Annotated in this window: 45 protein-coding genes, 2 tRNA genes and 2 pseudogenes (1 of these 49 running past the window's edge); 12 read left to right on the forward strand and 37 right to left on the reverse strand. The window is 57.2% G+C overall.

Going from position 1 to position 44,375, the window contains the following annotated elements:
• Together ACI2KB_RS24905 and ACI2KB_RS24910 are read left to right on the forward strand one after the other, a co-directional pair.
• Window positions 1–322, forward strand: partial view of an RNA methyltransferase gene (locus ACI2KB_RS24905; RefSeq protein ID WP_404639011.1) — the 3' portion only. The gene continues 167 nt to the left of window position 1, outside the view; only the last 322 of its 489 coding nucleotides appear in the window; the start codon falls outside the window, past its left edge; its stop codon occupies window positions 320–322.
• An 84-nt stretch (window positions 323–406) separates the two neighbouring features.
• Window positions 407–778: a DUF2892 domain-containing protein gene (locus ACI2KB_RS24910; protein ID WP_404639013.1), complete on the forward strand. Its 372-nt coding sequence runs from the start codon at window positions 407–409 to the stop codon at window positions 776–778.
• 115 nt (window positions 779–893) lie between these two features.
• Here the strand turns inward: ACI2KB_RS24910 and ACI2KB_RS24915 are convergent, their stop codons facing one another.
• Entirely contained in the window at window positions 894–2,144 is a 1,251-nt protein-coding gene (locus ACI2KB_RS24915) for a hypothetical protein (protein ID WP_404639147.1), read from the reverse strand.
• A 49-nt stretch (window positions 2,145–2,193) separates the two neighbouring features.
• Window positions 2,194–2,643 carry a YcgN family cysteine cluster protein gene (locus tag ACI2KB_RS24920; protein ID WP_404639015.1) on the reverse strand — a complete coding sequence of 150 codons (450 nt, stop codon included), beginning with the start codon at window positions 2,641–2,643 and terminating at the stop codon, window positions 2,194–2,196.
• A 265-nt stretch (window positions 2,644–2,908) separates the two neighbouring features.
• On the opposite strand from ACI2KB_RS24920, the gene ACI2KB_RS24925 reads away from it, so the two are divergent.
• Entirely contained in the window at window positions 2,909–3,502 is a 594-nt protein-coding gene (locus ACI2KB_RS24925; RefSeq protein WP_404639017.1) for a nitroreductase family protein, read from the forward strand.
• A 105-nt stretch (window positions 3,503–3,607) separates the two neighbouring features.
• Here ACI2KB_RS24925 and ACI2KB_RS24930 read toward each other — a convergent pair whose 3' ends face one another.
• The 7 genes from ACI2KB_RS24930 to ACI2KB_RS24960 all read right to left on the reverse strand — a co-directional run bounded on the left by ACI2KB_RS24930 (window position 3,608) and on the right by ACI2KB_RS24960 (window position 12,481).
• Entirely contained in the window at window positions 3,608–4,540 is a 933-nt protein-coding gene (locus ACI2KB_RS24930; RefSeq protein ID WP_404639019.1) for a D-2-hydroxyacid dehydrogenase, read from the reverse strand.
• A gap of 130 nt (window positions 4,541–4,670) precedes the next feature.
• Window positions 4,671–4,964 carry a YcgL domain-containing protein gene (locus tag ACI2KB_RS24935; RefSeq protein WP_404639021.1) on the reverse strand — a complete coding sequence of 98 codons (294 nt, stop codon included), beginning with the start codon at window positions 4,962–4,964 and terminating at the stop codon, window positions 4,671–4,673.
• A complete protein-coding gene (gene rnd / locus ACI2KB_RS24940) occupies window positions 4,961–6,094 on the reverse strand; it encodes a ribonuclease D (protein ID WP_404639023.1) in 1,134 nt (377 codons plus the stop codon). The genes ACI2KB_RS24935 and rnd overlap by 4 nt, the downstream gene beginning before the upstream one ends.
• A gap of 133 nt (window positions 6,095–6,227) precedes the next feature.
• Complete coding sequence (locus ACI2KB_RS24945; RefSeq protein WP_404639025.1) at window positions 6,228–6,893, reverse strand: class I SAM-dependent methyltransferase; 666 nt, start codon at window positions 6,891–6,893, stop codon at window positions 6,228–6,230.
• Window positions 6,886–8,535 (reverse strand): phosphoethanolamine transferase, encoded by a 1,650-nt coding sequence (locus tag ACI2KB_RS24950; protein WP_404639027.1) that lies wholly within the window; start codon window positions 8,533–8,535, stop codon window positions 6,886–6,888. The genes ACI2KB_RS24945 and ACI2KB_RS24950 overlap by 8 nt, the downstream gene beginning before the upstream one ends.
• A gap of 359 nt (window positions 8,536–8,894) precedes the next feature.
• On the reverse strand, window positions 8,895–10,565 hold the full coding sequence (locus ACI2KB_RS24955) for a GMC family oxidoreductase (RefSeq protein WP_404639029.1): 1,671 nt from the start codon (window positions 10,563–10,565) through the stop codon (window positions 8,895–8,897).
• A 227-nt stretch (window positions 10,566–10,792) separates the two neighbouring features.
• Complete coding sequence (locus ACI2KB_RS24960; RefSeq protein WP_404639031.1) at window positions 10,793–12,481, reverse strand: NAD-dependent malic enzyme; 1,689 nt, start codon at window positions 12,479–12,481, stop codon at window positions 10,793–10,795.
• A 395-nt stretch (window positions 12,482–12,876) separates the two neighbouring features.
• Between ACI2KB_RS24960 and ACI2KB_RS24965 the strand changes: the two genes are divergently transcribed.
• Window positions 12,877–13,974 carry a carboxynorspermidine decarboxylase gene (locus ACI2KB_RS24965; protein ID WP_404639033.1) on the forward strand — a complete coding sequence of 366 codons (1,098 nt, stop codon included), beginning with the start codon at window positions 12,877–12,879 and terminating at the stop codon, window positions 13,972–13,974.
• A 27-nt stretch (window positions 13,975–14,001) separates the two neighbouring features.
• Window positions 14,002–15,240 (forward strand): saccharopine dehydrogenase NADP-binding domain-containing protein, encoded by a 1,239-nt coding sequence (locus ACI2KB_RS24970; RefSeq protein WP_404639035.1) that lies wholly within the window; start codon window positions 14,002–14,004, stop codon window positions 15,238–15,240.
• A 65-nt stretch (window positions 15,241–15,305) separates the two neighbouring features.
• Here ACI2KB_RS24970 and ACI2KB_RS24975 read toward each other — a convergent pair.
• From ACI2KB_RS24975 to dapA, 6 genes and pseudogenes are all read right to left on the reverse strand, one after another.
• Window positions 15,306–15,721 (reverse strand): annotated as a pseudogene (locus tag ACI2KB_RS24975) (DUF86 domain-containing protein).
• A gap of 61 nt (window positions 15,722–15,782) precedes the next feature.
• Window positions 15,783–15,872: transfer RNA gene (locus ACI2KB_RS24980), tRNA-Ser, on the reverse strand.
• A gap of 91 nt (window positions 15,873–15,963) precedes the next feature.
• Window positions 15,964–16,677 (reverse strand): phosphoribosylaminoimidazolesuccinocarboxamide synthase, encoded by a 714-nt coding sequence (gene purC, locus ACI2KB_RS24985; RefSeq protein ID WP_404639037.1) that lies wholly within the window; start codon window positions 16,675–16,677, stop codon window positions 15,964–15,966.
• A 58-nt stretch (window positions 16,678–16,735) separates the two neighbouring features.
• Window positions 16,736–17,494, reverse strand: a complete 759-nt coding sequence (locus ACI2KB_RS24990) for an MBL fold metallo-hydrolase (protein WP_404639039.1) — start codon at window positions 17,492–17,494, stop codon at window positions 16,736–16,738.
• A complete protein-coding gene (bamC, locus tag ACI2KB_RS24995) occupies window positions 17,495–18,610 on the reverse strand; it encodes an outer membrane protein assembly factor BamC (RefSeq protein WP_404639041.1) in 1,116 nt (371 codons plus the stop codon).
• A 17-nt stretch (window positions 18,611–18,627) separates the two neighbouring features.
• The gene (gene dapA / locus ACI2KB_RS25000) at window positions 18,628–19,506 is read right to left on the reverse strand and encodes a 4-hydroxy-tetrahydrodipicolinate synthase (protein WP_404639043.1); all 879 of its coding nucleotides are present in this window, start codon (window positions 19,504–19,506) and stop codon (window positions 18,628–18,630) included.
• Window positions 19,507–19,819: 313 nt separating this feature from the next.
• On the opposite strand from dapA, the gene ACI2KB_RS25005 reads away from it, so the two are divergent.
• Entirely contained in the window at window positions 19,820–20,383 is a 564-nt protein-coding gene (locus tag ACI2KB_RS25005) for a glycine cleavage system protein R (RefSeq protein WP_404639045.1), read from the forward strand.
• A gap of 22 nt (window positions 20,384–20,405) precedes the next feature.
• The gene (locus tag ACI2KB_RS25010; protein ID WP_404639047.1) at window positions 20,406–20,879 is read left to right on the forward strand and encodes a peroxiredoxin; all 474 of its coding nucleotides are present in this window, start codon (window positions 20,406–20,408) and stop codon (window positions 20,877–20,879) included.
• Window positions 20,880–20,998: 119 nt separating this feature from the next.
• Here ACI2KB_RS25010 and ACI2KB_RS25015 read toward each other — a convergent pair whose 3' ends face one another.
• Both ACI2KB_RS25015 and ACI2KB_RS25020 read right to left on the reverse strand, forming a co-directional pair.
• Complete coding sequence (locus ACI2KB_RS25015; RefSeq protein ID WP_404639049.1) at window positions 20,999–22,069, reverse strand: AI-2E family transporter; 1,071 nt, start codon at window positions 22,067–22,069, stop codon at window positions 20,999–21,001.
• Between the two features lie 47 nt (window positions 22,070–22,116).
• Complete coding sequence (locus tag ACI2KB_RS25020; protein WP_404639051.1) at window positions 22,117–22,368, reverse strand: sulfurtransferase TusA family protein; 252 nt, start codon at window positions 22,366–22,368, stop codon at window positions 22,117–22,119.
• A 150-nt stretch (window positions 22,369–22,518) separates the two neighbouring features.
• Between ACI2KB_RS25020 and ACI2KB_RS25025 the strand changes: the two genes are divergently transcribed.
• Complete coding sequence (locus ACI2KB_RS25025; RefSeq protein WP_404639053.1) at window positions 22,519–23,952, forward strand: M48 family metalloprotease; 1,434 nt, start codon at window positions 22,519–22,521, stop codon at window positions 23,950–23,952.
• A gap of 141 nt (window positions 23,953–24,093) precedes the next feature.
• On the opposite strand, the gene nadA is transcribed toward ACI2KB_RS25025, so the two are convergent.
• Entirely contained in the window at window positions 24,094–25,152 is a 1,059-nt protein-coding gene (gene nadA, locus ACI2KB_RS25030) for a quinolinate synthase NadA (protein ID WP_404639055.1), read from the reverse strand.
• A gap of 235 nt (window positions 25,153–25,387) precedes the next feature.
• Window positions 25,388–26,053 (reverse strand): O-methyltransferase, encoded by a 666-nt coding sequence (locus ACI2KB_RS25035; protein ID WP_404639057.1) that lies wholly within the window; start codon window positions 26,051–26,053, stop codon window positions 25,388–25,390.
• Between the two features lie 93 nt (window positions 26,054–26,146).
• On the opposite strand from ACI2KB_RS25035, the gene ACI2KB_RS25040 reads away from it, so the two are divergent.
• Window positions 26,147–26,797: a TetR family transcriptional regulator gene (locus ACI2KB_RS25040; protein WP_404639059.1), complete on the forward strand. Its 651-nt coding sequence runs from the start codon at window positions 26,147–26,149 to the stop codon at window positions 26,795–26,797.
• Between the two features lie 41 nt (window positions 26,798–26,838).
• On the opposite strand, the gene ACI2KB_RS25045 is transcribed toward ACI2KB_RS25040, so the two are convergent.
• From ACI2KB_RS25045 to ACI2KB_RS25055, 3 genes are all read right to left on the reverse strand, one after another.
• Complete coding sequence (locus tag ACI2KB_RS25045) at window positions 26,839–28,923, reverse strand: TonB-dependent siderophore receptor (protein WP_404639149.1); 2,085 nt, start codon at window positions 28,921–28,923, stop codon at window positions 26,839–26,841.
• Window positions 28,924–29,330: 407 nt separating this feature from the next.
• Entirely contained in the window at window positions 29,331–29,720 is a 390-nt protein-coding gene (locus ACI2KB_RS25050; RefSeq protein WP_404639061.1) for a hypothetical protein, read from the reverse strand.
• Window positions 29,721–29,749: 29 nt separating this feature from the next.
• Window positions 29,750–30,076, reverse strand: a complete 327-nt coding sequence (locus ACI2KB_RS25055) for a hypothetical protein (RefSeq protein WP_404639063.1) — start codon at window positions 30,074–30,076, stop codon at window positions 29,750–29,752.
• A 34-nt stretch (window positions 30,077–30,110) separates the two neighbouring features.
• On the opposite strand from ACI2KB_RS25055, the gene ACI2KB_RS25060 reads away from it, so the two are divergent.
• Together ACI2KB_RS25060 and ACI2KB_RS25065 are read left to right on the forward strand one after the other, a co-directional pair.
• Window positions 30,111–30,509 (forward strand): STY4526/YPO1902 family pathogenicity island replication protein, encoded by a 399-nt coding sequence (locus ACI2KB_RS25060; RefSeq protein ID WP_404639065.1) that lies wholly within the window; start codon window positions 30,111–30,113, stop codon window positions 30,507–30,509.
• A 43-nt stretch (window positions 30,510–30,552) separates the two neighbouring features.
• Window positions 30,553–30,720: a hypothetical protein gene (locus ACI2KB_RS25065; RefSeq protein ID WP_404639067.1), complete on the forward strand. Its 168-nt coding sequence runs from the start codon at window positions 30,553–30,555 to the stop codon at window positions 30,718–30,720.
• Between the two features lie 966 nt (window positions 30,721–31,686).
• Here the strand turns inward: ACI2KB_RS25065 and ACI2KB_RS25070 are convergent.
• From ACI2KB_RS25070 to ACI2KB_RS25110, 9 genes and pseudogenes are all read right to left on the reverse strand, one after another.
• On the reverse strand, window positions 31,687–32,142 hold the full coding sequence (locus tag ACI2KB_RS25070) for a hypothetical protein (protein WP_404639069.1): 456 nt from the start codon (window positions 32,140–32,142) through the stop codon (window positions 31,687–31,689).
• 184 nt (window positions 32,143–32,326) lie between these two features.
• On the reverse strand, window positions 32,327–32,800 hold the full coding sequence (locus ACI2KB_RS25075; RefSeq protein ID WP_404639071.1) for a hypothetical protein: 474 nt from the start codon (window positions 32,798–32,800) through the stop codon (window positions 32,327–32,329).
• Window positions 32,757–35,450 (reverse strand): annotated as a pseudogene (locus tag ACI2KB_RS25080) (DUF637 domain-containing protein); the annotation flags it as partial. The pseudogene ACI2KB_RS25080 and the gene ACI2KB_RS25075, both read right to left, overlap by 44 nt.
• Window positions 35,451–35,534: 84 nt before the next feature.
• Complete coding sequence (locus tag ACI2KB_RS25085) at window positions 35,535–35,915, reverse strand: hypothetical protein (RefSeq protein WP_404639073.1); 381 nt, start codon at window positions 35,913–35,915, stop codon at window positions 35,535–35,537.
• Window positions 35,916–35,939: 24 nt separating this feature from the next.
• Window positions 35,940–36,506, reverse strand: coding sequence for an Imm49 family immunity protein (locus ACI2KB_RS25090; RefSeq protein WP_404639075.1), 567 nt, complete (start codon window positions 36,504–36,506; stop codon window positions 35,940–35,942).
• Window positions 36,507–36,548: 42 nt separating this feature from the next.
• Complete coding sequence (locus tag ACI2KB_RS25095; protein WP_404639077.1) at window positions 36,549–36,776, reverse strand: hypothetical protein; 228 nt, start codon at window positions 36,774–36,776, stop codon at window positions 36,549–36,551.
• Window positions 36,777–36,803: 27 nt separating this feature from the next.
• Window positions 36,804–37,970: a hypothetical protein gene (locus tag ACI2KB_RS25100; protein WP_404639079.1), complete on the reverse strand. Its 1,167-nt coding sequence runs from the start codon at window positions 37,968–37,970 to the stop codon at window positions 36,804–36,806.
• Window positions 37,971–38,120: 150 nt separating this feature from the next.
• Complete coding sequence (locus ACI2KB_RS25105; RefSeq protein ID WP_404639081.1) at window positions 38,121–38,525, reverse strand: hypothetical protein; 405 nt, start codon at window positions 38,523–38,525, stop codon at window positions 38,121–38,123.
• 31 nt (window positions 38,526–38,556) lie between these two features.
• A complete protein-coding gene (locus tag ACI2KB_RS25110) occupies window positions 38,557–39,336 on the reverse strand; it encodes an Imm49 family immunity protein (RefSeq protein WP_404639083.1) in 780 nt (259 codons plus the stop codon).
• 241 nt (window positions 39,337–39,577) lie between these two features.
• On the opposite strand from ACI2KB_RS25110, the gene ACI2KB_RS25115 reads away from it, so the two are divergent.
• Complete coding sequence (locus ACI2KB_RS25115) at window positions 39,578–40,093, forward strand: hypothetical protein (protein ID WP_404639085.1); 516 nt, start codon at window positions 39,578–39,580, stop codon at window positions 40,091–40,093.
• A 245-nt stretch (window positions 40,094–40,338) separates the two neighbouring features.
• Here the strand turns inward: ACI2KB_RS25115 and ACI2KB_RS25120 are convergent, their stop codons facing one another.
• The 6 genes from ACI2KB_RS25120 to pal form a co-directional block, all read right to left on the reverse strand.
• Complete coding sequence (locus tag ACI2KB_RS25120) at window positions 40,339–40,803, reverse strand: hypothetical protein (protein ID WP_404639087.1); 465 nt, start codon at window positions 40,801–40,803, stop codon at window positions 40,339–40,341.
• A 551-nt stretch (window positions 40,804–41,354) separates the two neighbouring features.
• Window positions 41,355–41,430 (reverse strand) — tRNA-Lys (locus ACI2KB_RS25125).
• A gap of 63 nt (window positions 41,431–41,493) precedes the next feature.
• Window positions 41,494–42,168: a 7-cyano-7-deazaguanine synthase QueC gene (gene queC, locus ACI2KB_RS25130; protein WP_404639089.1), complete on the reverse strand. Its 675-nt coding sequence runs from the start codon at window positions 42,166–42,168 to the stop codon at window positions 41,494–41,496.
• A 13-nt stretch (window positions 42,169–42,181) separates the two neighbouring features.
• Window positions 42,182–42,829 (reverse strand): 7-carboxy-7-deazaguanine synthase QueE, encoded by a 648-nt coding sequence (gene queE / locus ACI2KB_RS25135; RefSeq protein WP_404639091.1) that lies wholly within the window; start codon window positions 42,827–42,829, stop codon window positions 42,182–42,184.
• Between the two features lie 179 nt (window positions 42,830–43,008).
• A complete protein-coding gene (ybgF, locus tag ACI2KB_RS25140; RefSeq protein ID WP_404639093.1) occupies window positions 43,009–43,842 on the reverse strand; it encodes a tol-pal system protein YbgF in 834 nt (277 codons plus the stop codon).
• Window positions 43,843–43,848: 6 nt separating this feature from the next.
• Window positions 43,849–44,349: a peptidoglycan-associated lipoprotein Pal gene (gene pal, locus ACI2KB_RS25145; protein ID WP_404639151.1), complete on the reverse strand. Its 501-nt coding sequence runs from the start codon at window positions 44,347–44,349 to the stop codon at window positions 43,849–43,851.
• Between the last annotated feature and the right edge of the window lie 26 nt (window positions 44,350–44,375).

The raw sequence follows: 44,375 nt of genomic DNA on the forward strand, positions 1-44,375 counted from the left end.
TCAGGACATTCCGCTGATCGGCATCGACGACCTGAAAAAGATCATTCCTCTGGGTTGCGTGCCGGTGGCCGTCGAGCTGGTAGAAGGCGCTCGCGCACTGCCCGAATACACTCACCCGGATCGCGCGATCTACATTTTCGGCCCTGAAGACGGCTCGCTGGACAAAGATATCCGCGACTGGTGCGAGGACGTCGTGTATATCCCCACCACCGGCTGCATGAACCTGGCCGCGACCGTCAACGTCGTGCTTTACGACCGCATGGCCAAGGGCAACAACACTCGCTCTGGCCCGCTGTTCGGCCGCGAAACCGATCGCACCTGATCGCCTTGTCGCGACAAACGTATTGAACAGTTTTCGGTTGTGGCAGTCAGCTACAGGGACCATACCTTTCATGGAGAATCCATCATGAGCGATACCCCGATCCTCAAACGCGTCGAACGTCCGCTGCGTGAACTCCCCGAGCAAAACGTACAAGGCTGGGAGCGCATCGGCTCTTTGGCCGGGGGCGTGCTGATGATGGGCAAGGGCCTGCGCCGTGGCGGGCTATTCGGCCTGGTGCAACTGGCCATTGGCGGCGCAGTGCTGGCACGGGGTATCACCGGTCATTGCTCGGCCAAGGCGTTGCTGGAGAAAAGCCGCAGTGACATGGCCGTGGCCCGTGCGCGTATCGAAGAGGCAGGCGCTGAGTTGAGCAAGCTCAAGACCAAGGCCGAAGTGGCGGCAGAAGAAGCCGTGGTGAAAAGCATCGATGCGGTGAAGGGGCCGAAGGGCGCCTGATCTGGGCATATTGGTCCTGCCTGCACATTCTCTGTAGCAACACGGCTTGCCGGCGGTAGCGATTTCAATGACGCCACCGCCGACAAGCCGTGCTGGTGCAGATAAAACAGCGATCCTACAAAAGCGGCGTAGCCAACACCTTAGACGGCTCGCCCATCACCCCGGCGCTGAGTTGCGCGAAATCCTCTGTCGTCACCGGCCCCATACGCACCAGCCCTTGCATTACATCGTCCAGCGACTTCTGGTCGTCGGTCTTGCGCCGGATTTCCTGATCCAGTGCCCCCATCAGCAGTGCAGCGCGTGCGGTCATGGCCTGATCGACATGAACCGCACGTAACGTCGTCACCTTGCGCCCGACCCGCGTCAGGATCGATTGCCAGTCCTGATAGCGATCCTCGGTCATCCCGCCGGAACGCCGCAGCAACTCCACGGCGTAATACTCGGCAACGCCTGCGCGGATCCAGTCACTTCGATCCTTCGTCTGAACCCGAGCGAACACCTGCACCAACTCCCGCAACACGGGACTGGCGCCGCTCTCACTGATCAACGGGCGATTGCTGTTGAGGTAGATCGAATCGTGCCCGGCACTGGCATTTCGAGCCATGGAATCCGCCGCGCCGACCACCAGCAATTTGCCCGGCGTGCGCGGGAAAATGGCTTGCAGACGAGGCCAGACGAACGTCAGCAGCGTCAGGCTTTCCATGCGGCGCATGCCCTGCCCTTTTGGTGCACTGACCGTGACATCGGTGTCACCCAGATGAGCACGACGGTTGATCAGATTCCCCGCCAGCATCCAGCCGGTGGGCCGCTCGAAAAGACGCGAGGCGTTGTCAATGCGAAAGCGGTTCTTGCCGATGCGCGGCCACGAGGTTTCGACATCGCGCCACCCCGGCGGCAAATCGAACGTCAGACGCGCCTGCAAGCGTACGCCGTCCTGCTGATCGAGCCGGGCGGCGGGCACCAGGTCCTCGCCGCGAAACAGCGCCCACTCGGCGGTCATGCGGCTGTCGTAACGAGGCTTGTCCGAATGCGTGTCCACAGCAGGTCGATCGATTCGTACGCGATACGTCAACGTGGCCTTGCCTATCGCGGGTTTCCAGATACCCCGCAAGGCAGTGCCCGAGGGTGCCGGTTCGGTCGTCCACTGGCCGTCCGCCGCAAAGTCGCTGAAATACCCCTGCTCGCCCAGATTCAGATTCAGGCTGCGCACCACGCTGCCCTGCTCCAGGGTCACGCGCACTTCGGCCTGATCGCTCTGGGGCAATAAGGTGACGTGGTAATCCAGGTCGACTTTTTTCACCGCCCACGCAGGCAGGCTGACGAGCAGCAGAACGGCACACAGCGAAAGGTGATAACGCACGGGCAGACCACTCCTGTTGCGACAGGCTGTTGGATCGAATCAGCTCACGAAGGGATCAGCCCGCGCGGAAAATCAGGTAATCCTCCCAATCGTCTTCGGCCACGCTCGTTTCGCTGAGCATACGGCCGGACTGGGAAATACGCTGCTTGTGGACCTGCTCGCGATCACCACACACCAAGTGGTGCCAGGCGGGCAGGTCCTTGCCTTCGCTGACCAATCGATAGCCGCAAGTGGGCGGCAACCACTTGAACTCATCGGCCTGACCCGGCGTGAGTTGAATGCAATCGGGCACCAACGCCTTGCGATTCGGATAATCGGCACATTGGCAGGTCTTCAGGTCCAGCAACTTGCAGGCGATGCGCGTGTAATACACGCTGCCATCGTCCTCATCTTCAAGCTTTTGCAGACAGCACAGGCCACAGCCGTCACACAACGACTCCCACTCCACCGGATTGAGTTGGGTGAGGGTTTTGCGCATCCAGAAGGGTTCGACGTCGGCGGCCATGGCGTACGGGAATCGGTATCGGTGATGAAAAGGCCGCCAGTCTAGTGGCACATCGCATGGGGGCCAAGCATTGGCGACTGTCGGTAGCCAGAGGCTTGTCATCACCGGGTCGGCGCAGTAGCTTTATGCCCTCGCACGCTCTGATCAGAGCCCTGCCCGCATCAACCGCTTCGACGATGCCTGCCGTCCACGGCCCATCCGATGGATTCCGCTTGCCGCTTCTGCCAGCAGGCGGTCACTTAAACCTGTTCAGGATCATCCTTTCATGAGTGCCAACCCACGCGTTGCCGAATACGCCATCCACTCGCAATTCACCGATCGCTGGTCGCCTCGTGCGTTCACTGGCGAAAGCATCCCGCAAGAGACGCTGCTGAGTTTTTTCGAAGCCGCTCGCTGGGCACCGTCGGCCTACAACTCGCAGCCATGGCGCTTTCTGTATGCCCGTCGCGACACGCCCGACTGGGAGCGTTTTCTGGGCCTGTTGAACGAGTTCAACCGGGGCTGGGCACAGCACGCGTCGGCGCTGGTGATCGTCATCTCCAAAACGACCTTCACGGCGCCCGGCGCCACTGAAGAAACACCTGCGTTGTGGCACACCTTCGACACCGGATCGGCCTGGGGCCACCTGGCGCTGCAAGCGAGCCTGAGCGGCTGGCACACCCACGGCATGGCCGGCTTCGATCAGGAACTGACTCGCAAGGAGCTGAAGATTCCGGAAGGCTACGCACTGCACGCCGCCGTCGCCATTGGCAAGCTGGGCGACAAATCGACCCTGGCCGAATACCTGCAAGCCCGCGAAGTGCCAAGCCCACGTCGTCCGCTGGCTGAATTGGCGGCTGAGGGGGATTTCAGCCTGTAAGCATGGCAGGAGTTACATCGATCTAACGAACACCGCCCCCCTGTGGGAGCGAACTCATTCGTTCCCACAGGTTTCGGGGGCAATCAGGTCGAACGTAACCCGACCTCAATACCCCTTCGCGAAATCCACTTCCCCACGCAACGCTTCACCCGCCACATACGCATTCAGATTCTCGACGAACAATCGGGTCATCGCAGGCGGTGAGGTCGGGGCCGAGCTGTGGCCGGTCAACAGCAGCCCCCAAGCCGTCCAGAACGGATGGCGCTGCGGCAACGGCTCCTGACGGCAGACGTCGATCACGGCGCCCGCCAGATGCCCCTCTTTCAACGCGTGAACCAGATCGGCATCCACCACTGCCACGCCACGTCCGACGTTGATGAACAACGACGACGGCTTGAATTGGGCAAACAGCTTCGCGTCGTAGATATCGTGGGTTTGCGGGGTATTCGGCAACAGGTTGATCACGAAGTCCGCGTCGGCCACCAGTCGGGGCAGATCGTCCAGCGCCCCCACTTCGACGAACGGCGCGAGCGTACGTGACGTCGAGGCCACGCCATACACCTGCACCCCAAACGGCACCAGGAACTGCGCCACGCTGACACCGATATCCCCCGTGCCCACGATCAGCGCCTTGCGCCCGGCCAGACTCAGGCCAGGCCGGTTATCCCACTTGCGCTCGACCTGGCTCACCAGCCGCGCCAGCACCTCGCGCTCATGCACCAGCATGTAAGTCAGTACGAACTCGGCCATGACTTGGCCAAAAATCCCCACGGCGCGGGTCAATCGATAATTGCGGTTGAGGCCCTCGGCCAGCAACGGCGTGATTCCCGCCCAGGTCGATTGTGCCCATTGAGGTGTATGGCCCTGGCGCAGCAGCGTGGCGAGCAGATCAGGCTGACCCAGCCAGATCGGCGAATCTACCGCCATTTTCGCCAGTTCGGCAGAGTCGCCGCTGCTCAGGATTTCAATGTCGGGAGCGGCCTTGCGCAGCAAATCGGTGTAAACGGCGTAATCGTGTTCGGCAATCAGAACGCGCATGAAATCAAAACTCGAAAAAACAGAACATGCGACCGCCGGGCCCCGGGCTGCGCTCGTTCAACGACGAAGACACCCCTCGACCCACAAACGGCCTGGTATACCCCTGCGATGAATGGCAGGGGATCAGCGATCAGACCGGATCGTTGCGGCGCAGCAACTCGTCGGGCAGATGCTCGATGTACTCTTCCTCGGCGGGCGGCATCTGCAGGTGATAACCCTGTTTTTCCAGATTTTCCAGCACCGTGTGGATGTCTTCACGGGCCAGGGTGCGCTCGGGACTCAGCACCAGATCGAACGCGTGTTGCGGCTTGCCGAACGCGGTGAGCAAACCTTCTGGAACCCGCTCCAGCGCCTCGCTCTTGAGCACGTAGAGGTACATTTCGTTTTTGCGTGGGCTGCGATAGATGGAGCAAATCTGTTTCAAGGCTGTTCTCCGGCAGTGGCCAGGCTGTCGAGCAGCATCTGGCCCATCAATTCACGGCGCCAGCCACGCAGCGAATCGGGCAGTTGGTAGGGACCGTCAGGGAAACCGGTCTTGAGCAAGGCTTCGAGCGTCTTCTTGCGCAGCATCAGTTCCGGCGCCATGTTCAGGCGTTCCGCTTGCTGCTGACCAATGCTGCGCAGGCGCTTCAATACATTCGATGCTTCGATGGGCAGTGGCTCCGGCAACGCCGGAGGCCAGAGATCAGGCGATACGTTGCCTGCCGTCTTGATCAGGTTCAGCAGGAATTCGCCGTCCTGACGTACGGTCTTGGGGTGCATGTCTTCGATTTTCGCCAGCGCGCCCAGGTTGTCCGGCTGACTCTTGGCCAGCGGCCACAGCGAGTGCTCACGCAGGATGCGGTTGCGAGGCTGATCGCGCAGGCGGGCCTGCTGCTCACGCCAGGCGCACAGCTCGCGCAGCACGTTCAACTGCGCGCGAGACAGTTTCCACGCCAGCTTGGCTTCACGATAGATCTCATAAGGGTCGGTCTCGCGGCGCAGGTTGGCGACCAGTTCGGCGCCATCTTCCAGGACCCAGGCGTACTTGTCGTCTGACAAACGCGGGCGCAGCAGGGCATACACCTCCGCCAAATGCACGGCGTCTTCCGCTGCGTAGCTGATCTGAGTCTCTGACAGCGGACGCTGCAACCAGTCCGAACGGGTCTCGCCTTTGGGCAGTTCGATGTTCAGCACGTCCTGTACCAGACGCGAGTAGCCCATCGAGAACCCCAGGTTCAGGTAGGCCGCCGCGAGCTGGGTGTCGAACAAGGGCACAGGCAGGCTGCCGGTCAGGCGCAACAGCACTTCGAGGTCTTCACTGCAGGCATGCAGAACCTTGATGACGTCGGTGTTTTCCAGCAGCGCAGACAGGGGCGCCCAATTGCCGATCAGCAAAGGGTCAATCAGAAAGGCACGGGCACCGTCGCCGATCTGCAACAGACCCGCGATGGGATAGAAGGTGTCGACCCGCATGAATTCGGTGTCGAGCGCGACGAATGGCAGTTTCTGCCACTCGGCGCAGTGGTGGGCGAGGCTGTCGTCGTCGCGAATCCAGTGAATATCGATGGCCACACGGCTCTCCCTTGAAGAATGGCGCGCAGTATATATCGCTCAGGGCGTTTACCGGGCATCCGTCCTGCAAGTCTTGAACAACTTCATCTTCCGCGTTTATCGATAACGCCCTGTCAGACGACCGCCCATCGGATTAATAACCGGATTTGCGCAGCACATACACGCGCCACATGGCATAACCCGGGAGAAAATCGTGGTGGCCGACCATACGAAAACCCGCGTCGAGAAACTCCGACTCGATCTGATTGCGGCACACCACGAAGCGGTTGCGTGGCGTTTGCGTCCCCCCTAACGACAACCGATGCTGCTCCTGACGCTTGCGGCGCCAGGCTTTCAGGTTGCCATCGACCCACAACGCGACGATGGCCGTGTCACGGGTCACGCGATAGAACTCGTCAAGAATCGCCCGGCGCTGGTCACTGTCGGCGATGTGGTGAAACAGGCGCATGCAGAAGATGCAATCCACCGCATTGGCCGACAGATCGATGGAGAGCGCTGAGCTCTGGAACGTCCGGATGCGCTTGCGCACCTCGATCGGGGATTGCGTCTCGGCAATGTCCAGCATGTCGATGGAGGGATCCGCCGCCAGGATCACCCGATTGGCGTGCTCGGCCAACACCGGCCAGAACCGCCCGGCACCGGACGGCAAGTCCAGCACCAGACCAGGATCCCCCGCATCGCGCAAGGCCAGACGCGCCAACTGTGCGTCGCGCCACAGGCTCAAACGCCGCGCCAGTCCCTGCTCATGGCGGTGAACATAGTCCCGCAGCGAACGTTGATCCGTCGTGTGCTCATTCATTGGCCAGTACCCCATCCGTGTAAATACCCCGGCAGCCCGCGAACATGTCCAGCGCCGGGTTGTAGACGCTGGTGTGAACCTGCAACAGCCCCAACATCGAATGGAACAGGTTGTCCTGACTGAGCGGGGCATTGCGCTCTTTCTGCAAACAATGAGTGTCCACGGCGAACGACTGCTGATAGTTATCGGAGAACCAGGCGATCATCGGCACATGTTTTTGTTGATCCGGAGCCAACAGATAAGGCGTGCCGTGCAGGAACAAATTATATTCACCCAATGACTCACCGTGGTCGGACAGGTACAGCATCGCGGTGTCCACTTTATTCTGGTTGCTGCGCAATATATCGATCAACGACGCCAACACATGATCGGTGTACAACAAGGTATTGTCGTAACCGTTAATGATGCTGTCGCGAGAACAGTTATTCAGCGCATTACTTTCACAGACCGGTGTAAACTTTTCGAATTCTTTTGGGTAACGCTTGAAGTATTCAGGTCCGTGACTGCCCATCTGGTGCAATACCAGCACCGTGTCCTTGTCCAGGTGGTCGATGAAGTTCTGCAGGCCTTGCAACAGGATCTCGTCACGGCATTCGTTGTTGGCGCACAGCACGGGGTCCTTGAGATTGCTGACGTCTTGCAGGGTCACCCGGTCGCAGGTGCCTTTGCAGCCCGACTGGTTGTCACGCCAGATCACGTCAAGGCCCGCACGCTTGAGCACGTCGAGCATGCCTTCCTTGTTTTTGGCAACGCTGGCGTCGTAATCCTTGCGGCCCATGTTGGAAAACATGCACGGCACCGACACGGCGGTCTCTGTGCCACAGGAGTGCACGTCGGTGAACGTCAGCAGGCCGCGCTCTTTCTTCAACTGAGGCGTGGTGTCACGGTTGTAGCCCAGAATACCGAAGTTCTCGGCACGCGCGCTCTCGCCCACGACCAGCACTGTCAGGGACTTGCGCTTGTGCTGTTGCCACTCACTGGCCAGTTTCGCGTCTTCGCCAATGGCCACGAACGGTTGCCGGGCAGACTTCACCTGCTCGCTCAAATACCCCATCGAGGCGCCAATGTAGTTGCTTGGCACCACCATCAGGCGCAATTCATGGTGATTGCGAAACAACGAGGACAGCCCCTGATAATTCATCAGCGCCACGCCACCGATCACACTGGCGCTCACCGCGCTGACGATCACCTTGCTCAGCACTTCACGAGGCCAGCGGCGGTAATGAATAGGGGTCTTCCAGAGAATCACCGACGGCACGAGGCCAAGAAATAACAAGTAAGCCAACAGTTTCAAGGACAACAAACCTTGCACTTCGGTGGCATTGGTTTCCGCAAAGTTACGAAACATGCCTGAATCGATCAGCACGCCGTATTCACTCATGAAATACGCAACACCGGCACTGATCATGAACAGCGTGATCAATACAGGCTTCAAAACTCTCTTGAACGCAAACAGCGTCAGAACAATATTGAATACACACAACACCATGATCGCGAACGCACTGCGCAGCAAAAGCCCCTGACCGGTGAAGTCAGTGATGGTGAATAAATGCCGCCACAGCGTGAGGTTAAACCCGGCCAATAAGAAAACACTGGCGAGCAGGGTCGCAAGCTCCGGACGAACTGCTTTTACGTTCAACATGGGAATCTGTGTGCCTGAAAAATGAGAGCGTCGGACGAAAGACTGAACGCTTTCCCGATGCCGCAAACTTTAGGGCGGGCGCTATCAATTTTTTGTGAAAAGGATGCGAACAAAAGGTCTGGTTTGGCGGCTTTTGTTGCAGGAAAAATCCACACTCAAACCCAAGCGATATCTCGCCTGTAGAGACGCTGTTGCCGATCAAGCATCTCCTGTGCGTGCCGGCTTGCTGGCGAACGAGATCCTTCACTCAGCTCATCCATAGCTGACCCAACGCTTTCGCCAGCAAGCCGGCTCCCACAAGAATACGACTCACCTGAGACAGTCGATGCACTCATTACCGGCAGCAGGCCAGTGAAGGCCTACAAAGGATCTGCGGCATAATCAAACGCCTTGACCATGCCAATCCCGCTGGAGCTGTCAGTCACACGCGCATCCTCAACAATCATCTGCGCCGCCTTCTCCGCAATCATCACCGTGGGTGAACAGGTGTTGCCGGACGTAATGGTCGGCATGATCGACGCATCCACCACGCGCAAACCCGGTACGCCCCGCACCCGCAGCCGCTCATCGACCACAGCATCCATCCCCTGCCCCATCTTGCAGGTGCCTACCGGATGAAAAATGGTGGTGCCAATGGTACCCGCGGCCTGGCGCAATTCTTCTTCGCTTTGCAGGCTCGCACCGGGCAGGTATTCCACCGGCTCGAAAGGCGCCAGCGCAGGCGCAGCGGCGATGCGGCGGGTCAGGCGGATGGCGTCGGCGGCGGTTTTGAGGTCGGTTTCGTGACTGAGGTAATTAGGACGGATGATCGGCGCGGCATCAGCCAGTGCCGAGCGGATTTGCACACTGCCCCGGCTTTGCGGACGCAGATCGCAGACGGATGCAGTAAAAGCCGGAAAGCCATGCAACGGCTCGCCAAAGCGCTCCAGCGACAGCGGCTGAACGTGGTACTCAAGATTGGCGCTGGTCTGCTCCGGACCTGATCGGGCAAACGCACCCAACTGGCTCGGCGCCATCGCCAACGGACCGCTGCGATTGAGCGCGTAGCGCAGGCCCATGTTCATCTTGCCCCACAGGCTGCTCGCCATTTGATTGAGGGTATGGCCGTTGCTGACCTTGTAGATCAGCCGCAACTGCAAGTGGTCCTGCAGATTGCTGCCAACGCCAGGCAGTTCGTTGCGTACCTCAATGCCGAGCTTTTCCAACAAGGGTCTCGGGCCGATGCCCGAGCGCTGCAAGACCATCGGTGACCCCACCGAGCCGCAACACAGGATCACTTCTCGACGCGCGCGCAACGTCTGTTCCTGATGGCCGACCTTTGCCAACACGCCGCTCGCCCGGCCATTCTCGAACACGATGCGTGAGACCTCGACGCCGGTCATGACCGTCAGATTTGGACGTTGGGCAATTGGGCGCAAAAAAGCTTTAGAGGCATTCCAGCGCACACCGCGCCGCTGGTTCACCTGGAAATAACTGCAACCTTCGTTGTCGCCTCCGTTGAAATCGGAAATCGAGGCAATCCCGGTTTGCGCCGCCGCTTCACGAAACGCGTCAAGCAAGGTCCACGACAGACGCTGCTGCTCGACTCGCCACTCGCCTTGCGCACCATGCAGGTCGGAGTTTCCGGCGTAGTGGCTTTCCGAGCGTTTGAAGATCGGCAGCACGTCCCGCCAACTCCAGCCTTTGTTGCCCAGCGCGGCCCACTCGTCGTAGTCCCGAGACTGGCCACGCATATAAATCATGCCGTTGATCGACGAACAACCGCCCAGCACCTTGCCGCGCGGGTAGTTCAGGGCACGCCCATCGAGGCCGGGCTCGGCTTCGGTCTTGAAGCACCAGTCGGTGCGTGGGTTGCCAATGCAGTAGAGATAACCCACTGGCACGTGAATCCAGGGGTAGTTGTCCTGCCCGCCCGCTTCGAGCAGCAGAACGCGATGAGAAGGGTTGTGTGACAGCCGATTGGCCAACAAGCACCCGGCGGGGCCTGCGCCGACGATCACGTAGTCATAGAGCACACTGTCCGTTTGCATGCGTCCCTCGTCGATCATTCTTGTTTTTGTCGAGGGTTCATCCTGCGGGCTTTTGCCGGAAAAAAAAAGACCGCCTGCTTCGGCGGTCTTTCGGGATCAGATTACGTCGTGGGAGTCGGCTTGCTGGCTAATGCTCTGTGTCAGTCAGCAAATGCGTATCAGACATTCCGCCTTCGCCAGCAAGCCGGCTCCCACAGGTCCGTATTCATCCTCGGATCAGGCGTTACCTACACCGCGCTACGACGATAGCTGCGGTAGTTCGGCATCCAGAAATGACGCTCGATCGCTTCCACCAACATCTCTTCCGTGGTTTCCAGTGCCACGTTCTCAGCCTGAGCCTGCTTGGCCACGGCCAGTGCGATCTTCTTGCTCACGGCCTGAATTTCTTTCAGCGGCGGCAGCACCGCATCGCCCTTGCCAGTGACCATGGGCGAGCATTCAGCCAGCGCGTTGGACGCCGCCATCAGCATCTTGTCGGTGATGCGCGTAGCCTTCGCCGCGATCACACCCAGGCCAATGCCCGGGAAGATGTAGGAGTTGTTGCACTGAGCGATGTGGAAAGTGCGATCGCCTACCGTCACTGGGGCAAACGGACTACCGGTCGCTACCAACGCGTCGCCGTTGGTCCAGGTCAGGACTTCCTGCGGCGTGACTTCAACTTTCGAGGTCGGGTTGGACAGCGGCATCACCAGCGGCTTGGCGCAGTGTTTGTGCATTTCACGGATGATCTGCTCGGTGAACAGGCCACGCTGGCCCGACACACCAATCAGCACCGTCGGCTTGCCATTCGTGACCACGTCCAGCAAGCCTGGATACTCATCGGTAGAAGCCCAGCCCGACACGTCTGCGGCTTTCTGTGCCAGGTTCTTCTGGAAGTCCAGCAAGTTGTCCATGCTATCGGTCAGCAGACCAAAACGGTCGACCATCATCACTCGCTTGCGCGCTTCGGCTTCGGTCAGACCTTCGATCACCATCGCAGCAATGATGTGCTCGGCAATGCCGCAACCGGCGGAACCCGCCCCAAGGAACACCACACGTTGCTGACCCAACGTTTCGTTCTTGGCTTTACATGCCGCGAGCAACGTACCCACAGCCACCGACGCGGTGCCCTGAATGTCATCGTTGAAGCAGCACAGCTCGTCGCGGTACTTCTCCAGCAACGGCATGGCGTTGGTCTGGGCGAAGTCTTCGAACTGCAGCAGTACATCTGGCCAGCGGCGTTGTACGGCTTCGATGAACAGCGCAACGAAGTCTTCGTACTCTTTGCCGGTCACGCGCTTGTGGCGCCAGCCCATGTACATCGGGTCGTCCAGCAACTCCTGATTATTGGTGCCAACGTCCAGCACGATCGGCAGGGTATACGCCGGACTGATACCACCGCATGCGGTGTACAGCGACAGTTTGCCAATTGGAATGCCCATGCCGCCGATGCCCTGATCGCCCAGACCAAGGATGCGCTCGCTGTCCGTCACGACGATGATCTTGATGCGATCTTTCGTGGCGCTGCGCAGGATGTCGTCGATGCGATCACGATCCGGGTAGGACACGAACAGGCCGCGGTGGGTGCGGTAGATCTTGGAAAATTCCTGACACGCCTGACCCACGGTCGGGGTGTAGATAATGGGCAGCATCTCTTCCAGATGCGAATCCAGCAGGCGGAAGAACAACGTTTCGTTGTTGTCCTGAATCGAGCGCAGGTAGATGTGCTTGTCGAGGTCGCTCGCGCACTGCTGGTACTGGCTGTAAACGCGGGTCACTTGTTCTTCGATGGTTTCAACGTTCTGCGGCAGCAGACCGATCAGGTTGAAATCCACACGCTCCTGCGGCGTGAACGCACTGCCCTTGTTGAGCAGCGGCATTTCCAGCAGCGACGGGCCTGCGTAGGAAATGTACAAAGGTCGCGAGGTCTTGGTCATCAGTAATCGCCTTTTCTCTGTTTGCTCTGTCAATGCGGGCTCAGAAACGGCGCCCCGGAGGTCGATCAAGTCCGACACTCAACGCAGGCCCCTTCTGAAAAATGGGGGTGATGAAAAATCAGGGCGCCTATCTTACTCGCCTAAAGTCGATTGCGACATTTTGTCACTGTCTTGATTGCTAAATGATGGCCGAACGCGAAGGGGACGCCAGTGAAAGAGTTGTCAGGAAAGCACGCCCGCCGACTGCCAACCGAACACAAAATGTTTCAGCACAGGCGGAATTGGGTCACGAACGTCGCATTTAGCGGCAAAAAGTTCCTTTCACCCTTTCGATCCCCTTCGAGTGAAGGCACAATCCCCGTCCTTTTTCGGCTGGCATTGCTGGAGGCCACGAAATGATCAACACGCCGTACTACCTCATCGACAAACAAAAGCTGCTGCGCAACATGGAAAAGATCGCGTATATGCGCGAACACTCCGGTGCGAAAGCCTTGCTGGCCCTGAAATGTTTTGCGACGTGGTCGGTGTTCGACCTGATGCAGCAATACATGGACGGCACCACGTCTTCTTCTCTTTATGAGCTGAAGCTGGGCCGCCAGAAATTCGCAGGCGAGACCCACGCCTACAGCGTCGCCTGGGCAGACGACGAAATCGAAGAGATGCTCGCCAACTGCGACAAGATCATCTTCAACTCCATCAGCCAACTGGAGCGCCACGCCCCTGCCTGCGCCGACAAAGTGCGCGGCCTGCGCGTGAACCCGCAAGTCAGCAGCTCCGACTATCTGCTGGCCGACCCTGCTCGCCCGTTCAGCCGTCTGGGCGAATGGGACCCGGAAAAGATCGAGAAAGTGATCGATCAGGTCACCGGCTTCATGTTCCACAACAACTGCGAGAACGGTGACTTCAACCTGTTCGACCAGATGCTGTCCACCATCGAAGAACGCTTCGGTCATCTGTTGCACAAAGTCGAGTGGGTCAGCCTCGGCGGCGGCATTCACTTCACTGGCGAAGGCTATCCGCTGGATGCGTTCTGCGCGCGCCTGAAAGCGTTTTCACAGAAATACGGCGTGCAGGTGTATCTGGAGCCGGGCGAAGCCGCGATCACCCAAAGCGCCTCGCTGGAAGTGACCGTGCTCGACACTCTGTACAACGGCAAGCACCTGGCCGTGGTCGACAGCTCCATCGAAGCCCACATGCTCGATCTGCTGATCTACCGCTTGAATGCGAAACTGGCCCCAAGCGAAGGCGAACACACCTACATGGTGTGCGGCAAATCCTGCCTGGCCGGGGACATATTCGGTGAGTATCAATTTGATCGTCCGCTGGCCATCGGCGATCGGCTGTCGTTTGTCGACGCAGCAGGCTACACCATGGTCAAGAAGAACTGGTTCAACGGCCTGAAAATGCCGTCCATCGCAGTGAAACAACTCGACGGTACAGTCGAGGTAGTTCGTGAGTTTGGTTTCGACGATTACCTGTCCAGCCTTTCGTAAGCTGGCGGAAAAGGAGAGAGAAATAAATTGAAGAAGAACGTTCTTATCATTGGTGCAGGAGGTGTCGCCAAGGTGGTGGCCCACAAGTGCGCGCAGCATAACGACGAACTCGGTCGTATTGCCATCGCGTCGCGTAACATCTCCAAGTGCCAGGCCATCATCGACAGCGTCAACGCCAAAGGCAGCCTCAAGGTGCCTGCGGAGATCAAGGCCTACGCCTTGAATGCGCTGGATATCGAAGCGACCAAGTCGCTGATTCTGGAAACCGAATCGCAGATCGTCATCAACGTCGGTTCGTCGTTCCTCAACATGTCGGTCCTGCGTGCCTGCATCGACACCGGCGTTGCCTATCTGGACACGGCGATCCACGAAGAGCCGGGCAAAGTCTGCGAAACGCCGCCCTGGTATGGCAACTATGAGTGGAAACACCTCGAAGAATGCCAACAGAAGAACATCACTGCGATCCTCGGCATCGGCTTCGACCCAGGTGTGGTCAACGCCTACGCGGCCCTGGCGCAACAAGAATATTTCGACCGCATTGATTCGATCGACATCCTCGACGTCAATGCCGGTTCCCACGGCAAATACTTCGCCACCAACTTCGACCCGGAAATCAACTTCCGCGAATTCACCGGTCAAGTGTGGAGCTGGCAGAACAGCCAGTGGACCAGCAACACCATGTTCGAAGTCAAACGCACCGACGATCTGCCCGTCGTAGGCGCGCAAGATCTCTACCTCACCGGCCACGATGAAGTGCACTCGCTGTCGAAAAACCTCGACGTGCCCAACGTGCGTTTCTGGATGAGCTTCGGCGCGCACTACATCAACGTATTCACCGTGCTGAAAAACCTCGGGTTGCTGTCCGAGCAACCGGTCAAAACCGCTGAAGGCGTCGAAATCGTTCCGCTGAAAGTGGTCAAGGCCGTACTGCCTGACCCTGCCTCGCTGGCACCGGGCTACACCGGCAAGACCTGCATTGGCGACCTGGTCAAAGGCACCAAGGATGGCAAAGCGCGCGAAGTGTTCATCTACAACGTCGCCGACCACGAAGAAGCCTTCGCCGAAACCGACAGCCAAGGCATCTCCTACACCGCAGGCGTACCGCCAGTTGCCGCTGCCCTGCTGGTGGCCCGTGGTGAGTGGGACGTGAAGCGCATGGTCAATGTCGAGGAGCTGCCTGCTCAGGCGTTCCTTAAGGCGCTGGACGTGATGGGTCTGCCGACCCGCATCAAGGATGAGAACGGCGACCGTCCCTGGGACGCGTAAGTCGTTGAGAATGAGGTGCGCCCGGTTGGGCGCACTTTGTTTTGAGCTGTAATCTTGCCAAGCCGTCAGGCGGCATCCCGCGTCAGAACGAATGAGCTGAAGCGAACCAAGTCATCTAGATGTTGCGTGATCACTGCGACAATGATTGGCAACTGAAGCGCGTTGTTCGATAAAAGGCGGCATCTCTGCAACCCACCACGCCTTTCATGGAAGCTGCGAGCGCAGACTCAACCCACCCGTCCTTGCACAACACATCAAACACGTCCTGAGCGCTCTCAGGAACGCCCAGTTTCTCTCGGCGGATGAGGTGCTACCCCATATCCTGAGCAGCGGCGCAGGCTCTCAAGATGTTCAGAATTGCGGCGTCTATCCGAGACTCGTCGAATGCAAACGTAGCAGGATCCTTTTCATACTCCTCACGAGCCCTGGATGCGCAACGATTAACGGCTGTTGCCTTGCTGATCAGTACGCTATCGCCCATGAGTCCTTTCCAGAAAACAAAAAAGCCCCAGAAGCATAACTTCTGGGGCTTTCATTTGTAATGGCGGAGAGATAGGGATTTGAACCCTAGGTACTGTCGCCAGTACAACGGATTTCGAATCCGTCCCGTTCGGCCACTCCGGCATCTCTCCAACGGCGCGCATCATAACAGCTTGTTGAAAAAACGCGAACCCTTTTTTCAAAATTTTCGCGTTTTTTCAGGCGCTTGCGACGGTTTCCGCTTTAGAGCGGGACGCCGAGGCGATGGGCGACTTCTTCGTAGGCTTCGATGACGTCACCGAGGCCCTGACGGAAGCGGTCCTTGTCCATCTTCTTCTTGGTGTCCTTGTCCCACAGGCGGCAGCCGTCCGGGCTGAACTCGTCGCCCAGGACGATGGAGCCGTCGCTGAACACACCGAATTCCAGTTTGAAGTCGACCAGCAGCAGGCCTGCGTCGTCGAACAGCTTGCTCAGGACATCATTGACCTTGAGCGACAGCTCTTTCATGCGTGCCAGTTGCTCGGCGGTGCCCCAACCGAACGCCACGACGTGAGATTCGTTGATGAACGGATCGCCCTTGGCGTCGTCCTTCAGGAACAGCTCGAAGGTGTACGGGTTGAGCTTCATGCCCTCTTCGACGCCCAGACGCTTGACCAGGCTGCCTGCAGCGTAGTTACGCACGACGCATTCGACCGGGATCATGTCGAGCTTTTTGACCAGCACTTCATTGTCAGCCAGCAGTTTGTCGAACTGGGTCGGAATGCCAGCCGCTTCGAGCTTTTGCATGATGAAGGCGTTGAACTTGTTGTTCACCATGCCTTTGCGGTCGAGTTGTTCGATGCGTTTGCCGTCGAACGCCGAGGTGTCGTTGCGAAACAGCAGGATCAAGCGGTCAGCGTCGTCGGTCTTGTAAACCGACTTGGCTTTGCCGCGGTAGAGTTCTTCACGTTTTTCCATGATGGGCTCCGCTTGCAAATAACGTGGGCCAAACGCCCATTGAGAGTTGGTTGGGACGTCAGGCGATTTCGCGCCAGTCGAGCCCTGAATCCTGATCGGCCAATTGTAGCCAGTCCGGGTCGCACCCGAGGGTGTCGACAAAACATTGCCGGGCCAGGTGCGGCAGGTTGTTCTTGCTGCTCAGGTGGGCCAGCACCAGATGCTGCAGGCCCTGCCATCCCAGCTCACTCACCAGGCTGGCGGCCTGATGGTTGTTCAAGTGTCCGAATTGCCCGCCGACCCGTTGTTTAAGGAAGTACGGATAATGCCCGCGAGCGAGCAGGTCACGGCAGTGGTTGGACTCGATCATCAACGCATCCAGCCCCTGATAGCTGCCCAGCACCGCCGGACAGTACGAGCCCAAATCGGTCAGCAAGCCAAAACGACGGCGACCATCGTTGAAGACGAACTGCGTCGGTTCCAGCGCATCGTGGGCCACGGAGACCACATCGATGTTCAGGTCACCAATCTGCACGCCCTGCCCGCCTTGAAGCCTGATACCCGACTCAACCGGCTTACGCATACCGCGCAAGGTCCCGTCGCTGAGGTAAACCGGAACATCGTAGCGCCGAGACAGCAAACCCACGCCATGCACATGATCGGCATGTTCGTGGGTCACCATGATGGCACTCAGCTGATGGCCACTGACCCCCAGCCGCTCCAGCCGACGTTCGGTTTCCCGCAGGGAGAAACCGCAGTCGACCAGCACATACGTGTCGTTGCTCGCAACCAGCGTGCCGTTACCCCGGCTGCCGCTGCCCAGAACCGCGAAGCGCACTTAGCCGAGGTTGTCTTGAATGACGCTCAACACACGGCGTGCGACGTCGGTCGGCGCAACGGTGTTGATGTTCTTCTCGACGGTCACTTGAACGTTGTCACCCACCTTGCTCAGACGAACCTGATAGCGCTCGGCGCGGGCTTCTTTCTGTTCCTTGGTTTCTTCACTGCCAAACATGCGAGCGAAGAAGCCTGGCTTGTTCTCTGGACGGTCGGCCTTCTCGGCCAGGTTGATGTAGTACAGACCCAGGCTGCGGTTGATGTCTTCAACGCGCCAGTCACCCTGATTCAACGCACGGCCCACGCTGGACCAGGCGCGATCGAGGTCGGCGCCCAGGTTCAACACCGGGTTGCCGCTGCCGTCTTCGCTCAGAGACACACGGCTCGGGGTGTCGTAGTCACGCGCGGCGAGCAGCGACACCGAACCGCCTTTCTCGGCGGTTCGGCTCAGGCTGGCCAGCATGTCATCGGTCAGGACCGAGTCCAGGCCGATGTTGACGCTGCGTGAGGAGAATGCAGGCTCATCGCTGCTACCCGCCGGACGCTGGGCGCTGACGATGTAGATTTCACTGGTGTTGCGCTGCACGCCCGGCTCGATGCGGACACGCACGCGTGTTTCAGTGTTGGCGCTGTCGCCCGCGCCGCCCAGACGATTGGCGACCGCTGCGGACAGTTCATCCTTGCGCTGCCAGGTGGTGCTGAATTCACCGGTCTGCGGACGGTCTTCGGCGATACGGAAACCGTTGTCTTCGAAATACTGGTGGGCCACGGGCCAGACTTCGGCCGGGGCGCGTTGCGCCAGGATCCAGCGGTTATCGCCGCTCTTTTGCAAGGTGTAGTCGCCGGACTCCTGAACGGTGGACAGCGGCTGCGGACGCGGCACGGTGAACTCACCCTTCTGGGTGTCGTCCGCCACGTTGCGCGGGATCGGCAGCAGCGGGTCCAGACGTTTGGCTTCCTGAATACCTTCAGGCAATTGCATCGGGGGTTTCTGGGTCGCTTCCAGGTAATCGCTGCTGCGATCACGGAAGTAACCGTCCTGCCCAAACAACCAGCTGCAACCGCTGGTGCTGGAAATGATCAGGGCTAGTGCGGAAAGTCCGGCCAGTCGCTTCATTGCGTAGTGCTTCCTCATTAAACCAATACGCCGGACTGGCGCAGGGCCTGACGTACCGGCTCGTGGCAGGACTCGCTGAGCCAGGTGAGCGGCAGACGGATACCGTCCGGCATCAAACCCATTTCATGCAAGGCCCACTTCACAGGGATAGGGTTCGATTCGATGAACAATTGCTTGTTCAGCGGCATCAGCTTTTCGTGGATGGCACGGGCAGTGGCAGCGTCGCCAGCGATGGCGGCCTTGCACAATTCGGCCATGTCGCGCGGAGCGACGTTGGCGGTCACGGAAATGTTGCCCTTGCCGCCGAGCAGGATCAGCTCGACCGCAGTGGCGTCATCGCCGGAGTAGACCAGGAAATCGCTGTCGACACCGGCCAGGATGTCCTTGGCGCGCTGCAGGTCGCCAGTGGCTTCCTTGATGGCGATGATGTTCTTGATCTTCGACAGGCGGATCACGGTCTCGGCCTTCATGTCACACGAGGTGCGGCCCGGCACGTTGTACAGAATCTGCGGGATGTCCACGGCTTCGGCGATGTGCTTGAAGTGCTGATAAAGGCCTTCCTGGGTCGGCTTGTTGTAGTACGGGGTCACCAGCAGGCAGGCATCGGCACCGGCATTCTTGGCGTTGGTGGTCAGCTCCACGGCTTCGCGGGTGGAGTTGGCGCCCGTACCGGCGATCACCGGGATGCGGCCGGCGACTTGCTGGACCACGCGACGAATCACTTCGATGTGCTCGTTGACGTCGAGGGTCGCGGACTCGCCTGTCGTGCCGACGGCGACGATGGCGTTGGTGCCCTCTTTCAGGTGAAAGTCCACCAGTTTGCTCAGGCTGTCCCAGTCAAGACGCCCCTGTGCATCCATAGGTGTGACCAGTGCCACCATACTGCCCGCAATCATGCAAACCGCTCCTGCCGGAAAAAGAGAGCGGTAATGGTACTGGCGCCATGGTCCTTGCACAAGGCGAGCATTCCCCTGAGCGACGGTTTTCGCTACCCTTCGGTCTTTGATCGGTACAGCTCATCCACGCAGTTCGTTCGACTGATCGCTTTCGTCGCCCCAAACCCCGTTCCAGCCCCGCTTTCGCCTGATGTGAGCGATTCACACCGGCAATGCGCGATGACGAACCGGGAGCGGACCGAGACGCTCGCCCTCACAGATCCCTGCACTCCGGCCAGGAACGTACCGACCGCTCATCGTTTAGGAAAGCTGCATGTCGTCCATCCCCACAGTTCGCGAACAATTCCTTGTCATCAGTGCCCTTGGCGCCAACCCAATGGAGCTGACCAACGTCCTGTGCCGCGCCAGCCATGAATCCCGTTGCTCGGTCGTCAGCTCGCGCCTCACCCGCCATGGCGAATGCAGCGCGCTGGTGCTGCAGGTCTCCGGTAGCTGGGACGCGCTGGCACGTCTGGAAACCGGTCTGCCGAATCTTTCGAAGAAACACGCCTTCACCGTCAACGTGGTACGCAGTTCTACGCTGGACAATCGTCCAGAGGCGCTGCCTTACGTGGCTTATGTCAGCTCGGCGTATCGCCCGGACATCATCAATGAGCTGTGCCAGTTTTTCATCGATCATCATGTCGAGCTGGAAAACCTGATCTGCGACACCTATCAGGCACCACAGACTGGCGGCACCATGCTGAACGCGACGTTTACCGTGACCCTGCCGGCAGGCACCCAGATCAGTTGGCTGCGCGATCAGTTTCTGGATTTCGCCGATGCCCTCAATCTCGACGCGTTGATCGAACCCTGGCGCCCCCAGGCGCCTATGTAAGCCTCTCTGTAAGGAAGCCCCAATGGCAGTTGAACTGGACAAACCCGTTCCCGACTTTCAAGTGCAGGCCACCAGCGAGCAGGCGGTCAGCCTGTCGGCGCTGAAAGGCCAGCAAGTGGTCATTTACTTCTATCCCAAGGACAGCACCCCCGGCTGCACCACCGAAGGCCAGGGTTTTCGTGATCAATACGAGGCGTTCAAGGCCGCCAACACGGTGGTCTTCGGTGTGTCCCGCGACGGCATGAAGTCCCACGAGAACTTCAAGGCCAAGCAGGCGTTCCCCTTCGAGTTGATCTCGGACAAGGACGAATCCCTGTGCCAGCTGTTCGACGTAATCAAACTGAAAAAACTGTACGGCAAGGAATACTTGGGCGTTGATCGCAGCACTTTTCTGATCGACAAGGACGGCGTGCTGCGCAAGGAATGGCGTGGCGTGAAAGTGCCGGGCCATGTGGACGCGGTGCTGGAAGCGGCTCAGGCGCTTAACAAAGCCTGAGCGCAGCTTTGACCTTGTGGGAGCCGGCTTGCTGGCGAAAACGGTGTGTCATGACTCAAATGCAGCTGACCCGCCGCATTCGCCAGCAAGCCGGCTCCCACAGGTTTCGATCCAGTGAGTTACAACAACGGCGCCACTGTCGGCTCATTACGCGGCCAGGCATCCAGAACGGCCTTGAACAGCGTCGCCAGCGGAATGGCGAAGAAAATCCCCCAGAATCCCCACAACCCGCCAAACAACAGCACCGCGCAGATAATGGCGACCGGGTGCAGGCTCACGGTTTGCGAAAACAGCAGCGGCACCAACACGTTGCCGTCCAGCGTCTGGATGATGCCGTAGACCGCCATCAAATAGATGAACTGATCGCTCCAACCCCACTGAAACAGCGCGATGAACGCCACCGGCACGGTCACCACCACAGCGCCGACATAGGGCACCACGACCGAAATCCCCACCAGCATCGCCAGCAATGCCGAATAGTTGAGCCCCATCGCCACGAATGCAATGTAGGTCACTGCGCCGCAAATGAAGATCTCGATGACTTTTCCGCGAATATAGTTAGCGATCTGCCGGTTCATTTCCTCGGCCACACGGGTAATCAGCGTACGCTCACGCGGCAGATAACCTCGCACCCAGCGGCCAATCATCCGACGGTCTTTGAGGAAGAAGAACACCAGAATCGGCACCAGCACCAGATAGATCATCATGTTGACCAGCAGCGGCAGGCTGGAAAGGGAAAACGTCAGCGCCCACTGACCGAATTTTCCGATTTCTCCGCGAGCAGCTTCGATGGCCTGGAGCACCTGCTCATCGGACACCAGATGCGGATAGCGCTCCGGCAGCAGCAAGAGCAACGACTGCCACTTGGCGAGCATGCCCGGAAGTTCATTGAAAAGGGTGATCATCTGATGCCAGAGCAACGGCACGAGCACCAGCAGAAACAGCGCGAGCGCCCCCATGAACAGCGCAAACACCAACCCGACAGCTCCCCCTTCGGGCACGCGGAAACGTTCGAGTTGGGCCACCATCCCCTGCATCAGAAACGCCAGCACCAACCCCGCCAGCACAGGTGCCAGCATGCCGCCTAATGTCAGGACTATCGTGAACGCCAATACCAGCAGCACCGCCAGCACCACCGCTTCTTCATCCGAGAAGTAGCGCTGCATCCAGTCGCGAAGCACTTTGAACATCAATGATCCTTGGGGCGATGAAATGAAAAGCTAAAAGGTCAATACGATCAGGCTTTACGTAACCAATAACGATAAATGCCGTCGACCGCTTCTTCGTGCAACAGCGCATGGCCCGCCAACTTGGCAAAGGTACGAAAATCCCGCTGCGAACCGGCATCGGTGGCTGTCACTTTAAGCACCGCGCCGCTGGCCAGACGGTTGAGTTCCATCTTGGCCTTGAGCAGTGGCAGCGGACAATTCAGGCCACTGGCGTCCAACTCGGCATCGCAAACGGCAGGCGGCAGTACAGCGTCAGACATCATTTCTCTCCGGGCAGACACATCCATTTACACAGAAACTGCAAATAAGATGAAGAACAACAGACATACACGCTTGCAAGAATACCCCACTCTGGTCAGCAAGCCATTGAGACAGCTACAGTAACGACTTTCTGTCTCAGAGTTTCGTGCATGACTTTTTTGCGCCCCGCACTGCTGACGCTCGCTTGCCTCATGGCAGCCCCGACTTTCGCGGATGATCTGCCCTCCCTCGGCGACGCCAGTTCCTCCATTGTTTCACCGCAACAGGAGCATGATCTGGGTCGCGCCTGGCTTGGGCTGCTGCGTGCACAAGTTGCCCAACTGTCAGACCCGCAACTCAAGGACTTCGTCGAAACCTCGGTCTATCGCCTGGCGGAAACCAGCCAGGTGCAGGATCGCCGCCTCGAATTCATCCTGATCAACACCCCGGAAATCAACGCCTTCGCAGCGCCTGGCGGGATCATCGGGGTCAACGGCGGCCTGTTCCTGCACGCGGAAACCGAAGGCGAATACGCCGCAGTGCTGGCCCACGAACTGGCTCACTTGTCACAACGCCACTTCGCCCGCGGCGTTCAGGCGCAGCAACGCATGCAGGTGCCGGTGATGGCCGCGATGCTGGCCGGTATCGTCATGGCGGCGGCAGGTGCAGGTGACGCCGGTATTGCCGCCATCGCCGGTACGCAGGCGGCGGCCATTCAAGAGCAGGCGCGCTTCTCGCGGCAAAACGAGGCTGAGGCTGACCGCATCGGTATCCTCAATCTGGAAAAAGCCGGTTACGACCCTCGCAACATGCCAACCATGTTCGAACGTCTGGCCCGCCAGTACCGTTACGACGCCAAACCACCGGAATTCCTGATGAGTCACCCGGTGACCGAATCCCGTATCGCCGACACCCGCAACCGCGCGGAACAGGCCAAACCGGGCGGCAAGGAAGACAGCCTTGCCTACCAGTTGATGCGCTCTCGCGTGATTCTGATTTACGAAGAAACGCCGGGAGTTGCCGCCAAACGCTTCCGTGCCCAGTTGGCTGAGAACCCGAGAAATGACGCGGCCCGCTACGGCCTCGCCCTTGCCCAAACCAAAGCAGGGCAATTGAACGAGGCGCGCGACTCGCTCAAGCCACTGCTGGACAAGGCGCCGGACAACATCACGTATAACCTGGCGATGATCAATCTGGACATCACCAACAATCGTTTTCCCGATGCACAACAGCGGGTCAACCGGATGCTGGACCTGTACCCGGACGATTACCCGCTGAATCAGGCGAAAGTGGATGTACTGCTCAAACAGTCCAAGGCCCCCGAAGCACTGAAAGCACTGGAAACCCTGCTCAAGAGCCGCTCCGACGACCCTGACATCTGGAACCAGGTGGCCGATGCTCGTGGCTTGTCCGGCAACACCATCGGCTCACATCAGGCCCGCGCCGAGTATTTCGCGCTGATGGGCGATTTCAAGCAAGCCGTTCAACAGCTTGAATTCGCCAAACGCCGGGCGAACAACAACTTCCAACTGGCCTCGCGAATCGATGCAAGGCAGCAGGAAATCATCGCGCAGGAACGAGCCGTCAAAGAAATGATGAACTAAGCCTTGTGGGAGCCGGCTTGCTGGCGAATGAGGTGGTTCAGTCGCTATATCAGTGTCTGGACTGACGCTTTCGCCAGCGAGCCGGCTCCCACAAGGAAGGTGTTGAGTCAGCGACAGACCGACGCCGAGCCACCACGACGGTCAGGCGTTACCGGAAAGCTTCAACCGCGCTGCCTGGGTGAAATCCAACATCCGCTGCAACGGCCGCACCGCTTGAGGAATGATCGCCGGGTCGACAAAAATCTCGTTCGTCCCTTCCCGCAAACACTGCAGCGTGCGCGCCAGCGTATTCATCGCCATCCACGGGCAGTGCGCGCAGCTACGGCACGCGGCGCCGTTACCGGCAGTAGGTGCTTCGATGAAGACCTTGTCCGGGCACAACTGCTGCATTTTGTAGAAGATGCCGCGATCGGTCGCCACGATGAACGTCTTGTTCGGCAACGTCTGCGCGGCCTTGATCAATTGGCTGGTGGAACCCACCGCGTCGGCCAGATCGATCACCGACTCCGGCGATTCGGGGTGAACCAGAATCGCCGCGTCCGGGTACAGCGCCTTCATGTCTTCCAGTTGCCGTGACTTGAACTCTTCGTGAACGATGCACGCGCCGTCCCACAACAACATGTCAGCCCCGGTTTCACGCTGAATGTAGCGGCCCAGATGCTTGTCCGGCGCCCAGATGATTTTCTCGCCGTTGTCCATCAGGCTCTCGACGATCTCCAGCGCACAGCTTGAAGTGACCACCCAATCAGCACGGGCTTTGACCGCCGCCGAGGTGTTGGCATAAACGACCACCGTTCGCTCGGGATGCTTGTCGCAGAACGCCGTGAATTCGTCGACGCCACAGCCCAGATCCAGCGAGCAGGTCGCTTCCAGCGTCGGCATCAGAATGCGCTTTTCAGGGGTCAGAATTTTCGCCGTTTCCCCCATGAAACGCACACCGGCCACGAGCACGGTCTTGGCCGGATGATTCTTGCCGAAGCGGGCCATTTCCAGCGAATCGGACACGCAGCCGCCGGTCTCTTCCGCCAACGCCTGAATCACCGGGTCACAGTAATAATGGGCAACCAGCACCGCGTCCTGAGCCTTGAGCTCGTCGGCGATCAGGCGACGGTATTCGGCTTCTTCTTCTGGTGTCAGCGTCTTGGGCTGCTTGGCGTCGAGGTGCGCCTGGACCAGAAGGCGTTCGGAAATCTGTGTCATGTTTCAGGACCTGAATGCGCGTGAGCGCGAACGTCGAGTTTACACCTGAACAACAGGCAACAAATGAAGCGGGAACCCCTCACGGTCATGAAGTTTCCAGCCAGGTGCATGCATCGTTGTGCACGCATCAGTGATGATTTCGCCGCGCGCTTGTCTGCCAAAGCCAGTCAGAGCGCAGAGCGGCGGCGAATGTATCACGTTACCTGTTGAGCGTTCACTTAACGCCCCACGCGTTTCAGCCAAGGCGCATCGACAACTCGACTTCGTCAGCGAACGGGATCGACAGATACCCCTGCTCCACCGAGCGAACCCGCGCCAGGTAGTCCGGCGCGTAATCCGCGTTGTCCGCAATGATCAGTGCACCAGGCCGCAGACGGCTTTCCACCAGACTCAGGATCTCGGGATAGAGCGCCTTGGCGCCATCGAGCAGCACCAGATCGATGGATTCAGGGAGATCCTTGCCCAGCGTCTTCAGCGCATCGCCTTCACGAATTTCTACAAGGTCCAGCAGGCCGCCTGCGCTCAGGTTGCTCCGCGCCTGCGCGACTTTGGAGGACTCAAACTCGCTGGTGATCAGCAGACCACCACCGTTATCGCGCAATGCAGCGGCCAAATGCAGCGTCGAGATGCCGAACGAGGTGCCAAACTCAACGACCGTACGGGCGTTGCAACTGCGCGCCAACATGTAGAGCAGCGCGCCGGTTTCACGGGAAACAGCCAGCGGGAAATCCTTCAGGCGGCCATAGAAATCCAGATAGTCGGTCTTGCTGCGCATCAGGCGCCCGACATCTTCTTGGGAAAAGTCAGACAACTGAGCGCTGGTCATGGGCGAGCGCTCGGACGCGTGGTTGAACAAACGCTCAAGGAGAGGGGCAACAGGAGATGTCGTCAAGGTATTCATGTGGAACTCCGAGGTTGAACGGTGCGCCAATCGCAACGCCGGATTAGAATGCGACGAATCACTCACATTTAATAATCGCATTACCGAGCTGCCATGACCGACGCCCGCAACCCTGCGATTTCATTGCGCAAAAAGCCCAAACAGGCCCGTTCCGAGGCATCAATTTCGATCATTCTCGAAGCCGCTACTCAGGTTTTGGCCAAGGAAGGTGCCAGCCGTTTCACCACTGCGCGGGTCGCCGAGAAGGCCGGTGTGAGCATCGGCTCGCTGTATCAATACTTCCCGAACAAGGCCGCCATCCTGTTCAGACTGCAGAGCGACGAATGGCAACAGACCTTCGACCTGCTCAACAGCCTTCTGCAAGACACCTCACTTCCGCCTCTTCAGCGGCTGCGAAACCTGGTGCATGCGTTCATCCGCTCGGAATGCGAAGAAGCCGACATGCGCGTCGCACTGGACGATGCCGCGCCGCTCTATCGTCATGCTCCGGAAGCGCTTGAAGTCAAGGAGCAGGGGGCAGCGGCCATTAGGTTGTTCATGCAGGAAGTGTTGCCCGATACCGAGGACGCCGCACGCTGCCGCGCAGCGGATCTGATCACCAGTACGTTCAGCAGTGCAGGAAAGGCGTTTTCACAAACGCCCCGAACTCAGGAACAGATCGAGGATTACGCCGATGCGATGGCGGACATGTTTTGTGCGTATCTGGAGCGCATCGCGCAGGAGGGGCAGCGGAAGATGGTGTAGCGGCGGGCCCGTTCAGCCCGCCGCAAATGCGTGATACAGAATCAGTACTTCCAGCTCACAGACGCCGTCAGGTTGCGTGGCGCGCCGTAACTGGCGGTGGTGGCGTTGTTATACATCGACAGCAGGTACTTGCGGTCCGTGACGTTGTTCAGGTTCAGCGACGTGCTCCAGTGGCTGTCGATGTCGTAGCTGGTCATCAAATCCACCAGGCCGTAGGCATTTTGGTGAATGGCGCTGTTGGTGTCGTTCTCCACGGCAGTCTGCCAACTGACACGGGCGCCGACCTTCATTTGAGGCATACCCGGCAAGCGGTAGGTGGCCATGCCGCGGAAGCTATGAGTCGGTACGTATTTGCGCGCTTTCTCGCCGTTGTCATCATCGATACGCACGTAGGTGTAACCGCCGAGCAGGTCCAGGCCATCTACGATCTCGCCAGAGGCTTGCAACTCGACACCGTGGCTTTTGAAGTCGCCCGGTGTGTAGACTTCCTGAACGCCGTTGAAGCCCGCGTCCACAGCCACGTTGCGCTGCTCGCTCTTGAACAACGCCGCAGTCACATGCAGACGCTGATCCATCAGGCTGCCTTTGACACCTATCTCCTTACTCGTACCTTCCAACGGTTCGAGCAACTTGCCATCAGCATCGACATAGCTGTATTGCGGAGCGTAGATTTTCGTCCAGCTACCGTAGACGCTCCACTGGTCATTCAGGTCATAGACCAGACCGGTGTAAGGCGTAACCTTGCCGTGCGCACGGGTGTAATACGCCGCGCCATAGTTGTCACCCTTGCCATCGGCACTGAGCATGCGTGCACCCGCGATCCAGTGCAGGTCATCGGCCAAGCTGAAGCGGGCGCCTGCGAATACACTCTTCTGGGTGTCCTGGAAGTTCTGCGACAGCGCTTCGCTGGTGAAACCGAACGACGGCATCGGCGTCGCCCCTGCCAACACACCCGAGAATGAAGTCTCGAAAAAGCTGCCGCCTTCTTCATTTTCGTCGTACTCATGGCCCTTCTGATGCGTGCGCCCATAGGCGGCACCAAAGGTCAGTTGATGTTCGCGACCGAACAATGTGAACGGCCCCTGCACCTTGGCCTCGCCCAACAACTGATGCGCCTCGCTGCTGGTGTGGTTGGCATATGCGCCAGCATCGTCGTCCGTCACCGTGTAGACATACAGCATGTTGGTGTTTTGCTTCTCTTGAACACCGGTCAAAGTGACTGTGGCGTTCCAGTCGTTGCCAAAATCATGCTTGAGTTCGACGAACGTGCGCTGCGTGTGCAGGTTCCAGTAGGTCCATGGCTGCCCGATGCTGCTACTGCGGCTACTGTAGTGAATCGGGTTGCCCGCCGTGTCGACCAGCGGCAAGTTGCCCCAGGAACTGCCGTTGGAGTCACTGTTGTGTTGAGAAAAGCCCACCGTCACGGTGTCAGCGTCACTCACGTCGAACGCCAGCAGACCCGCTGCCACGTTTCGCTCGTGGCTGTAACGGTCCAACCACGAATTGCCCTTGTCGTGGGAATAGATAAAGCGGCCGCGCACATTGCCTGAATCCGTCAGTGGCCCGGACACATCGACGTCCACCCGACGGCTGTCCCACGAGCCCACGCTGGTATCAATCTGCGCCTGAAAAGTATCGGTCGGGCGCTTGCGCACGAAGTTGACCGTCGCCGATGGGTTACCCGCCCCGCTCATCAAGCCGTTGGCGCCGTGAAGCACGTCAATCTGTTCGTATTCCGCCAGATCCTGATCTCCCACCAACACCGTGCTCACAAACGGCATGCCCATGCCGTCGTACTCGAAGGTGTTGATGTCGAAACCGCGTGAGGTGAATTCAGTGCGGTCGGTTTCGGTTTGCTCGACCGTCACCGACGGCGCAGCGCGCAAGGCGTCCTTGATGCCATTGATCTTGAAATCGTCCAATTCCTGACGCGTGAGGGTCGTTACCCCTTGCGGCGTCTGCTTGTCGGTCAGCCCCAGCTTGGTCGTTGAAGAGGACGCCCTCCCCTCGTATCCCTGGCTTACATCCTCAGCACTTTGCGCGCTGCTCTGAATCTGAGTGGCCGGCAGCGTCAGGTCGTCCGCAGCATGTGAAACAGATACAGCGCTGCAGGCGCCAATCAGCAAAAAACCGGCGGGGAGATGGCGTTTCAAGGAGATATTCCTACAAATCAAAGCATGAGAGTGTTAAAAGCTAATACGAATCTAACTCATATAGATCCAATCTTTCGACAATTTTTTCACATTTGCTCACATTTTTTCTATGAGAATTACCAATACATCCTTGACACGATCTGGAAATAATCGAAGCAGAACACGCATGCGCGAACCCGATCATCCGCCACACCAGCGCGCCCGCCGATGCCTGCATTGGCTGGAGCGATCGTTACAGAAGGGGATGGGATCAAGACGATCAAGCAAGCGCCTTGGGATAGCGCTTTTTGGCTACAAGCCAATAAATAGAAGCATGCGCCCTCATTCCGGAGCCATCGAATCCCGAGATATCCGCGCCGGTGCGCGGGATGAGCAATGGGCTAACCGCGAACGCGGTGATCGGTATAGACGCTGAGCCTGCAACCCGTAGCATCCTGCGGGGTCATGGTCGTGAACTGCACTGTATCCGCATCGATGACCTGGTAACGGTAGGTGTTGTACTTCTTGGCACCTACGGCATCGAATAGCACCAGATCTTTTCGAGACACCCAATATCCTCCACGCTTACGTATTGGGTTCGATCTGGCAGCATCCTGGAAAAACACCGTTCCGAAATTTCCGTTGGGTTTCATTATCGTCGTCCAGGCAAGGTACTGGCACCCAGGCGCAGCGCTGCGCTCACCCTGCCATTTACCGACCAGTACCGGGTCGTACGAAGTGCAACCTGCAAGGCCTATCAGCACACACCAGGCCATGACTTTCAACTTCATTCTCGCTTACCTCTGACGGAGGCCGCACATCAAGTATTCGGAAGTGAGGCACCGGGAATCTCTTGGCGATGCCACACCCCATCCCGGGACGCCCGCCATGCATGCCAACCCAAAGGCAAATCAAATAACTCCAACAGCGTGTCATCCGTGCTTAAAGCACTTTCAAGGCTGACAACAACAACCTCTTCGGTGGAGTCACAAGAATAACGGGCATGAAATTGCCACCCTCCGTCATCTTGGTCATGCGATACATAAGCGACCCAACCGCCCGAGAACAGCACGTCTTTTGCCGCGATCACTGCAGTATTCCCAGGGTAAGCAAATAGGCGCCCTGCTCTTGATTTCATACGAGTCATTTATGAGATTTTTGATGATATGGTGTTGTACAACATGCGCAACGGTCAACTGTGGCGGTGCTTTGAGATGGGGCTGGAGCCTGAGGTACTGGCCCAGCTCCAGCAACCGTCCGCGTTAAGCCTGCTGCTCAACACACCCGTGTCCTGGTGCAATGTCACCATCGATGGGGAGATGGTGAAGAAGATCCTCACCAGCGCTCAACGCTCCGACGAAGAAGTTCGCTTGGTCGAGCGCGCCCTGCGACTGGGAGCAACCACCGACATGCTGCAGCAGTTTTTCGGTATATCTCCTCAAGATGTAGCCCCCGTAACGCTTGATGATGGGACTCACCGCCCGCAGAAAACGCTGGCGAGAATTCAGCGAAGATACCGACGCCAACCTCTGGTACCGGTGGACGCATTTGATGAAAGAGCATCAGGTCGACGTCGCTGACAGCATCGCAATGCTGGACATCGCCATGGTGGTCGCTTAAGAAATGAAAGAGCCCACCCACACCGACGACGAAGAACCTATCGAAAGCCTGAACCTGGCCATCATCTGGCATCGAATCCAGACCTGGCTCAGGGAGGAGCTGTATCCGCCGACGCAAGTAGCCGGCGTTACTCAACGAAAAACCCGGAACGAGCCAACCAAGGGCTCGTGACAGCCTGGCATCGAGTTCGACAAGGACTACCTGCAGCTGCTGAATCACTCCCTGAGACACCAGAACAAGACGATCTGGGAAGTGGCAGAAATTGCCTGGAATGAATTCGCTCAAGACCCTGACGTGGGAAATCGTTTGCCCACCCGATTGGATGCCGTAGAGGAAAGATTCACCGCACAGCGATGGGTGAAAGACGTTCAAGGCGCTCACGTGGCCGAAGCGTCTGCGGCAGCAGATTGATGCGATGCTGAGTGAATTGCGATTTGTGAGGCCGGATGCTTGATGAGATGGGCAAGTTCTACGGTGCGGGCGGCTGTGTTGCGCCATACAACACCCAATAGAGCCACTCACCAACTCGGACGGTGCACGAGTGTTGCGGCCCGCAACACCCTCGTGGACGGGGAGCCCTGCGTGAATGCCATGACTTGATTGCCTGATGGCGTTGTCAACGACACCCCCTCAGAAATAGTAAATGAGCTCTCTTAAAGACAAGAGCTACACAGCAGGATCTGACCAGGAAGAGAAAGTTCGTCTCCAGAATTACCAGATACCCTCCTGAATCGGGCGGATAGGCGACCCTGTCATCAGCGAACAGCACTATCTTTGCTGCTATCACAGCGATATTAGGAGGATCGCTGAATGTCCAATTCATTTTGGTATCAGCTACAAAGTTACTTATTAGACTTCTGTCGCTCTTGTCTGTTAGACCGCGCACGGGCATCACTGCGACTAGTTGTTCTCGGAATCAAGGAAGGGGCAAGTGGCCGTTGTGGGATGATGTGATTGCGCCTTGCAACGTACAACCTCAACTGCACTCACTCTAGAGGCTTGGGGAATAGAAAATGCCTTAGGTGAGGTAAGCAATGATACCCCGCCATGCCTCTTCCAACCGAGTGAATGTATCCGACGAAGATCACTCAACGCTCGCCGAGCAACACTACTATCGGTTCTGCGCGGACCTGGAACTTAGCGCTGATCCTTTTCCGGCAACCACCCCTCATTGATACGCTGAATCAAAAGCGTGTCGTTCCAGACGCCCCGAATAGGGAGTTTTCTTTCATCATCAGAGATCTGACCGACCTCCCAAGACTTTTCTCCGTCCCAAAACCACCACTTTTCCACCCGCCCTGTTCTTGGATCTACCATTCCGGTACGGAAAACAGGTTTTGTTTTGGAATGATCAGGCAAAGGATAATTACCAATTTTATCGATCACCCTGTTCTTCAGAGCTGCAGAGATAGGAAAAAAAACCCAAAAATTACTGGGACTCGGCACCAGAACATCAAAATCTGGTGAAGCGCTAAAAACTCCTGGTAGCACTCTGATCAGCGGGCCAAATGATGGCAACTTTTCAACATACTGAAAATAAGCCTTGCCAGCCTTAACCTCAATGGAAAAAACATCACCTCGCTTCAGCATCATTCAAACCCCGAAAATCGAATATTTTTCAAAAGTGCCACGCCTCTTTTCAATGACGCTGCATAAACCGGATTTCTTTTAGCAATACTATTTATCAGATTCAGCAATGTACCGCCATTTTTCCCTAAGCCATCGTATTCGATAAGCACCTGCTCAACAGCTCTCGCATCAGCCCGTGAAATGTTTTCTAGCCCTGCAATTGGATCAATCCCAATACCCTTCTAGCCGAGTGTGCGGCAGCTCGAGCCTCTAGGTTGTCCGTGATTCCCACATACTGGGTCACACCGTTTTCGTCTACCGAAACATACACTGACGTTTTACCAGCTTCTGGCAGAGCAGCTTCGATTTCCGCCTCAGATGCAGCCCCGCCTGACCCAGCTTCTCCAAGCTCAATTCCGGTACCAACATCAATAGAACCGCTCGTTGAACCGGCACCTGCGATAGCCGTCTCTTCGGCAGAGGTATTAAACACCGCAGAGAATCCTGGGAAATTTCGCGCCAGGAAATCGCTCAAACCAGCGGCGAGTTCCTCGGTCCATAAACCAGAAATCAGTCCCAAAAGTACCAAGGAACCTTTTGCCCTCGGATCCTCGGGAGTCTGCGATATTGGCAGAACCTCATCTCTCCCACGGATTTGTGGGGTCAAGATGGAACTGATCATTGTATTTTTCTGCAGCCCCTGCGATGAGGCTTCCCGTCTCGGAATTTCCCCCTGACACACCCGCCGCAATCAATCCAATGATCTGAGCAGTACCAATCTTCAACTGGCTGCCTGCAGCACTCCTGTCACTGGCATCGAATCGTGAACTGACGAAGTCGGCTAACAAGCCGTTTGCCAGCGGTGTGAGACCATCAGCGACACCACCTGCGATTGCGCCGCTGGCAAAGCTCTCACCGCGCGCCTGCGCAATCAGCCCACCCAATGCGGCGTGAAGGATCAGCTTTTCTGCCAATGCCGGAGCCACATCAAGACCTGCGGCTTTCAGATTCGCAGTGAGATCGCCGATGGCTTTGTTACCGATCGCAGCGCCGAGGTCTATTCCCTCTCCGACCAATGCTTGACCCAGATTAGAACTGAAGCTGCCGCCATTAATCGCAGTCGACACTCCACTGTCGATTAGCGCATGGGTACCGCTGCGCAGCAGCGTGTCGGCCCAGTTTTCAGGCTTCAGCATGCTGGAGGCATAACCAGGATTCTGAATGGGGCCCGTGGTCGGAACATTTGACCCACCATTGGCAGCTTCGCCCGCGCCGGAGAACCAGTTCTCGTCCGCGTAATCAATGAGCCCCGCTGTCACACCGGCGATGGCGGCGTTTTTCAGGCTGCTGCCACTCAAGGTGTCTTTGACGACCGCGCCGAGGTTCCCCTTGTTGGAAATCGCGCTGTTGATAGCAGTTGTAGAAAGGCTAACGGCCACCGCAGCCTGGGTCGTCGACAGTCCGAGACCTGCCGGTCCCATGACCATGGACAAGGCGATCGCGAGGATGATCTGAGCACCGGCACCCAGCCCGGAATGGCTGTACTTGAAGGAGTCATGCACCTCCTTGACCATCCGCCAGTCCACGTCGCCGCGCTTCTCGGCATCCTTCATCCATGCAAGGCCTGGGTCCGCCTTGACCATGGCATCAATGGCCTGGCTGACGGTCTGCTGATTGACTTGTTTAACGTCAATGTGCAGGCCGTCGACCGCGTTGATAACCAACTGCCCCTTGGCGGTTAGCTCGCTTTGGCGCAACGTTTCATCGGTTTTCCCCTTCCCTGACATGGACGTCCAGGAGAGGCTACTGCTGCTCTTTTCATGGCTCTCCTGGTGCAGATCCTTGACGCCCTCGAAGGTCACCGATCCGCCGCTATTGATGACCAGATCCTCTGCGCTGTTTAGCTTGGCGGCCTGGTAATGTTGATTGCCGCCGCTGGCAAGAACCAGGTCGCCACCCGAGCTGATTTCGCTGCTGATGTAGGTCGTCTGGGTGATTTCATCGCGTTTGGTTTTCTTGCTGCCGAAAGAGCCTTTGCTTTTCTTGTCGTACAGCGAGTAGTCGTTGTCCTGAGCGGCGAAGATCCCCAGTTTGTCACCGGCGGCCAGATAGGCCTCATCCCCCGCCGTGATTCGGCTGGAGATCAACGATAGGTTCTGGCCTGCGACCACCGCAATAGCGCCACCCGCGTTCAAATCACTGCCAACTTGATGAACGTGATCTTCCTGCACTGTCAGCTTCTTGCTCTTGGACAGGAAGTGGTCTTCGTTCGCTGCAGAAGCGATGGTTACGTCGCCTGCTGCCGCAATGGCAATGTCACGTTTGGCATCGATCTGCGTGGCAATGGCATTCACATCACGCCCCGCCTGCACCGACAGATCGCGGCCTGCGCTGAGGGTGGAAGTGGTCTGGGTGATGTCGCTGCTGGTGTGCTTGCTGTCCAACACCAGGCTGTTGACCACCTGGCTGGAAGCCGTGTTGACGTCACGTCCGGCATTCAGCGTCAGATCACGCCCGCTCTGCAGCGCACTGCCGATGTTGTTGATGTCCCGACCTGCGGACACGCTCAGGTCATTGGCCGCTTCAATGCGCGCAGCGTTGTCGGCGTAGTCTTTGTGCAGTTGGCCGCGTGTACTGCTGTCGAGCGAGGTGATGGTGCGTTCGTTGGTGACGTCGCCCCCGATGGCGGTCACGGTGACGTCGCGACCAGCGATGATGCCGCCCGCCTTGTTGGTAATGTCGTTGCCCGCCAGTGCATCCAGACGGTTGCCCGCCTGAATCACGCCGCTGTTGACCAGATCCTTGCCTGCCGTGGCCGACAGGTTGTTGGTGGCTTTGAGGGTGCCGACGTTGTCGAGGTTTTCGCCTGCGATGAGGGTGACGTCGTTGCCGGCGATCAGGGCGCCATTGGGCGCCAAGCGGTTGTCGGCCTGGGCCAGGTACAGCACGGGCACCAGCACTTTTTCGCCATTCACTTCGTGCTCTTCGAGCCAGACGATGTCGTGGGTCAGCGCAGCGACCTGCTGAGCGGTCAGCGACACGCCAACGGACAGATTGAGCGCGTCCTTGCTGGCGATGGCGTTGTTCATCAGATATTTGAACTGATCCTCGTTGGAGGTCTGTCCATCGATGAAGGCCTGGCCGGTGCGCGCGGTGATGGCTTGCTGAACGAGGCGTTGCTCGTAGAGGCCGTCGCCGAGGCGTTTCTGCGCCAGGTCAGGGTCGTAACCCAACGCCGAGAGCATGTAGTCCGAGCTCATGAACTGCTTGAGGTCGGTGAGCACGGGGTTGGTTTCGATGAGGTATTTGCCGGTGCTTGATTTGGCGAGCAAGCTAGCCAGAGCTTGAAACCCCACGATTTACACGCAGATCGACACCCTGCCTGGAGCGCAAAAACCTTTCTTTCACCAATGATGTCAGCGAATGGCTATACGATGCACGCTGACTTGCTGGGTTTCAGAGTTGAAGCAGATGACCCCAGCCACGAGTGTACCGGCGTCCCAAGTCTCTTGAATCTTTACAGCCTCAAACATTGTTGATGGGCTCATCTTGAGTTCATCAATCACAGCCTCTATCCAGGCTGGGGAATATTGTAAAACCCCCGCATCAGACGTGTTCAACTTAAAACCGCCGTCATCATCAAACACTTTCAATCCAAGCAAAAGCGTGACGGATGTCCCCGACATAGCAAAGGCTAGCTGATCTTTATCGTCATCTCCTCCATATCTACCGGGAAGAACCGTAGCCCTCTGACGAGCAACAATAGATTCAAACAGTTGACCCATCACATCTGTCATTTTACAAAACCTAATTAACAGTTATCATATGCCGTTCAGAAAGTCGTATTCTGGGCGATAAACGGCCAGCGGAGAAATAGGTATCCATGCAGCTGGGATGTAGGGTGATTGAACGTCAAGTTTGAAACCATGCCGCGCTGCAATTTTTGAGTACAACACTGCAAATGTAGAAATCAGGCCTAGAGAGTATCCACCTTCGTGCGCAGCTCTGGCTTTTATCATTTTCGACGAGACCAGATCAGCGATGACTTCCTCCATCCCTGCTTTGTTCCCCTCGGCAAGTGATTTGAAAAAATAGTTATCGATGAGATATCGTTTGGCATCGCCCTTCGGCGGATTTGATTCCAGGCGTTCACACCGAGATATAACAGATTCGAAATCACCCTTCACCGATAAGATGATCTGGTATGCCGTAAAGTCCGGAGTTGTAACGGATTCAATTCGCTTTGCGTCGCGGATCTCAGAAAAATTGCAAAACCATTTAGTTAATTCATCATTATCAGAGACTAAAATCTTTAAAAACTGAAGCCGATGAGTTAACAGCGGAAAAGGTCTGGTTTTCTGACTGGGCGCGCGTTTTTTGAGCCTCAAGCCGAGAGAGCGTCAGGAATAGACGCCTACTTCAGACCTTCCCTAAAGACTCAGAACCCTTACATATAATTCATCAGTACCCACAAAAGAGATGCCCCCTTGATTATCCAGCTCAACCAACCGCTCCATCACATAACCACTAGTTGCGATTGTTTCACTTGAAAACAATGAGAAAAACTTATCTTTCGACCACAAAATCATACCCTCATCAAAAAATCGCTCTAGGCCTCTGAAAGCAATCTCCCATTCATGTCTATTTTTCACGTTCATAAAGCACCTTTCCAGTATTTGTGTCAATCACTCTATTAACAAGGATTGGTTTTGTAGTAACTGCCGAGTTGCCCCGCCAGGCCCAAACTGTGGAAAATCCGTAGTAATAGGCTCAAGATAATCAGCTTTCCCCCATTGCCCATTAGGAATTTTAACGTCATCCAGTATTTGCTTGGTATCAAATTCAATTTTAATGGCGGCATCATGCGGAACCTGCAATTTACCAGCAGCCCCGGATTCAAGATTGTCAAAAGAAAAATAAGTGCCTCGCTCATTGGCGGGAATTTTTCCTGAGGAGATCAACTCTTGGAGGTATGGAGCATCAGAAGATACATACCTATACCCTGTTGATGGAATAGTTTCTCCAGATGCTCTCGTGTAAAAGTCTGGAAGAGCTTTACCACCGTTTCCACCAGTGTATCCAGTATCTGGAGCATCCGGCACATCCAAATTCCGACCCGCCACTTCCAGCTTCGCAAGCTTAGCCTCCAACGACTTCGCCTTGTACCCGGCAGCAGCAGTCTTGATCGCCGCGCTGCTGAGGTCAATTCCCATTCTCGACAGTTCTGCCGCTGCCTTGGCTGCATTGGTTTGGCCTCCCGCGAGCGCACTTACAAAGATCGAGACCGCAAGCCCCATGCTGAGGCCCAACTGCTCTGCATTCGCATCACCGCCTTGCTGCAGGGCGGTGCTGATTTGATCGAGTTGAGTCCCCAGCGATTCAGCAGCAGCACCCAGAATCTGCTGGCCCGTCGTGGTGGCCAGAAACTCCTTCATCGCCATGACGCTTTCAACAGGGTAAGCCGCCAACTGCGCAGCGCTGTCGAGCGAACTCAGTCCCGAGTCGGCAAGCCCCTGTCCCAAACCTGTGAGCAGTCCTTTACTGGTCAGGAAATCCTGTTTACCTGAGATGCCGATCCACTTGATGGCGACAGCCCATTTGTCGGCCATCGTCGGAGCAGCCGCATACTCTTTGTTCGCCTGAACGATCTGCTGGGTGGCGAGCCAGTTATTATCGACGTTCGCAGTCGCAGCGCCGCTAGCGGCTGCGGCTCCGCCTGGGTCGCTCATCGCTGCAATGCCTGTTACGAGGCTGGTGATGATATTGCGTTTGGCTTCACGCTCCTCATTTGTCTCGTCTGGGCTAGTTTCTTTGAACAGTCCTGCCAAAACACTCGCGGCGGCACCTCCCATTGCTCCAGCCGAGCACCCCTGGTTACTCGCTGCAGCCCCTGCACATCCCAAAATCGCATGCAGAGCAGTGTGAATGGGATCGCCTTCCTGGATTTCTCCCTTCGCGACAAGATCGCCGATGTACCCCGAACCTTGACCGCATGAACGATGTCAGCGAATGGCTATACGATGCACGCTGACTTGCTGAGTTGCTGAGTTGCTGAGTTGCTGAGTTTCAGAGTTGAGGCAAATCACGCCAGCCACAAGTGCTCCAGCTTCCAAGGCCTCTTCGATTTTTACAGCCTCAAACGTTGTAGACGAATCGGGTTTAAGTTGATCAATCACAACGCGAATCCAGGCGGATGAATACTGTAAATAGCCTGCATCAGACTTACCCAATCGAAAACCGCCGTTAGCATCCAACACTTTTAAACCGAGCAATAGCGTGATCGAATGGTCAGAAACAATAAAAGCTAGCCGATCTCCCCCCTCATCACCTCCATATCTGCCCGGAAGAACTGTAGCCCCCTGACGAGCTACGACAGACTCAAACAGCTGCCCCTTCAGAACTGTCATTTTGAAAGCCTTACGTAATTTCTATCGTTTGTCATTTCAAAAAAACATATTCCGGACGGTAGACGGCCAGCGGAGCAACAGGTATCCACTCAGCCGGAATGTAGGGTGACTGAACGTCAAGTTTGAAGCCATGCCGCGCTGCAATTTTTGAGTACAACACTGCAAATGTAGAAATCAAACCTTGAGAGTATCCACTCTCATGCACCGCTCTCGCCTTCATCATTTTAGGGGAAACCAATTCGGACACGACTTCCTCCATGCCCACTTTATTACCCTCAGCAAGCGATTTGAAAAAGTGGTTGTCGATGAGGTAGCGTTTGACATCACCCTTCGGCGGATTTGCCTCCAAGCGCTCACATCGGGACGTAACAGATTCAAAGTCTCCTTTAACGGATAAAATTATTTGATAAGCCGTGAAATCCGGACTGGTAACAGATTCAATTCGCTTAGCGTCGCGAATATCAGAGAAATCACAACACCAGCTTATCAACTCATCGTTGTCAGAAATCAAAACTTTCACATATTCAAGCGTTTTATGAAGCAGGCTCATCTTGTCATTTCGGCGCACAGATGCGTATCGCGTCAACAGCCCCCAGTTATAAAACCAATTTTTGGTGACATCAAGATCACCCAACTCAAACCATACTTGCATACCTTTGGCGTTAGCATGACGAGACAGTGTGCTTGCGCACCCGACGGCATCCCCCGTCCCGGTCTCGATATAATTAATACACCGCTGAATGTCAAACCCTCCATCCAGATGTGATTTTATATGTTCCAATCTGGCCAAAGACTCTTTAGTACTTAGCATTACCACTCCAAATTATTTCAACCGAGCAATGATCAATTGCCCAGTTTTTCTGTCCACCCCAGCCACACCTCTGATCAAGGCGCCCTTATCTAAACTTTCAAGCACTGCCGCATACGCCTCTGACGACTGATCCAAAGAGCCCATCACCTTCGTCACCCATGCTTCAGACATCTGCACCGCCCCATCACGTCCTTGGCTCAACCCCCCCCCCGTTTAGCTGCTTTGAATCAAGAATCACAACTTGACCATCTTTATTGATGTAAACATGATCAAAACCATTGTTACTGCCGTATTTCCCCCCCTCCAACGGCGTGAGCCCTTGTCGCGTAGCGACCGATTCTACAAGCTCCTCAGTCAATGTACCGTTGCTGTTCAACCCGCTCGCAATATTTTGCGCAAGGTTTTTCTCCGCATCAGTCAAATCAGTAATGGCGTATCCACTCTGATTCAGCTTCCCACCGCTGATGTATCCCGTTGCAGACGGTTCAATGGCCTGCAGATCGCCTACCGCAGAATCCCCGAATTAAACGTGACGGGCGGCTTCGTCGGCGGGTTGATGGGTTCTGGCAAGTCCAGATGGGTTGAGGTGTTCAACTCCAGCTTGGCGATGTTCTCGCTCGCTTCAATACCGCCTTTGGCCGCCAGCGAACCAAGTACCTTGCTGGACGCCTCAATGCCGATCTTGTCCAGAGAAACGCCAGCTTTCGCAACACCTCCCATCCCCCGTCACGATGCTACCGACGGTGTAGACGAGTAGCCCGATATCGCGTCCAAGCTGTATCGCTTGCTCGTCACCTCCGGTCTCCATCGCCAGCGTCATGCGATCAATACCAGCCTGAAGACTGTTCGCCGCCGCCGCGCCAATTGAGTTACGCACGTCTGGGTTAGACACCACCGATGCCAACCCCTTAAGCCCCTCGATAGGATGAGCCATGAATTGGGTCATCCCTTCCACGTCGTTCCAGCCACCCTCGGCAATACCTATACCGATGCTGGTTGTCGTCAAAAAGTCTTGGCGCGTCGAGATCGCTGACCATTTCGCGTAGATCTTGAGCTTGTCGATCCAGTTGTCGGCAGCAGCAACCTCCTTGTCCCTCTGGACCAACTGCTGAGTGGCCAGCCAGTTGTTATCGACGTTGGCGGTGCGGCATTCGACGCCGCAGCAGCGCCACTGGCATCGCTCATCGCAGCGATACCCGTCACAAGGCTTGTGATGATATTGCGCTTGGCTTCGCGCTCTTCTTGAGTCTCGTCAGGGCTCGTCTGAGAGAACAGGTTAGTGAGTAAACTGCTGGCCGCGCCCGCCAAGGCCCCCGATGAACAACTTTGCCTGCTCGCGGCTGCACCCGCACAGCCAAGTATCGCGTGTAGCGCCGCATGTACTGGATCACCTTCCTGGATCTCACCGTCGAGAACCAGTTTTCCGATGTAGGTTGAGCCCTGTTGCTGAACGTAGTTCACCACCATGTTCTGCGCGAACTGGCTTGTTGCGCCGCTTACGTTGCCAGAAAAATACCGGCGACCAACGCTGTAGCAATCTGACGGTATGTCCCACCCGCGCCCCAATCATTGGCGAGGTCTTTGACTTCCTGCTTCAGCGCGATGGCATTGTCACGGTGTGTCTGACCCATTTATTTGACGTCAATTAAAATGTATCAATTTGTGCATTTCCCGATACACGGCGGACTCAAATTGCCAGCAAGTCAACGATCGTTCGGTTGCCCGGAACGGCCATTTCGTGAAGGAGGTGAGGAAATCTATGTGACAGGAACATAGCGGGCGGCGAGAGCAACGCGCCCATAGGGGCCGTGCTTGCGCGTGTGGGCGTAGCCAAAAAGCGGCTCAACGCGGCTGAGGAACGCTTGCGCTCGAGCGAACTTCAGGTCCGAGCGGAACGTCAATGACGTCGAAAAAGCACTCACCGGGGCTTGGTTTCTTCCAAACCCGCGACGTGATTTTCTCCAGACGAAAAAAAACCCAAGAATTCGCACTTACGTGGACCTCTCGGGTTTTGAAGATGGTGGGTCGTGTAGGATTCGAACCTACGACCAATTGGTTAAAAGCCAACTGCTCTACCAACTGAGCTAACGACCCGCTTCGTGGTGGCGCGTATATTACTGATTTTTCTCAGTAATTCAACACCTCATTCTAAAAAAATTAAAAATAATGCGTTGGGTCAGGAATCCCCGCCGTGGCGAAGCCTTCTGCGCGCAGGCGGCAGCTGTCGCATTTGCGGCACGCGCGGCCTTGATCGTCGGCCTGATAGCAGGAAACGGTCAGCCCGTAATCGACACCCAGGCGCGTGCCTGTCTTGACGATATCGGCTTTGCTCATCATCTGCAGTGGGGCCTGGATGGTGAAACCCTGTCCTTCTACACCGGCTTTGGTCGCCAGGTTGGCCATGCGCTCGAACGATTCCACGAACTCAGGGCGGCAGTCCGGGTAGCCAGAATAATCGACTGCGTTGACGCCGATGAAGATGTCACGGGCACCCAACACTTCAGCCCAACCCAAGGCCAGCGAGAGGAAGACGGTGTTACGAGCAGGCACGTAGGTCACCGGAATGCCTTCACTTGGCGCTTCCGGTACGTCGATGCTGCTGTCGGTCAGGGCGGAGCCGCCGATGCCGTTCAGGTTCAGGCCAATCACTTTGTGCTCGATCACGCCAAGGTCCTTTGCCACACGCTCAGCGGCCTGAAGCTCGGCGCGATGACGTTGACCATAATCGAAGCTCATCGTGTAGCACGTGAAACCATCGGCTTTGGCCATCGCGACAACAGTGGCCGAATCCAGGCCACCGGACAGCAGGATTACCGCTTTTTTCTCAGTCATGTGTTTGCTCCTCTCAGCGTCCTGGCTCGTCGTCCCAGAGAATTTTGTGCAATTGCAGTTGCATTCTGACCGGCAGATTATCGGCCACGATCCAGTCCGCCAGGTCTCTGGGGCGCAGATCATGGGCAACCGGTGAGAACAGTACCTCACCCGCGCGGCGCTCAAGACCGTACTGGATCAGCTTGGAAACGGCCCAGTCGTAATCCTCGCGAGAGCAGATCACGAATTTGACCTGATCGTTCGGCGTCAACAGTTCGATATTTTCATATCGATTGCGCGCGACCTCTTTCGAACCGGGGGTCTTGAGGTCAACGACGCGGCTGACGCGCGGGTCAACTCTGGAGATGTCCAATGCGCCGCTGGTTTCGAGGGAAACCTCGTAACCAGCGTCACAGAGGCGCTCAAGCAACTTGATCACGTTAGGCTGCGCCAATGGCTCGCCGCCCGTGACGCAGACGTAGCGAGGGCGATAGCTGGCGACCTGATCCATGAGAGCATCAAGCGTGTGAGTTTTTCCGCCCGTGAAGGCGTATTCACTGTCGCAGTATCCACAACGCAGAGGGCAACCGGTGAGACGCACAAAAACGGTAGGCAAGCCTGCCGTGCGCGTTTCACCCTGCAAAGAGTAAAAAACTTCGGTGATGCGTAATGTGTCTTGCATAAGGGCCACGGGCGTAACGGCTAAACAGGCCATCCGCCTCCGTCAGGCACTTCTGTACACTCTGCCATCGCAGAATCCACAGAAGCGTAATCAATACCGGAATTTCGGGTGCGCGATTCTAACGAAAAAAGCCGCGCAACGCGCGGCTTTCTTGAATCATCGGTCAAGCTGTTGGGCGATCAGAGACGCTGAAGGTCACGCTGAGCCAGTTGCGCCGCCGATGTTCCCGGATACTGGGCAACGACTTGCTGCAAAATGCCTTTGACCTTGTCGGTATGACCGAGGCGGCGCTCGACATCAGCCAGCTTGTAGAGCGAATCAGGCACCTTGGCGTGTTTGGGGTACAACTGGCTGACTTTGGCGAAGGCCTGACCGGCACCTTGCAGGTCGCCTTTGGCCAGGTTCACCTCACCCAGCCAATACTGGGCGTTACCCGCGTACTGACTGTTTGGGTACTTGCGCAGAAATGCAGAGAACGCCTGGCTGGCCTTGTCGAAATCCTTGGCCTTGATCAAGTCGAAAGCAGCGTCGTAGTAGAGCTTCTCTTTCGCCGGATCACCGGGTTCGGTGCTGGTCTGCGGAGCCTGCCCGGCAGCAGCGCCAGCGGCAGGTGCTACAGGGGTTCCGCCGGCATTCACACCACCGTCGGAAGGGGAATTATTGGCAGCCGGTGCAGCAGGTGCGCCACCCGCTCCGATGCGAGAATCGAGATCCTTGTAACGATCCAGCGCTTCTTGCTTCATTTGCTGGATATCGTTCTGCTGGACTTCGACGATTCCACGCAAGCGCGAAATCTCTTCCTGCATTTGTTGCAACTGCATGAACAGCTGACCTTGCGCCGAAGGCTGGGCCGTAGCCCCGCCTCCGGCGTAGGCGCCTGCCGTACCATAACCCGATGGCGGATAACTGCTGCCAGCGGAGCCAGAGTTGTCATCGACCACAGGAACCGCACCCATCGCTGCGAGAGGAAGGGTGAGAGCCAAAACGGTTAAAGCACGGCGGCACGTTCGCATGTCAAATTACTTACGCAGTTCGACGCGACGGTTTTGAGCCCAGGATTGCTCGTCGTTGCCGGTAGCAACTGGACGCTCTTCACCGTAGGAAACCACTTCCAGTTGAGCTGGCGATACGCCTTGCAGAACCAGGTAGCGTTGAACGGCTTTCGCACGACGCTCGCCCAGTGCCTGGTTGTACTCACGGGTACCGCGTTCGTCAGTGTTACCTTCCAGAACAACGCGAGCGCCGTTAGCTTTCAGGTCCTTGGCGTGAACGTCCAGAGCGCGCATGGCTTCTGGCTTCAGGTCAGAACTGTCGTATTCGAAGTAGAAAGTGGTGATTGCGCGCAGAGCAGCTTCTTCGCTCAGCGAGCCATCAACGGCACCGGTGTTAGCGCCGTAACCAGCGTTTGGATCTACAGCAGCGCCTTGACCGGCATTGTCGCCGCCTTTGGACGAGCAACCTACAGCTACAGCCATGGCCAGAGCCAGCGCAGCAAATTTACCAAACTTCAGCATTTCCATCGTGAAACTCCTAATGAACCCCAGTG

Origin of the sequence: Pseudomonas sp. NPDC088444, from assembly GCF_044900175.1 — a bacterium.
GTDB lineage: Bacteria > Pseudomonadota > Gammaproteobacteria > Pseudomonadales > Pseudomonadaceae > Aquipseudomonas.

Bases quoted from the DNA above. Each gene is read 5' to 3' on its own strand.
- ACI2KB_RS24910 (WP_404639013.1), top strand. From the start codon at position 407: ATGAGCGATACCCCGATCCTCAAACGCGTCGAACGTCCGCTGCGTGAA.
- ACI2KB_RS24920 (WP_404639015.1), bottom strand. From the start codon at position 2,643: ATGGCCGCCGACGTCGAACCCTTCTGGATGCGCAAAACCCTCACCCAA.
- ACI2KB_RS24925 (WP_404639017.1), top strand. From the start codon at position 2,909: ATGAGTGCCAACCCACGCGTTGCCGAATACGCCATCCACTCGCAATTC.
- ACI2KB_RS24930 (WP_404639019.1), bottom strand. From the start codon at position 4,540: ATGCGCGTTCTGATTGCCGAACACGATTACGCCGTTTACACCGATTTG.
- ACI2KB_RS24945 (WP_404639025.1), bottom strand. From the start codon at position 6,893: ATGAATGAGCACACGACGGATCAACGTTCGCTGCGGGACTATGTTCAC.
- ACI2KB_RS24950 (WP_404639027.1), bottom strand. From the start codon at position 8,535: ATGTTGAACGTAAAAGCAGTTCGTCCGGAGCTTGCGACCCTGCTCGCC.
- ACI2KB_RS24955 (WP_404639029.1), bottom strand. From the start codon at position 10,565: ATGCAAACGGACAGTGTGCTCTATGACTACGTGATCGTCGGCGCAGGC.
- ACI2KB_RS24960 (WP_404639031.1), bottom strand. From the start codon at position 12,481: ATGACCAAGACCTCGCGACCTTTGTACATTTCCTACGCAGGCCCGTCG.
- ACI2KB_RS24965 (WP_404639033.1), top strand. From the start codon at position 12,877: ATGATCAACACGCCGTACTACCTCATCGACAAACAAAAGCTGCTGCGC.
- purC (WP_404639037.1), bottom strand. From the start codon at position 16,677: ATGGAAAAACGTGAAGAACTCTACCGCGGCAAAGCCAAGTCGGTTTAC.
- bamC (WP_404639041.1), bottom strand. From the start codon at position 18,610: ATGAAGCGACTGGCCGGACTTTCCGCACTAGCCCTGATCATTTCCAGC.
- dapA (WP_404639043.1), bottom strand. From the start codon at position 19,506: ATGATTGCGGGCAGTATGGTGGCACTGGTCACACCTATGGATGCACAG.
- ACI2KB_RS25005 (WP_404639045.1), top strand. From the start codon at position 19,820: ATGTCGTCCATCCCCACAGTTCGCGAACAATTCCTTGTCATCAGTGCC.
- ACI2KB_RS25010 (WP_404639047.1), top strand. From the start codon at position 20,406: ATGGCAGTTGAACTGGACAAACCCGTTCCCGACTTTCAAGTGCAGGCC.
- ACI2KB_RS25015 (WP_404639049.1), bottom strand. From the start codon at position 22,069: ATGTTCAAAGTGCTTCGCGACTGGATGCAGCGCTACTTCTCGGATGAA.
- ACI2KB_RS25020 (WP_404639051.1), bottom strand. From the start codon at position 22,368: ATGTCTGACGCTGTACTGCCGCCTGCCGTTTGCGATGCCGAGTTGGAC.
- ACI2KB_RS25025 (WP_404639053.1), top strand. From the start codon at position 22,519: ATGACTTTTTTGCGCCCCGCACTGCTGACGCTCGCTTGCCTCATGGCA.
- nadA (WP_404639055.1), bottom strand. From the start codon at position 25,152: ATGACACAGATTTCCGAACGCCTTCTGGTCCAGGCGCACCTCGACGCC.
- ACI2KB_RS25035 (WP_404639057.1), bottom strand. From the start codon at position 26,053: ATGAATACCTTGACGACATCTCCTGTTGCCCCTCTCCTTGAGCGTTTG.
- ACI2KB_RS25040 (WP_404639059.1), top strand. From the start codon at position 26,147: ATGACCGACGCCCGCAACCCTGCGATTTCATTGCGCAAAAAGCCCAAA.
- ACI2KB_RS25050 (WP_404639061.1), bottom strand. From the start codon at position 29,720: ATGAAGTTGAAAGTCATGGCCTGGTGTGTGCTGATAGGCCTTGCAGGT.
- ACI2KB_RS25055 (WP_404639063.1), bottom strand. From the start codon at position 30,076: ATGACTCGTATGAAATCAAGAGCAGGGCGCCTATTTGCTTACCCTGGG.
- ACI2KB_RS25060 (WP_404639065.1), top strand. From the start codon at position 30,111: ATGCGCAACGGTCAACTGTGGCGGTGCTTTGAGATGGGGCTGGAGCCT.
- ACI2KB_RS25065 (WP_404639067.1), top strand. From the start codon at position 30,553: ATGAAAGAGCCCACCCACACCGACGACGAAGAACCTATCGAAAGCCTG.
- ACI2KB_RS25070 (WP_404639069.1), bottom strand. From the start codon at position 32,142: ATGATGCTGAAGCGAGGTGATGTTTTTTCCATTGAGGTTAAGGCTGGC.
- ACI2KB_RS25075 (WP_404639071.1), bottom strand. From the start codon at position 32,800: ATGATCAGTTCCATCTTGACCCCACAAATCCGTGGGAGAGATGAGGTT.
- ACI2KB_RS25085 (WP_404639073.1), bottom strand. From the start codon at position 35,915: ATGACAGATGTGATGGGTCAACTGTTTGAATCTATTGTTGCTCGTCAG.
- ACI2KB_RS25095 (WP_404639077.1), bottom strand. From the start codon at position 36,776: ATGAACGTGAAAAATAGACATGAATGGGAGATTGCTTTCAGAGGCCTA.
- ACI2KB_RS25100 (WP_404639079.1), bottom strand. From the start codon at position 37,970: ATGGGAGGTGCCGCCGCGAGTGTTTTGGCAGGACTGTTCAAAGAAACT.
- ACI2KB_RS25105 (WP_404639081.1), bottom strand. From the start codon at position 38,525: ATGACAGTTCTGAAGGGGCAGCTGTTTGAGTCTGTCGTAGCTCGTCAG.
- ACI2KB_RS25110 (WP_404639083.1), bottom strand. From the start codon at position 39,336: ATGCTAAGTACTAAAGAGTCTTTGGCCAGATTGGAACATATAAAATCA.
- ACI2KB_RS25120 (WP_404639087.1), bottom strand. From the start codon at position 40,803: ATGGTGGTGAACTACGTTCAGCAACAGGGCTCAACCTACATCGGAAAA.
- queC (WP_404639089.1), bottom strand. From the start codon at position 42,168: ATGACTGAGAAAAAAGCGGTAATCCTGCTGTCCGGTGGCCTGGATTCG.
- queE (WP_404639091.1), bottom strand. From the start codon at position 42,829: ATGCAAGACACATTACGCATCACCGAAGTTTTTTACTCTTTGCAGGGT.
- ybgF (WP_404639093.1), bottom strand. From the start codon at position 43,842: ATGCGAACGTGCCGCCGTGCTTTAACCGTTTTGGCTCTCACCCTTCCT.
- pal (WP_404639151.1), bottom strand. From the start codon at position 44,349: ATGGAAATGCTGAAGTTTGGTAAATTTGCTGCGCTGGCTCTGGCCATG.